Source organism: Novosphingobium sp. (genome assembly GCF_019748365.1).
GTDB lineage: Bacteria > Pseudomonadota > Alphaproteobacteria > Sphingomonadales > Sphingomonadaceae > Novosphingobium.
This window is the reverse complement of the sequence record NZ_JAIEPN010000043.1, coordinates 57,672-115,342: the sequence shown is the minus strand read 5'-3', so window position 1 is coordinate 115,342 and position 57,671 is coordinate 57,672. Positions and strand designations below refer to the sequence as shown.

General features: G+C 64.5%; 35 protein-coding genes and 1 riboswitch (1 of these 36 only partly in view). Of the genes, 8 read left to right on the top strand and 27 right to left on the bottom strand.

Annotation, left to right across the window (positions count from 1 at the left end; genetic code table 11):
• From K5Q19_RS06665 to K5Q19_RS06655, 3 genes are all read left to right on the top strand, one after another.
• Window positions 1-5,236 carry the 3' portion of a hypothetical protein gene (locus K5Q19_RS06665; RefSeq protein WP_292942487.1) on the top strand. 650 nt of this gene lie to the left of the window's left edge, so the window shows 5,236 of its 5,886 coding nt (coding positions 651-5,886); its start codon lies off the left edge, out of view; the stop codon is at window positions 5,234-5,236.
• A gap of 104 nt (window positions 5,237-5,340) precedes the next feature.
• Window positions 5,341-8,412 (top strand): CHAT domain-containing protein, encoded by a 3,072-nt coding sequence (locus K5Q19_RS06660; RefSeq protein ID WP_292942484.1) that lies wholly within the window; start codon window positions 5,341-5,343, stop codon window positions 8,410-8,412.
• 82 nt (window positions 8,413-8,494) lie between these two features.
• Complete coding sequence (locus K5Q19_RS06655; RefSeq protein ID WP_292942481.1) at window positions 8,495-9,148, top strand: hypothetical protein; 654 nt, start codon at window positions 8,495-8,497, stop codon at window positions 9,146-9,148.
• A gap of 3 nt (window positions 9,149-9,151) precedes the next feature.
• Here K5Q19_RS06655 and K5Q19_RS06650 read toward each other — a convergent pair whose 3' ends face one another.
• The 16 genes from K5Q19_RS06650 to K5Q19_RS06575 form a co-directional block, all read right to left on the bottom strand.
• Complete coding sequence (locus K5Q19_RS06650) at window positions 9,152-9,748, bottom strand: hypothetical protein (protein WP_292942478.1); 597 nt, start codon at window positions 9,746-9,748, stop codon at window positions 9,152-9,154.
• Window positions 9,749-9,809: 61 nt separating this feature from the next.
• On the bottom strand, window positions 9,810-13,256 hold the full coding sequence (tssM, locus tag K5Q19_RS06645) for a type VI secretion system membrane subunit TssM (RefSeq protein ID WP_292942475.1): 3,447 nt from the start codon (window positions 13,254-13,256) through the stop codon (window positions 9,810-9,812).
• Between the two features lie 13 nt (window positions 13,257-13,269).
• Window positions 13,270-14,679 carry a type IVB secretion system protein IcmH/DotU gene (icmH, locus tag K5Q19_RS06640; RefSeq protein ID WP_292942473.1) on the bottom strand — a complete coding sequence of 470 codons (1,410 nt, stop codon included), beginning with the start codon at window positions 14,677-14,679 and terminating at the stop codon, window positions 13,270-13,272.
• Window positions 14,676-16,019 carry a type VI secretion system baseplate subunit TssK gene (gene tssK / locus K5Q19_RS06635; RefSeq protein ID WP_292942471.1) on the bottom strand — a complete coding sequence of 448 codons (1,344 nt, stop codon included), beginning with the start codon at window positions 16,017-16,019 and terminating at the stop codon, window positions 14,676-14,678. The genes icmH and tssK overlap by 4 nt, the downstream gene beginning before the upstream one ends.
• 25 nt (window positions 16,020-16,044) lie before the next feature.
• Entirely contained in the window at window positions 16,045-17,547 is a 1,503-nt protein-coding gene (gene tagH / locus K5Q19_RS06630) for a type VI secretion system-associated FHA domain protein TagH (RefSeq protein ID WP_292942468.1), read from the bottom strand.
• A 3-nt stretch (window positions 17,548-17,550) separates the two neighbouring features.
• Window positions 17,551-18,177, bottom strand: coding sequence for a hypothetical protein (locus K5Q19_RS06625; RefSeq protein WP_292942465.1), 627 nt, complete (start codon window positions 18,175-18,177; stop codon window positions 17,551-17,553).
• A complete protein-coding gene (tssI, locus tag K5Q19_RS06620) occupies window positions 18,177-20,045 on the bottom strand; it encodes a type VI secretion system tip protein TssI/VgrG (RefSeq protein ID WP_292942462.1) in 1,869 nt (622 codons plus the stop codon). Before tssI ends, K5Q19_RS06625 begins: the two co-directional genes overlap by 1 nt.
• Before the next feature lie 76 nt (window positions 20,046-20,121).
• A complete protein-coding gene (locus K5Q19_RS06615; protein ID WP_292942459.1) occupies window positions 20,122-20,592 on the bottom strand; it encodes a type VI secretion system tube protein Hcp in 471 nt (156 codons plus the stop codon).
• Window positions 20,593-20,652: 60 nt separating this feature from the next.
• Entirely contained in the window at window positions 20,653-23,298 is a 2,646-nt protein-coding gene (gene tssH, locus K5Q19_RS06610; protein WP_292942456.1) for a type VI secretion system ATPase TssH, read from the bottom strand.
• Window positions 23,299-23,600: 302 nt separating this feature from the next.
• The gene (tssG, locus tag K5Q19_RS06605; protein ID WP_292942454.1) at window positions 23,601-24,728 is read right to left on the bottom strand and encodes a type VI secretion system baseplate subunit TssG; all 1,128 of its coding nucleotides are present in this window, start codon (window positions 24,726-24,728) and stop codon (window positions 23,601-23,603) included.
• Between the two features lie 37 nt (window positions 24,729-24,765).
• A complete protein-coding gene (gene tssF / locus K5Q19_RS06600; protein ID WP_292942451.1) occupies window positions 24,766-26,577 on the bottom strand; it encodes a type VI secretion system baseplate subunit TssF in 1,812 nt (603 codons plus the stop codon).
• Window positions 26,574-27,044, bottom strand: coding sequence for a type VI secretion system baseplate subunit TssE (gene tssE / locus K5Q19_RS06595; protein ID WP_292942448.1), 471 nt, complete (start codon window positions 27,042-27,044; stop codon window positions 26,574-26,576). The genes tssF and tssE overlap by 4 nt, the downstream gene beginning before the upstream one ends.
• Window positions 27,044-28,456 (bottom strand): type VI secretion system contractile sheath large subunit, encoded by a 1,413-nt coding sequence (gene tssC / locus K5Q19_RS06590; RefSeq protein WP_292942445.1) that lies wholly within the window; start codon window positions 28,454-28,456, stop codon window positions 27,044-27,046. The genes tssE and tssC (K5Q19_RS06590) overlap by 1 nt, the downstream gene beginning before the upstream one ends.
• 15 nt (window positions 28,457-28,471) lie before the next feature.
• Window positions 28,472-29,959 carry a type VI secretion system contractile sheath large subunit gene (gene tssC / locus K5Q19_RS06585; protein WP_292942443.1) on the bottom strand — a complete coding sequence of 496 codons (1,488 nt, stop codon included), beginning with the start codon at window positions 29,957-29,959 and terminating at the stop codon, window positions 28,472-28,474.
• Between the two features lie 13 nt (window positions 29,960-29,972).
• The gene (gene tssB, locus K5Q19_RS06580; RefSeq protein WP_292942441.1) at window positions 29,973-30,485 is read right to left on the bottom strand and encodes a type VI secretion system contractile sheath small subunit; all 513 of its coding nucleotides are present in this window, start codon (window positions 30,483-30,485) and stop codon (window positions 29,973-29,975) included.
• 77 nt (window positions 30,486-30,562) lie between these two features.
• Window positions 30,563-31,708 carry a type VI secretion system ImpA family N-terminal domain-containing protein gene (locus K5Q19_RS06575; RefSeq protein ID WP_292942438.1) on the bottom strand — a complete coding sequence of 382 codons (1,146 nt, stop codon included), beginning with the start codon at window positions 31,706-31,708 and terminating at the stop codon, window positions 30,563-30,565.
• 170 nt (window positions 31,709-31,878) lie between these two features.
• Between K5Q19_RS06575 and K5Q19_RS06570 the strand changes: the two genes are divergently transcribed.
• Window positions 31,879-32,127, top strand: coding sequence for a PAAR domain-containing protein (locus tag K5Q19_RS06570; protein ID WP_292942435.1), 249 nt, complete (start codon window positions 31,879-31,881; stop codon window positions 32,125-32,127).
• 28 nt (window positions 32,128-32,155) lie between these two features.
• Here the strand turns inward: K5Q19_RS06570 and K5Q19_RS06565 are convergent, their stop codons facing one another.
• Window positions 32,156-32,746, bottom strand: coding sequence for a hypothetical protein (locus K5Q19_RS06565; RefSeq protein WP_292942433.1), 591 nt, complete (start codon window positions 32,744-32,746; stop codon window positions 32,156-32,158).
• Between the two features lie 46 nt (window positions 32,747-32,792).
• A complete protein-coding gene (locus K5Q19_RS06560; RefSeq protein ID WP_292942431.1) occupies window positions 32,793-33,500 on the bottom strand; it encodes an OmpA family protein in 708 nt (235 codons plus the stop codon).
• A 246-nt stretch (window positions 33,501-33,746) separates the two neighbouring features.
• Here K5Q19_RS06560 and K5Q19_RS06555 point away from each other — a divergent pair, with 246 nt between their 5' ends.
• Complete coding sequence (locus K5Q19_RS06555; RefSeq protein ID WP_292942429.1) at window positions 33,747-34,631, top strand: type II CAAX endopeptidase family protein; 885 nt, start codon at window positions 33,747-33,749, stop codon at window positions 34,629-34,631.
• Between the two features lie 20 nt (window positions 34,632-34,651).
• Here K5Q19_RS06555 and K5Q19_RS06550 read toward each other — a convergent pair whose 3' ends face one another.
• Window positions 34,652-35,992: a M23 family metallopeptidase gene (locus tag K5Q19_RS06550; RefSeq protein ID WP_292942426.1), complete on the bottom strand. Its 1,341-nt coding sequence runs from the start codon at window positions 35,990-35,992 to the stop codon at window positions 34,652-34,654.
• 104 nt (window positions 35,993-36,096) lie between these two features.
• On the opposite strand from K5Q19_RS06550, the gene K5Q19_RS06545 reads away from it, so the two are divergent.
• Window positions 36,097-36,885 carry a protein phosphatase 2C domain-containing protein gene (locus tag K5Q19_RS06545; RefSeq protein ID WP_292942424.1) on the top strand — a complete coding sequence of 263 codons (789 nt, stop codon included), beginning with the start codon at window positions 36,097-36,099 and terminating at the stop codon, window positions 36,883-36,885.
• A 1-nt stretch (window position 36,886) separates the two neighbouring features.
• On the top strand, window positions 36,887-38,968 hold the full coding sequence (locus tag K5Q19_RS06540) for a protein kinase (protein WP_292942421.1): 2,082 nt from the start codon (window positions 36,887-36,889) through the stop codon (window positions 38,966-38,968).
• A 25-nt stretch (window positions 38,969-38,993) separates the two neighbouring features.
• Here the strand turns inward: K5Q19_RS06540 and K5Q19_RS06535 are convergent, their stop codons facing one another.
• Entirely contained in the window at window positions 38,994-39,935 is a 942-nt protein-coding gene (locus tag K5Q19_RS06535; RefSeq protein WP_292942418.1) for an FHA domain-containing protein, read from the bottom strand.
• A 70-nt stretch (window positions 39,936-40,005) separates the two neighbouring features.
• Between K5Q19_RS06535 and K5Q19_RS06530 the strand changes: the two genes are divergently transcribed.
• On the top strand, window positions 40,006-41,436 hold the full coding sequence (locus tag K5Q19_RS06530; RefSeq protein ID WP_292942415.1) for a class I SAM-dependent methyltransferase: 1,431 nt from the start codon (window positions 40,006-40,008) through the stop codon (window positions 41,434-41,436).
• 10 nt (window positions 41,437-41,446) lie between these two features.
• Here the strand turns inward: K5Q19_RS06530 and K5Q19_RS06525 are convergent, their stop codons facing one another.
• The 7 genes from K5Q19_RS06525 to K5Q19_RS06495 all read right to left on the bottom strand — a co-directional run bounded on the left by K5Q19_RS06525 (window position 41,447) and on the right by K5Q19_RS06495 (window position 57,599).
• Window positions 41,447-41,770 (bottom strand): PilZ domain-containing protein, encoded by a 324-nt coding sequence (locus K5Q19_RS06525; RefSeq protein WP_292942412.1) that lies wholly within the window; start codon window positions 41,768-41,770, stop codon window positions 41,447-41,449.
• Between the two features lie 127 nt (window positions 41,771-41,897).
• Window positions 41,898-43,217, bottom strand: a complete 1,320-nt coding sequence (locus K5Q19_RS06520; RefSeq protein WP_292942410.1) for a D-amino acid dehydrogenase — start codon at window positions 43,215-43,217, stop codon at window positions 41,898-41,900.
• Between the two features lie 134 nt (window positions 43,218-43,351).
• Window positions 43,352-43,453, bottom strand: a riboswitch (glycine riboswitch).
• A 168-nt stretch (window positions 43,454-43,621) separates the two neighbouring features.
• Entirely contained in the window at window positions 43,622-46,696 is a 3,075-nt protein-coding gene (locus tag K5Q19_RS06515) for a CHAT domain-containing protein (protein ID WP_292942408.1), read from the bottom strand.
• The gene (locus K5Q19_RS06510) at window positions 46,693-52,380 is read right to left on the bottom strand and encodes a hypothetical protein (protein WP_292942405.1); all 5,688 of its coding nucleotides are present in this window, start codon (window positions 52,378-52,380) and stop codon (window positions 46,693-46,695) included. Before K5Q19_RS06510 ends, K5Q19_RS06515 begins: the two co-directional genes overlap by 4 nt.
• The gene (locus K5Q19_RS06505; protein WP_292942402.1) at window positions 52,380-54,101 is read right to left on the bottom strand and encodes a ShlB/FhaC/HecB family hemolysin secretion/activation protein; all 1,722 of its coding nucleotides are present in this window, start codon (window positions 54,099-54,101) and stop codon (window positions 52,380-52,382) included. Before K5Q19_RS06505 ends, K5Q19_RS06510 begins: the two co-directional genes overlap by 1 nt.
• A 407-nt stretch (window positions 54,102-54,508) precedes the next feature.
• Complete coding sequence (gene secA, locus K5Q19_RS06500; protein ID WP_292942400.1) at window positions 54,509-57,241, bottom strand: preprotein translocase subunit SecA; 2,733 nt, start codon at window positions 57,239-57,241, stop codon at window positions 54,509-54,511.
• Window positions 57,242-57,338: 97 nt separating this feature from the next.
• Window positions 57,339-57,599, bottom strand: coding sequence for a hypothetical protein (locus K5Q19_RS06495; RefSeq protein WP_292942397.1), 261 nt, complete (start codon window positions 57,597-57,599; stop codon window positions 57,339-57,341).
• Between the last annotated feature and the right edge of the window lie 72 nt (window positions 57,600-57,671).

Sequence of the window (57,671 nt, the reverse complement as noted above, 5' to 3'; positions counted from 1 at the left end):
GATCTCGGGCAGCGCCGGGGCCGTGGGCGGGGTGACGTTCAACCCCGTCGATGATCTTGCGCTCGCCGGCGCCAATGTTGTGCGCGTGAAGGCCGGTTCGGTCGGCACGCCGGGGGCAGAAGCCAATGCGCTTATTGCGGGTGACGTCACCTCCGGCACCTTCACCGCCGATGCAAGCAGCGGCGACATTCGCCTCCGCAACGTCACGGCTGCCGGCAATCTCGGTGCCACAGCCACTCTCGGCTCGGTTACCGGGGTCGCCGATGGGTATGCCGCAACCACGGAAACCAATATCGTCGATGCCGTCGGCCACACGGTTCTGATCGATGTTGGCAGCGGTGCATTCGGAACAATCAACGCCGGTTCGGTAAAGACCGTGACCAGCGGCGCGAACGTGCTGCGGATCAACAACATCGATGCAGGGACAGTCAGCCTTGCGGCCAGCAACACACTGGACGTGGGAACGATCGTTGCTACCGGCCTGGTTGATCTCAAGACCACAGGCGGCACCGCGGCGAGCGGCACTGCGCTGGAGATCATCAATCCGGCAACCAAGCTGGCTCCCGGCTTCGGCGCGGCGACGCTGACGGCGACGCCTGCCAATGCAACGATCACGGTGAGTGCTGTCGGCGGCGTTGCGCAGCTGGGCACTCTCACAGCCGGCACCGGCGCCGATCCCGATCCCAGCACGGGTGCGGCAGGTCAGATCACAGTCGATGCCAGGGCGCTGACCATCACCACCGCGCTGGCCAGGGATGGCGGCATCGCCGCGACGGCAAGCGCGGGTCTGCTGCAAGTCGGCACCGGCACCGCGAAGCAGGCCATCACGCTGACCAAGCGGAACCTTGATGGCATCAGCGCCGGATCGGACACGACCACCGACGTGCTGCGCGCGGCCAACCTCACCAGCAATGCCAACGCGGTCGTGCTGCTGAGCGACACGTCGATCGACGTGACCACCAAGGCCAAGGCCGCCACCGATCTCAAGCTCAGCGCAGCCAAGACCATCGGGATCGTAACGGGCGAAGCCACCACTGGCTCCATCGGGCTTCTGGCTGGCGACGCTATCACCGCGACCACGCTGACCGCCGGGGTCGATATCTCCGCCCTGGGCGGTACGACAGGCGCGCTGACCAAGACCGACGTGGCGATCACCTCGGCAACGGCTGGCGACGACATCGATCTTGTTGCCCTGAACGGCAACGTGAGCCTGACATCCGGTTTCTCGAAGAGCACAACCGGCACACGCGGAACGTCGGTGACCTTCGGCTCGCCGGGTGCGGCAGGATCCGTAGCCGTGACGGTTGGCGAAGACGCGGCGCTCGCCTTGTCCACAATACAGCTGCGGTCGACAGCAGGCGACGCGATTTCATCGACAAGCCTCTCAACGACCGAAGGCGATGTCATCGCCACCGCCTTCCGCGATGTGTCAATCACCAAGGCGACGGCCAATGGCGGCAATATTCTGGGCAGCGCCGGTCGCGATGCCAGCCTCACAACGGGTTTTGCAAGCGGCTCGATTGGCCTGCTGGCGGGCAGAACCATAACGGGCGGCACGCTCAACGCGGGCGTCGATATCGCGGCTCGCGGCGGTACGACTGGCGCTCCGCTCGCAAGCGATGTGACGATCACGTCGGCAACGGCTGGCGATGATATCGATCTTGTTGCCCTGAACGGCAACGTGAGCCTGACGTCCGGTTCTTCGAAGAACTCGGCAGGGACGCGCGGAACGTCGGTGACCTTCAGCTCGCCCGGCGCGGTTGGATCGGTCGCGGTGGCTAGCGGCGAGGACGCGGCACTGGCGCTGTCCACAATCCGGCTGCGTTCGGCCACGGCTGACGTAATCTCGACGACCAACCTCTCGACGACCGAAGGCGATGTCGTCGCCACCGCCTTCCGCGATGTGTCGATCACCAAGGCGACGGCCAATGGCGGGAATCTTTTGGGCAGCGCTGGCCGCAACGTCGGCGTCACAACCGGCTCGGCAAGCGGCTCGATTGGCCTGTTGGCGGGTGGAACCATCACGGGCGGCACGCTCAATGCGGGCGTCGATATCGCGGCTCGCAGCGGTACGACTGGCGCTCCGCTCGCAAGCGATGTGACGATCACGTCGGCAACGGCTGGCGATGATATCGATCTTGCTGCTTTGAACGGCAACGTGAGCCTGACGTCCGGTTCTTCGAAGAACTCGGCAGGGACGCGCGGAACGTCGGTGACCTTCGGCTCGCCCGGCACGGTTGGATCGGTCGCGGTGGCTAGCGGCGAGGATGCGGCGTTGGCGCTGTCCACAATCCGGCTGCGTTCGGCCACGGCTGACGTGATCTCGGCGACCAACCTCTCGACAACCGAGGGCGATGTTGTCGCCACCGCCTTCCGCGATGTGTCGATCACCAAGGCGACGGCCAATGGCGGCAATATTCTGGGCAGCGCCGGTCGCGATGCCAGCCTCACAACGGGTTTTGCAAGCGGCTCGATTGGCCTGCTGGCGGGCAGAACCATAACGGGCGGCACGCTCAACGCGGGCGTCGATATCGCGGCTCGCGGCGGTACGACTGGCGCTCCGCTCGCAAGCGATGTGACGATCACGTCGGCAACGGCTGGCGATGATATCGATCTTGTTGCCCTGAACGGCAACGTGAGCCTGACGTCCGGTTCTTCGAAGAACTCGGCAGGGACGCGCGGAACGTCGGTGACCTTCAGCTCGCCCGGCGCGGTTGGATCGGTCGCGGTGGCTAGCGGCGAGGACGCGGCACTGGCGCTGTCCACAATCCGGCTGCGTTCGGCCACGGCTGACGTAATCTCGACGACCAACCTCTCGACGACCGAAGGCGATGTCGTCGCCACCGCCTTCCGCGATGTGTCGATCACCAAGGCGACGGCCAATGGCGGGAATCTTTTGGGCAGCGCTGGCCGCAACGTCGGCGTCACAACCGGCTCGGCAAGCGGCTCTATCGGTCTTCTGGCCGGCAACACGATCACCGGAGGCAACCTGAACGCAGGTGTCGATGTTACCGCAAAGGCCGGGAACGGCGCTACGATCACCTCGGCAACCGCTGGTGACGATATCGACCTGCTGACCGATGCCGGGAACATCAACCTCGCGACGGGCCAATCGAATGGCGTGATCAGCTCGCGTGGCACGTCGGTCTCGTTCGGAACACCGGGTGCTGCGGGTTCGGTCACGGTGGGAAGCGGCGAAACGGCTGACCTTGCCCTGTCCACGATCCGGCTGCGGGCTGAAACCGGCAGCGTGACGTCATCGAACAGTCTCACGACCTTGAAGGGCGATGTCGTCGCCACCGCCTTGCGCGACGTGACACTTGCCAAGGCAAGCGCAACGGGCGGCAACCTTTTCGCCAGCGCCGGCGGCAACCTTGGCGTCACCACCGGCGATGCCACCGGTTCGATCGGCCTTCTCGCAGCCGGCACGGTAACGGCTGGCACACTTGGCGCCGGTGTCGACGTCGCAGCAAAGGGCGGAGCGGGCGTTGCCATCACCTCGGCCACCGCCGGTGACGACATCGATCTTCTGGCGGATACGGGCGCCGTCAGCCTGGCGACCGGACTTTCGAATGGCGCGTCAGCTGCACGCGGAACATCGGTGACATTCGCCACGCCCGGAGCCAAGGGATCGGTTGCGGTCGCCAGCAGCGAGGAGAGCCAGCTCGGCAGGTCCACGATCCGACTGCGTGCCGCAACAGGCAACGTGACCTCTGCCACGAGCCTGACGACGAAACAGGGCGATGTGATCGCCAATGCCGCACTCAAGGTGACGCTGGGCGACGTGAATGCCGCTGGCGGATCGGTCGCAGCACTGACCGGAAGCGAGTTCAAGGCCGACACGATCACCGCGAGCGAAGACATTGCGGTTGCCACGAAGGGCAATCTCACCGTCACCAAGTCGCTGACGGCAGGCGATGATATCGCGCTCTCTGCGGTCGATACTGTCACCATCGGCAGCGACGGTGCGTCGATCAAGGAACCGGCAACCGGAAGGGATACGCGTAGCGCCAAACTGACACTCGCTGATGCCGGAAAGCTTTCCGGCGTGCAGTTCGAAACGGAAAGCGCGGCCGCCACGAAAGGCAGCTCCATCACCCTCGAGGGATCGGATGTTGCGATTGGCGGGAAGATCGACGCCCTTACCGGCACGATCCGGCTGCGCAACACTGGCACAGGCACTGTAAGCATCGGCGATCCAGGCACTGGCTCGACCGCCGCGTTCAAGGTCGACAACACCGAGTTCGGCCGACTTGCTGCTGACACTGTGCTTGTCGATAGCGGCAACAAGGCGGTCACGATCGGCACGCTCGACGTCGCCGAGACGACCGGCAAGGTAGCCACCCGCCTGCTTGGCACCGGGAACGTCTTCGAAGTCACGGGTGTTGTTACTGTCAAGGGTACGGCTTCCCGCACGCTCCAGATTGGTGGTCAGGATGGCGATCCGGGCAAGATCGATACCCTCGCCAGCCAGATCCTGATGGTGATCGATGGCGACAAGAGGCCCAAGATCCTTGGGCCCTCGGCAACGATTGATCTGCGCGGCGACAAGATCCTGTTCGGGACCGCGGCAATGCGAGCAGACACGCTCGACAAGAGCGACGCTGAGGTCGCGCAGCAAGTCGCGTCGGTGGACTCGAAGCTCTATACCGATCCCACTGCCCAGACGGTCGGCGTCTTCATGACCGCCAAGGCCATGAAGCTCAGCTACAAGAGTTTCGCCCTGTTCCAGAACACGCGGATTTCCTCGTCCGTTGGCGTGGAGATCAACAGCATTGAAAACGGCCTGCCAAACCAGTCCGATCTTGCGCTGCAATTGTTCAGTGCCGGGGACAGCCCGACGTCGAACAGCTTCGCGATGTTCGGCGTGGTCAACAACTTCAGGCTGAACACCGCCGCGATCCTGTCCAACAAGGTCATCCAGCTTTCCGACCCGGCGGACACGAACAACATCTCCCGCGTCAACCGCAGCAACTCGCGCATCAATGGCTGCGTGATCGGCGCTCCCGACAAGGGCTGCCTCACCACCGACGTGGCCCAGCCCAAGTTCAACTTCTACGACGAGCGCAAGGTTGCGCTGTTCGATGCGGGCGATTCCGCGACCATTGCGGTCAGTCCGCTGATCGGCCGCGGCAATGATGGTCTCATTGTCGATGTGGCCAACGCGCCGGTTGACATCGACTCCATCGAATGCCGCCCCGACGACAGCTCCTGCACTGCAAACAAAGGCAACTGAGCACCATGCCGATCCGCACCATGCCCAAGTCCCGCGCGCCGAGTGCTAAGGCTGCGCTTTTCGCCGCGAGTGCACTTGCTTCGCTCCTATTGGCCCCCAGTCCAGTGCTTGCAGCCCCCGCGCCGGAGCGCTTCGCCGTCGGCACCAATGCCAATGGCGACAGCTGTTCGGCCGCCCGGAAGTGGTCATCAGACACCAAGGGCGTTCAGTACAGCGCGGAGCAGCCCTACCTGATCACTTGCCGCGATATCGCGGCGGCCGATGTTCAGGGGTACATCAGCCCGCTCGGAAAGCCTGCAGACACGGCCCTGTGCGGCGCCGCGCTCTCGGTCCCGCTCGCAGGCATCGGACCGGCCGAGATCCGTCGCTGCTTCGACACTACGCTCGGCCGCAGCGCGATCGACATCCGCTTCACCACAAAGTCCGGGCGCATCTGGCAAGGCGCTTCGCTGGAATCCGCCACCGGAACCATGGAAGCCGTGCTGCGCGTCGTCGCGCTCGGTGCGGCCCCGCCACCCCCCAACCAGTCGCAGAAACCCACTTTCGATCTTGCATCCGTTCCGGCAGGCGGCACGGCCACCGGCGCTGGCGGCACACAGGCGCTGACCGCCGACGCTGCTCTGGCCGATGGCGTGGTCGCGCTGCAAACGGGTCGTCTGCTCGACGCCTCCCGCACGCTGACCGATGCGCTGCGTGCCTTTGCATCGGCGGACATCTCGACCCGGATCGACTTGCGCCTCGCATCCGGACTTGCCAACTCCAACCTCAGCCAGTTCGAGCTCGCTCAAAGCGACTTCGCCATGGCGGCTGCCCTGCTGGACCAGGCGCCGCCTTCCCCCCGGCGTGACCAGCAGATGCTGCAGGTGAGCATCTACCAGGGGCTCGACCTCATCAACCAGCATGCCTGGTCTGATGCCATCGCAGCGCTAACGCAAAACAAGAAGACCGATGGCACGCTGGATGATCCGGTCACGCTCAGCCGCCTGAATGACGAATCTGCGCGCTCTGGCGACAACCTGCAAGCCGCACTCAGCGATCAGAACCAGCTGACCCGGTCTCTCCTCGAGGCACAGCGCTTCAACGCGCTCAGCACCGCCTATCTCGGTTCGAACCGGATCGACGAAGCAAGCCAGGCGCTTCGGGTTGCGGTCAAGGCCGCCCAGGTGGTCGTGGCGCGCTATGCGCCCGACAACATCGTGTGGCTGCGCACCATGATCGAGCGGCAGCAGGCCCGTATCCTGATGCGCCGCGGCGGGCCGGGTGCGGCCAGCCAGGCGCTCGTCCACCTCAACTGCGCGGTGAATGCCCTCAGCGGCAGTGGGACAGGTGGCGGGTGCTTGTTCCCGGATGCCAAGCCCGTCAGCGATACGTTCCAGAATGCGCCGCTGCTTGCCGACACGCGGCTGGAACGCGCGAGCATTGCCTCCCGCGATCCGTCCATCAGCGCGCAACAGGTGCTGGCGAATTACCGTGCGGCGGTGGAATCGCTGCCGCAGCTCACCGGCACCGGCTATGTCTCGCTCGCGGCGCTGGAGCGGTACTTCGTGCTGCTGACCAAGGCTGACGCATCGCCATCGCGGGATGAGGAATTCTTCCGCGCCATGCAGATGGTCGGCGAACCTGCCATCGCGCGGGAATACACGCAGCTGCAGAAGGTCATCTCCGCCGATGGCAAGATTGCCGAGCTCCTGCGCAAGAGTGCCTTGCTGAACCGCCAGCTGGTGCGGCTCCGGACCGAGATCGCGAATGTCGGTGCCACGTCCGGCCCCGCGTTCGATGCGCTGGAGAAGGAGCGGCAGGAGGCGGAAAACGAGCGCGAGAGAATCAACAGCCAGTTGCTTGCGGACAATCGTATCGGTGCTCTGCAGGATGAGCCTGCGACCATTGCCGAAATCCGCGAGGCCCTCGCCCCCGGTGAAGTCTATCTGAAGTTGGCCCTACTCAAGAACGAGATGGCCGGCATCGTTATCAGCCGGGACAAGACCTGGATCTATATGGTCGATGGCGGCGCTTCAAAGACCGAGAAGCTTGCCGATGCGGTGCTCACCAGCGCCCGTGTCGATGAAGCCACTCGCACAATCCGGCCCTTCCAGGTCAGCAAGGCGTCGAAACTCTTTCAGGCCATCACCGGTCCCGCCGCCAGTGCGGTCGCCACGGCGCAGCGCATCAATTACAACCCCGCAGGCAAACTGCGCCAGCTTCCGCTCGCCGTGCTGGTAAGCGATCCGGCCTCGGCCGCAGCGTATGAAGGCCAGCGCGCGAAGGGCGATTACTCGAAGGTGACCTTCCTTTCGCGTACCACGGAATCCGACATTGCACTTTCACCGCGCGCGTTCCTGCGCACGCGCAAGGAAGTGACCCCGTCGAACGCGCCGGGCAAGTTCCTCGGTATCGGCGAGAACGCCATGCCAGAAGTCGCAAGCGGCACGACGGCAGACAGCAAGATGCCGTTCGATTGCGCGATCACCTACGGCACCTGGGCGAATTATCTCGGCCGGATCAACCCGATCAGCTCGCGCGAGATCGGTCTTGCGGCCGCCGCACTTGGGGCCGACAACCCGCCCGAGATCGTGCGCGGTGCGTTCACCGATACGAACCTGCTCAATGGCTCGGCAGGTGCCCAGCTCGACCAGTATCAGGTGCTTCATTTTGCGACCCACGGCTTGCCTGAAACCCAGGTGGACCTGCCGCAATGCCGGCTGCACCTGCCCCCTGCCCTGCTGACGACGCTGGCCGCCCCATCGTCCAACGGACAGGTTCTCTCGGATGGCCTGCTCTCGTTCGATGAAGTCGCCAAACTCAACCTCAACGCCAACCTCGTCGTGCTCTCGGCGTGCGACACGGGCGCGGGCGCCAGCACGCAGGCCGCGCTCAAGGCGGGGGTCGAAAGCTCGTCGCCGGCGCTCGATGGTCTCGTCCGCTCCTTCATCACCGCCCGCGCCCGCGCCGTGCTCGCAACGTTCTGGGCCGTGCCGGTGCTGAAGGAAACCGATGAGCTGATGGCACGGTTCTACAGCGAGGGCCGCACCGCCGGCATGGCGAAGTCGCTTCGCGTGGCGCAGAACCAGATGATCGATACCCGGCGCTATTCGCACCCCTATTACTGGGGCGCCTACTTCCTGGTGGGTGATGGCGGCAAGACGATGCTGACGCCCGTGGCAGTGGCGCAGAAGTAACCGCGCGGCGAAGGACGCTGCACAGCCGCGCGGCAGGGGGGACTTGAGAATGGCGGAATCGCTTAACCTGACGCTCGCCCGGATGGCGCAGGATATCTATGAATCATCGTCCGGCATGACGGACGGCTGGACGCTGCAGCGCCGGATGGAGGACGACAACTTCCTCGCCGGGCTTTACGTATCCGCCCAGCGGGGGCGTCCCGCAGTCATCTCTTTCCGCGGTTCGGCGAACTGGCAGGATTGGGTGATCGCTGATGCCGGCGGCATCGGGCTCAGCCTCAATGCCTTTGCGATGAAGCTCAACACGGCTGTCGATTTCACCTCACGCATGAAGGTATCGTTCCCGAACCTGTGGCTTACCGGCCATTCGTTGGGGGGTGCGTTCGTCCAGCTCGTGGCAGCCATCTGCGAGGTGCCGGGGATGACATTCAACGCACCCGGCGTCTTGAATCTGCTCAATCAGATGTCATCGAATCCCCTGATCAGCGCAATTGGCGGCATTGGTGGCGGCGTGCTGAGCGTCGGCACGCTGGGCTTCACCAACATTCTCAACATGGCGGCGGCGGCCGGGAATGATGCGGCTTTCTCACCCATCCAGAACTTTCGCGGGGAATGGGACCCGGTCAGCCAGGTCGGCCGCCATGTCGGCGCCGAGGTGCAGACAATCAGGGTGGCATCCGTAGCACCGCATCCGCACTCGATGGTGCCGATCATTCGCGCTCTGGAATTGCGCTGACGATCAGATCTTCACCGCTGTCAGATACTTCGCAAGACGGGCGCGTCCATCATAGGACGCGTTCTCCGCCACCGAGACGCTCCAGCCTGCAGCCGTTGCGGCAATGCAATCGCCCGAGACCACGGCAGCGATCAGGAAATCGTGTCGCTCGGTCAGGATGAATTGTGGCCCGCCTCCGCCCATCGGGTATTCGCCCTGCGGATTCTCGCCCTTGTGTCCGATTACCGGATAGACTTTGACGATCCGCTCGTCGCCGATGAGATTGCGCGGATCCTTGGCCAGATTTTCCAGCATCTTGGCCACGCTGTGCTCACCATATTCCACGATCATGCGGTCATGCACCCGCGTCCGTTGCTCGTCGAGCTTGGGATCCTTGAGCGGTGCGCCGTCCCGGCCGCCCGAGCGCAGGGTCAAGCCGCCGAACTCGACATGGTTCGCCCGGAGCGGCTCGATCAGCAGCCCGATGGCATAGCCAAGCGAAAGCCGCCCCTGCTGATAGCCCAGCGCTTTCTCGATCAGCGCAGGGGCGCGCGCGCCGACCCAATTGAGGCGGGTGACGCATCCGCCGCTCGAAATCCGCTGTCCGGGAATCAATGCCACGGCCGCCTCTCCCTCCGATCAGCCCACGGGAAGCTTCAAAAAGAACCCTCGTCAGCCGCTCCTAAAGCGCCGGCTTGGCCCCGGAAGGCGCGCTGATCGAAGGACAGCCGACCTTCACAAACGGATCGACAACAAAAGGATTGGCGCCGGCCAGGGTGCGGATGCGGAAATCGAAGCGGGCACCGCCCTGGGTCAGGCTGCCTTCCCCGATGACCGGTGAGGCACCCGCCTTGATGGCGGCCACTTTGGCCATACGAAAAACGGCCCAAGGGCCGTTCCAGGTCCGCTGCGCGGGCGCTCCGCCCGTTATGGCAAAGATGACGGAGGCCCCCCCGGCGCCGGGCCAGTCGAACGACATCGGCACAGCCATCTTGCCATCATAGCGCAGGGTCTGACCATCGATCTGCAAGGTCACGTTATCCGCACCCGACAAGGCCACCGGCTCGATCTGATAGGACAAGTGCGGATTGGTCGGGTCCGCCCCGAAGAACATGTGCGTGACGGTGTCCGCCGCCTGCATCGCACTCACCGTCGAGGCGGTCAGGCCGATCTCAGCGGCATTGGCCTTGGGGCTCCAGTTGGGCGGCGTTCGATCGAGATAGCCGCTGAGCTCGGTGTTGACGAAATTGGCGAACAGGCCCTGCGGCGCGAAGAACCGCGCGAAGTCCGGCACGGCCAGATCCGTCGCTGAACCGGGCATCACCGGATAGGACCGCGCCAGCCCATTGGCGCACGCCTCGCCAAAGCTGCCGCTCATCGCCGCGCCCATCTGCGCCAGGCGGGCGCCGCCAAGCGCCACATTGGCATCGCTCGCGACGGCCTTGGCCCAGATCGAGGCCGGGGCAGGCATCGAATTCCCGGTCTGGTCAAGCTGGAGGATCGCCGCTTTGGCGTCCATGCTCTGCTGCGAACCTGTCTCTCCGCCACCGCCGGGCAGCACGGCAATGACGTTCAGCTTGTCGGCAAGCTGGTTCATCGATTGCAGCCAGGCATCGAGCGGCGCGCCATCGCCCTTGCCCACAAACAGGCGCAATTGCAGGAAGGCATCCACTACTGGCTGCCGTCCGCCGGCCGAACCTGCCGGCATCGCCCCGCTGGCACCGCTGATACCAACCGACTGGCCAATCGCATTTGCCAGTTTGCCGGTTGCCTGCGTGACCGTCGCGCTCGGGGTCATGTCGGTTACCTTGGCGATGGCAACGAGCAGCGGCTTGATCGGCGAGAGCGGCCCGCCGCCATCGCGAAGGCGCTGCACGTTTTCGCCCAGCGAATTGACCGGCTTGACCTTGATCGACGACAGGAACGACTGCCAGCGATCCAGAAATTCGGCAAAGTAGAGCCGTTCGAGGTCGGACTTCAGCCCGACGAGATCAGCAGCAGAAAGCTTGGCGGTGCCGGTATCACCGACAACCCACTTCTCTTCCTCGAGCAGCGATGCGCCCTTGGCGACGATCGGCACAAAGATCTTGTCGTAGCCACTGCGCGTGAAGAGCGCAGGCACGCCTGCGCCGGTCGCGAAGCCGCCGCTCATCTCGAAGAACACCTCGGGCCGCGGTCCGGCATTTTCACGCGCGGTCCACATCCCGGCGCCCTCTTCCATGGCCTTGCTCTTGAGCCGGCCATAGACGCGCACCGCCGCCGGCTGCGCGCGCAGCACCGTCCGCGCGGCTTCGACGCGGCCGCCATCGATGGTCTGCGGCGCAAAATTGCCGTCGAACAGCGCCTTGGTGTGGCGAGCAAGTTCGCCTGCCTGGCTATCGGCATTTCCGCCCCCGCGGGCGAGCCATGCAGGCTGGACCCAGGCGACGACATGCTCGCCCATGGCCGGGCCCTGGCCGCCGAGGATCAGATAGGACTTGAGGTCGTCGTAGAGCGCGCTCGGGTTGGTCGTGTCTGCGCCAAGGCGCTGCTCCGCCAGTCCGACGAGGATGGGAGTCAGCCGCCGTTTCAGATCCCGGCCATAGATGCCGCCGAGTTCAGCCGAAAGCCGCCCGCCCTGCCCCAGCCCGAGCCCGAAGTCGCTTGCCTCGGCCATCTCGCTTGTCGCGGTTCCGAGTATCCCGAGAGCTGCGACGTCCTCGTCCACACCGCCGCCGCCATTGGCGCGCACATTGCCATAGGCTTCGGCGGTCGCGAAAACACGGTCGATCAGGGCGAGGTTGCGGAAGTAGCCCCAGGTCCAGATCCCGCAGCACACCACGAGAAGTGCGACCGATGCCGCGACAGCGATGGTATAGTTGCGGGCGGCGCGCTTCTCCGCCAGCGGATTCCGTCCGGCGAGGCCCTGTTCGGGGATCAGCAGGTCCGAGAAGAAGCGCTTGAGGAAGTAGCTGCGCCCCGTCCCGACCGCATAAGCCGAATGGGTAGCCGGCGCACCGACGCTCATCAGGATCCGGTCCACCGGATTGCCGGTCTGCACCGAGGACGCAAAATACACCCCGCGCACGCGGGCCGGGTCGTCGAAGCGGCTCTTCTGGCCCAGAGCATCCAGCAGGCGCGCGATGGGCTCCTGCAGCGAGGCGAGCTGCGAGGGGAAGCTGGCGATCTGCGCCCGCAAATGCATCTGCGTTTCGCTCTGCATCCGCTCGACCACCTTGGAGGCGACCGAATTGACGAGGCCCTCGAAGCCCAGCATCACCGAAGCGTTATCGAGCGTGTCACCGATGGCGGTCGCACCGAACACCTGCTCGGCCTCGCTGTCGGTGCTCGAGCGGAAATACTCGCGGAAGCCGGCGAGGAGATCGGCCTTGGTCACCAGCAGATAGACCGGAAGGTTCAGCCCCAGCTCCTTGCCGATTTCCGCAAGGCGCGCGCGGATATGGCGGGCGTGCTCTGCCATTTTCGCCGGATCAACGAAATCGGGTGCCGGCACCGCGACGATGACCCCGTTGAGCGGCTGCAGCGGGCGGTGCTTCTGCAGAAGTTCGAGAAACGACTTCCACCCGGCTGCATCGGCGCTCGCGTCATCGTCCTGCGTGACATACCGTCCCGCGGTGTCGATCAGCACTGCCTCGTCGGTAAACCACCAGTCGCAGTTCGGCGTCTTCGGCTGCCCCCGCAGGGCGCGGTATTCGCCTGCTACCGCGGTCGGAAACTCGAGCCCGCAATTGAGCAGCGCCGTGGTTTTGCCCGCTCCCGACGGGCCGATGATCGCGTACCAGGGCAGCTGATAGGCATAGGCGCCGCGTGAGCCGACTTTCGTCGACTTGAGCATGTCGAGCGCTTCGGTCAGCTTGGCCGCGATCTCGTCGCGGTCACTGGCACCGGGATCGGGCTTGAGCGCCTCCATCATCTGGGCGTTCTTCGCCTTCTCGGCGCGCCGGCCCAGCAGCCAGAGTACGCCCACCACGATCAGTGGCAGCAGAGCGAAGAACAGCGCCACGGGCCACCAACCGAATGGCCGGAAGCCGGCAATGGCCACCAGCGGGCCGACAAAGAAGATCAGCAGGCCGATCGCCAGCGCGCCAACCACGCGCCAGAACCAGCGATTGCGAAACAGCGCTTTCATGACCGCAGTCTCCTCACCGCCAGTTGATATCGTTCGCGACGCGCAGTTCGACGCGGCGATTGCGCGTGCGGCCTTCGTCGGTGGCATTGTCGCCGATCGGCTGGGTCGATCCGAAGCCCGCTATGGACATGCGCGTGGCGTCGGCCAGTCCTGCCCCCTCGATGGCCTGCGCGACGGACTGCGCGCGTGCTTCCGAAAGTTCCTGATTGGACGGGAACTGCAGCGAATGGATCGCCTGATCGTCGGTGTGGCCTTCGACCTTGATCGGGCCCTTGGTCAGGTTGGCGGCCTGCGCGAGGTGATCGAAGGTATCGCTCCACGAACTCGACGCATCGGCCTGCGCCGAAGCGAACAGACCCTGGTTGTGGAGCCGGATCACGATCTCGTTACCCTCACGCGTCAGTTCCAGACGACCGGCCGCCACATCGGGGCGCAGGATGTCCTGAAATTTCTCATACAGCGGTGTCTCGGCCTGTGCCGGAGGTGGTGGCGGCGGCGCGACAGTCGCCTTGCCAACGGCACGGTCGACGGCCTCGATTGCCGAAGTGGCCCGGCTCGACAGATGGAGCAGCAGGGCGGCAAAGATCATCAGCCCGAGCACGCCAAGCCCGGCGAGCACGGCCCACAGCGGAATGACTGCGCTGAACCGCCCGGACGCGACGGTCGCACCGCGCCATTGCGGCGAAATCTCGCCGGTCGGGGCAGCGCGCTGGCGTTGCACCAGCGCGGCAAGCCCTGCGCGGCGCTGGGTCAGCAGGTTCTGCCCACGCGGATCGAGCGCGGCGCGACCTTCAAACCCCAAGGCGAGGCACTGATAAAGCAATTCGACAAGGCGAGGTTCGCTGCTGGGATCGCGCTCCATCTGCTCGGCAAACTGGAACATGCGATCCCCGCCGCGCGCGTCCTTGTGATAGACGACAAGCAGGCTCTGGGTGGACCACTGGCTTGCCCCGCCCCACGGCGTCGACATCACCGCGTCATCGATGAACGCGCACAGGATATAATGCGCCAGCTGCACAGACTTTGGCTCAAGCCCCAGGGCACGTGCGCGCTTGATGAAGGCATCGAGCTCGGCAACGGTCGTCCGCCGCAGCGATTCAAGGTCCGGACCTACAGCGAGGCCCTTGATGTGATTGGCCAGCAGGATCAGCCGGCCAGCAGCTGCCACGACAGGTTCGGGCCCATGCAGAACCGGCTCACCCGGCGCAAACTCGATCCGCCCCCCGCCCTGCTGCGGTGCACCGCTCGGCGCGGAAGCGGCCGCGGGAGGAGCCCCCCAGCCTTGCGGCGCGGGTGCGGGTGCAGGTGCCGGGGTGACCGGTCGGCCCGGCGGAGCCTGCGGCACACCTTGCATCGGCGGCGTGGCAGAAGGTTGTCCGCCTGGCCGGAAGACGGTTGCGTCGTCGCCGTCGTCACCGCTCATTGCTGTTGTCCTCGGATAGCCCACATTTCGAGCTCAAGCCCCGGTATCTCGCCCGCCACATGCAGCGCGACCGCCCCGGATGTTCGCACAGCCTGCCATTGTTCGTGGCGGGTGTTGATGGTGAAATAGACCGTATTGGCCCGGAACGGGATCTGGCGCGGCTCGGCGGCCATCGGGAACAGGTCTGCCCCCGGAAGGTGGCGGTTCACCAGATCGCGGATATGCTCGACCGAGCCGATCTTCGTCAGCCGCGGCATGCCCGCGCGCAATTGCTCGGTATCCACCCCGGCGCGAACCGCCAGGAGGAATGTGGCGCTGGTGAAGAGCGAACGATCCTCGATCTGCCCCACCTGAATGCCGAAGCCGCGCGGGACGAGCGGGATCGCCCGAGCGATGGGATCGATCACCATGCTGAGCGACCGGCGCAAATCGGCAATCACCACATCAAAGCAGATCCGCTGCTGGCGGTGCGCATAGAGCGGCATGAACTGCGGCCGGTTGGAACTCTGCGTGAAGGTCGAAAGCTCGCCGGCCAGGGCGCACAGCATGCCATAGAAATCGGCTGGATGGACGACGGGCATCGCGGATAGATGCTTGATTATCGCCTCGCTGCGATTGGCCACCATCAGCCAGAGGAAATCGGTGATATCGGCCACGGCCTTGGCACCGGGCGTGCCCAGACGGCCCGCAATCGCCTCGGCACGCTGGTGCAACATGCCTTCCAGCTCGCTCATGAACCCGCTGAGGACCGGGCTGGCCGAAACCGCCGCACAGCAGGGGATGAAGCCCGGATCGAGCATGATGCTGTCATCGGCGCGGCGTTCGATCACCCGCGCGATCGGCAGCGTCGTATAGCCGTCGAGCCCTTCCGACTCTGTCCGGAGCGACAGCTGCAGACGCCCCACGTTGATGGGCACGCGCGAACTGCCGCCATAGATCGTGTCAACCGCTTCGAATTCTTCTGCCACAAAACGGGTTTCGGTCTGCGCGCTCCGGTCCAGCGCCACATCGGCAACGCCGGCGCGGCTTTCCGGGATGCACAAGTGCACGATCTCATCCCGCACATCGCGCATGATTTCGAGCGGCATCGGCGCCGCCGCCTGCTCGGGAATGCGAAACGGTGTGCCGTCTTCGAACACGCCGGAACAGCGATTGATCACGAGCTTGCCGGTCTTGAGCGCGCCTTCGCCAAGTTCGATCTGCAGCACCCCGTAGCCATGCGCGACCAGCGGCGCGATCCGCGCCTCGAGCTGTGCGCCCGCGAAGCGTTCGTACTGCTGGAAGTGCTGCGGCCGGAGAAACATGCCCTCCGACCACACCGGCTTGTTTTCCCACGTCACGCGATCCTACCCCCTTCGCGGCGTCTCACCGAACAGACTTCATGAACTTCTCATAGCCTTCGCGAAAGGCCGATCCCATGACTCCATTCGCGTTGGACGTCGCGTCCTTGCGCAGGTTCTCATAGATCGTGACATAGATCGACCATCGATCTGTGCGCCGCGAAAAAAGACCCTTCTTCTCACCCTCGGCCGCAGCCAGCAGTTTCTCCATCTCGGCCGGAGAAAGCCGGGAGAACACCGTGGTCAGCGCGTTCTGCACGCCCGCGAGCATGGCCATCTGATGCCGCTTGATATCCTCGAAGGCGGTGCGCAGCGCCTCCTCTCCGTCCATGAAGCCCGGCAGTGGATTGCCCAGCACCACCTTGGCCGCTTCGAACGCGGGCAAATGCTTGAGCGGATTGTTGCGGCCCCCGCTCATCTGGGTGCGCTCCACCCGGAACTCGTCCTTGAACGTCGCACGATCCTGCAGAATGTCACACAGCGCGAGCATGACCTGCCGGTAGAACACACCGAGGCGGTACATCGCATCCGGCGGCAGCTTGAGCTCCTCTGGCGTAAACCCGGCGCCTTCGTAGAACGCAGCCCAGCTTGCAGCATCGCCCGGACCGGCAATTGCTGAAGGCGCACTCGGTGGCACCGGGGATGGGGCTGCCTCGGGAATAGGGCGAAGAGCGGGGCTGGGCGGCGTATCCTCACCCAGCGGCGGGAGCACGCCAAACGGGGCATCAAGTCCCGCAAACGGGTTCGCGGCATCCGGCTCGACCGTAGACGGCGTCAGCGGCGGTAGCGGGCCGGCGCCTTGCGGAGAAAACGCGAAGTCCGGAATCGGCAATCCATCGCCCACACCGTTGCCCGGATTGGCCCAGTCGTCGGGTATCGTCAGGTTGCTGGCGAAAGGGTCCACCTCCGCCATGATGGGCCTTGCTTCATAGGCCTGGCCGAACGGCTCACCGAAGCCGAAGTTGCCGATCGGCGGAAGCGGCGGCGGCGGGGGCGGTGCAGTCGGGATGGCGTTCAATCCCCCCGGCCCAGCCAGAAAGTCATGGACTTCGCTGCCGAAGTTCAGACCGCCATCACCGAAATGGCTTCCACCCATGTCGCCAAGAAACGGGCTGACCTCGCCCGCGCTCCATATGTCATTACCTGCGGTGCTGGCCTGCGGCAGCGGTGCCACCGGCGGAGGGGCCATCGACATTGTCCTCGCCGCATCGGGCGTGCTGACGGCGATGACGAAATCATTGATCAGCAGACGGTCTCCCGGGCGGATTGCCACAGGCTGCCCCGGCAGGATCCGCTGGCCGGGGGCATTCAGTGCCACCCCGTTCTTGCTGGTATCGGTGACGAACAGATCGATCCCGAGCGCCGCTATGACGCAGTGTTCGCGCGAGACGAAGCCCTGATCATCCGGCAGAACGAGATCGGCGGACTTCTTGCTCCGCCCCACGATGAGCTGACCGGCGTCAAGCTGGCGTATGTCGAAATAGCTGCCTGGCGGATCATTCAGGCGCGATACGATCAGGGTCCACATGGCTTATTGCGCCGGAGGCGGCAATTGCGCCACGCGGTCGCGCAATGCAGCCTGTGCTTCGGCCCCATTGCCGCCGACCAGCAAGGCCATGCCCAGCGGCAGAAAATCGGCAAACGCGATGCGTCCCTGAAGCGCAGGGTCCGTCGCCAGCAATTTCAGCGCGATGCGCGTCGCCACGCCGGCGAGATGAGGTGCAGGCGGCACCGGCTGCAATCCGCGCGGAGCGATCGACCGGCCCGACCAGAACGCCGCGGTCGCCACCCAGGACGGCGCAAGATCGCGGTTGGCGGCTTCCGCGGCTTCACCGGCAGCTTCGGCATCGGCCGCACTGCCCGTCTGCACCCAGCGCTCGGCCGCGACCAGCGCGGCGAGATCAGTCCGGCGCGCATCAATGTTGGGTAGAATCCGTGCCGCCATGCACCCCCACCACACCGCATGACGATGGGGCAGGATCAACGCGAGTGAATGGATGGCATCTCGCGCATTTCCGCCATCGATCATGGCTTGCACCAGCTGCTCGGGATGCCCGATTTCGGCGAGCAGGGCGCGCCCTTCCGGCTCGAGGTCTGCCTTGGCCTCAAGTTCGGCTCGCTGGAAGCGCAGCGGAATTGAGATGGGTGAATTCGACATCAGTTGATCATCACAATGCCGCCCTTGACGGTCAGCATGCCATCGGCCTTGACCTCACCAATCGGTCCGGAAATCGAGAACTGGGCCCCGCCTTGCATTTCCACCTTGGTCTCCGCCTTGATGGTGATCTTCAGGGCCTTGATTTCGATCCCGTCCGGCTTCAGCGTTATGGTCGAGCTTCCAACCTTCAACTGGATTTCAGCCTTTGATTCCAGAAGGTTCTTCTGCTGCACGGTAATGGTTCGGGTCTTCTCTACGTCGACCTTCTCTTCGCCCGTTACCTTGCGGGTCCGATTGCGCTGCACCTCGAGCGTTTGGTCGCGCTTGACCGTGCCCCAATCGTCCTGATCGATCACCCGTCGATAATCGCGCCCGGTATAGAGCTTGATTTCCTCCGAGCCGCTCTTGTCCTCGAAATAGAACTCCTGCGTGATCGAGCCGTTCTTCTCCGTGACAGACCGCCAGCCCGACTGGGTGACCTTGCTGGCCGGATCGAACGGGTAGGCCTGCGAAGGGGTGTACATGCAGCCGGTAATGATCGGAAGGTCGGGATTGCCATAGAGAAAATCGACAATCACGCGTGTGCCGATGCGCGGGAAGAACTGCGCGCCATGCGTGGAATGCGACCACTGCTGCTGCACCGGCAGCCACACCGATGGCTTGAACTTGGGATCATTCCTGGCATTCGAAATCAACACCGGAACGCGCCACTCCGTATCAACCTTGATTTCACCTGTGGAGGTACCCTCAAGCCCGATGACCCCCAGCAGCGGCCCCGGCGCCACACGCTGCGGCACATTCACGGGTGGGCGATAGCTCTGCGAGGCATCGATCGCGGAAAACTGGTTGCTGTAAGTGGCGTGCTGGCCACCGCCCAACATCCACGGATCGCGCGCCGAATGGACCACCCTGGTGAACACCACCCGGCGCGGCACGAGATCGTCCGCTCCCTTGAGTTCCGCCCGCCCGCCAGCCATCACGCTGTGTTCGGTCGAATTGCCTTCGACGAACTTTGCCGCCTGCTCGCTATGCCCGTCGGTTGCCTTTTGCCTGCTGGCAACGTCCGCCGCTGCGAGCGCTTCAAACCCGATCGTTTCGTATTCGTGGGTATAGACCGCACCCCATTGAAGGCTTGAGGTACTTGCTTCAAGGAACGGCGTATCGAGCTTGTTCACATTGAAGGAAACATGCTTCGATTTTCCAGGCAGAGCCGCAAAGCTGCTTTCCAGCACATCGACATGACCGATGGGAATATCGCTCTCGCATTCGAGCGGACTGCCTTCGATATCAATGTAATCGGCCGGCTTGTTCGTCACAATCATCTTGTGGCGGTATGGCCCCGAGTTGCGGTCATACGTGAAGAAATACATGATGCCGTCTTGCGCAAGCAGCCGCGCCAGAAAATCTATCTCACTTTCATCGTACCGCACCGCATAACCACGCTTGGGCGGATTGGGCGACAGCGACACTGTCTTCACCAGACCGGTGACATCGGCGCACATCGCCTCGAAGATTTCTTTGCTGCTCTTGTCCTGAATGAACTGTGTCGCCTTGGTATAGGACAAGGCGTGATACGCAGGCCTGATCGACACAAAGATACGCCCCAGATCGCCATCTGCGACGCGGCGGGCGGCATAGATACGGCCGGCAAACACCCGCACGTGGCCCATGTCCGGGCTGACATCAAACTCCGCGAGTTGGCCGATCCACTCCGAAAGCTTCGGTGGCTCGCTACTGGCCAGATGGATCAGCTCAAGCCGGTATTCGAACGGCTGCGAGATTTCCTCACGCCCCTCGAAACCCAGAAGCGCGTAATCGCTTATCGTCGCACTGGCGAGAGTGCGAAGATTGAGAAGGTGTTCGCCCATCGCTGGCCTGTGGCAAAATGCCGGTTCCGTTCAAGGGGCAGCCCCGACAAGGGCCGCCCGCTCGAACGAAGCCAGATCAGCCGACCTTGTTGGTTTCGAGGCTGTACACCAGATGAGTCGGGCTGCCGGTCTGCTTGCCGTCGCGGTCGGTGTAGCACCAATCGAACTTGGTAAAGTTGAGCGAGAGGCTTTCCGACGGAATGTCGCCGCCCGACGAGATCGAATAGCCCGAAATGATCACATCCTCGAGCTCCAGCACCAGATAGGCGACCGACTCGCCCTTGGTCGCCGCAGTGAACGAAATCGTCCCCTTGCCAACCGGATCGCCCTTGAGAAGGGCCTTGAAGAGACCTTCCGAGGACTTGTCGATGATCTTGGTTGCCGTGATTTCCGAAACGCTCGGCTCGCTCGAGGTGCGGTTGCCACCGCGCGCGCTCGAAACACCGAGGCCGGCACCCCACTGGCAGCTCATCAGTTCGATCTGCTCCTTGAACGAATCGTCGGTGGAACCACCCTTGATGCTGTCAAACTTGAGATAAATAGCCATGATTAGCCTCCTTACGACTGACTCAATATTCGGGTTTTACGCCCGCTTATACTAAAAGTATCATGTGATCTTGAATGCGTAATCCAAAGCTTCACCTTCAGTAACTTCAACCTTGGTGACGTCTTTACCCTCTGCCCGAAGTTCAAGCAGCTGGCCGGCAAGGTCTGCGAGCAGTCCACGCTTCAGGATGTTCTCGATGTTACGCGCACCGCTTTCAACTTCGGTGCACCTTGCGACGAGCCGGTCGAGAAGTGCGTCGTCCCACGTGAACTCAGCACCATAGCTCGAAGTGACCCGGCGACGAATACGATTGAGATTGATGACCACGATCTCGCGCAGGATCTCAGGCTCGAGCGGGAAGAAGGGTACGGTCACCACACGGCCGAGGAAGGCCGGCTTGAAATACTCGAGCAGCGCCGGACGCAGTTCCTGTGCAAGTTCTTCGGGCTCGGGCATTTCGTCCTTGCCCTTTGCGCGGCACAGATCCTCGATCGTGTCGGTGCCGGCATTCGATGTCATGATGATCAGGGTGTTCTTGAAATCGATGTCGCGGCCCTGACCGTCCTTCATCATGCCCTTGTCGAACACCTGGTAGAACACATCCTGCACGCCCGGATGGGCCTTTTCCATCTCATCAAGCAGGATCACCGAATAGGGCTTGCGCCGCACCGCCTCGGTCAGAACCCCGCCTTCGCCATAGCCGACATAGCCGGGCGCTGCGCCGACGAGGGTGGATACTTTGTGTTCCTCTTTAAATTCACTCATGTTGATCACGGTAACGTTCTGTTCGCCGCCATAGAGCAGCTCGGCCAGCGCCAGCGCGGTCTCCGTCTTGCCGACACCGGACGTGCCGCAAAACAGGAATATTCCCAAAGGCTTGCGCGGATCAGCCAGCCCGGCGCGCGCCGTCTTCACGGTCTGCGCGATCATCTCCAGCGCATAAGGCTGCCCCTTGATGCGTTCGGCCAGCTTCTCCGAGACACTGAGCACCGAGCGGATCTCGTCGCTGACCATGCGGCCAACCGGAATCCCGGTCCAGCCTGCCAGCACTTCGGCCACCGCGTTGTAATCGACAACGTCGTGGATCATCGGGGTTTCGCCCTGAAGCTCCGCCAGCTTGGCCTGTTCCTCGCGCAAGGCAGCAATCGCTGCCTCCGCTTCGGGTGTGCCATCGACCGCGTCTGCCGCCGCCGCACGCGCTGCCGCCACGGCCTTGACCGCCGCGAGCTCGGCCTGCCAGGCCTCCGTCCGCTCGGCCTTCTCGGCCTCGATCCTTTCACGCTCCGCGGATTTCTCCGCCAGCTTGGCAGTCACGTCAGCGCCGGCCTTGCCTTCACGCTCAAGCATCCGCACTTCGGAATCGAGCAGCCCCAACTGCCGCTCAAGGTCCTCGACAGCCGCCGGTGTGGCAACCTGGCTGATACCCACGCGGGCGCAGGCCGTATCGAGCAGCGAGATCGCCTTGTCCGGCAATTGCCGCCCGCTGATATAGCGGTGCGAGAGCCCAGATGCGGCCTCCAGCGCTTCGCCCAGAATGGCGACGCCGTGGTGCTTCTCCAGCACGGGAACCAGCCCGCGCAGCATCGCGACTGCCAGTGCCTCGCTCGGCTCCTCGACCTTCACCACCTGGAAACGGCGGGTCAGCGCAGGGTCCTTTTCGAAGTACTTCTTGTATTCGGCCCAGGTCGTTGCCGCGATCGTGCGCATCTCGCCGCGCGCGAGCGCAGGCTTGAGCAGGTTGGCAGCGTCATTCTGCCCTTCCGCCCCGCCAGCGCCGATCAGCGTATGCGCCTCGTCGATGAACATGATGATCGGAATCGGACTTTTCTTGACCTCTTCGATCACCGATTTCAAACGGTTCTCGAACTCGCCCTTGATCCCCGCGCCCGCCTGCAACAGGCCGAGATCAAGCGAGAGGAGGCGGATGTTGCGCAAGTTCTCGGGCACGTCGCCCTGAATGATGCGCAGCGCAAAGCCTTCGACCACTGCGGTCTTGCCGACACCGGCCTCGCCCGTGAGGATCGGGTTGTTCTGCCGCCGGCGTGTCAGAATATCGATGATCTGGCGGATTTCCGGATCGCGGCCGAAGATGGGATCGATTTTTCCATCCGCAGCCTGCTGCGTCAGGTCGATGCAGAATTTCGAGAGCGCATCGCCGCCGGGCGCGCCCGCCTGCACAGGTGAAGCCGACTTGCCGCTGCCGGTGGCCGGCGCCGCAGTCGCCGCAACAGCTTCTTCCGAACTTGCGGTGATCGCCGCGAAAGCGCCGCGCAGGGTTTCGGCAGGGATCTTGGCGAAGTGCGAACTGGCATCGCGCGCAATGCTCGACAAGTCATTGGTCGTAAGCAGCGCAAGCAGCAGGTGGCCCGAACGGATCTGGCCGGCACCGTATTCAAGCGAACCGACCAGCCACGCTTCACGAATTAGCTTGACGAGGTTGGGCGCAATCGCGGGCGAGCGGCCATTGCCCGTCTTGAAACCATCGATCTGGCGATTGATGTCCTGTGCGAGCCGGCCAATATCGACATCGAAGTGACTGGCGATCATCGCCACATCCGAAGTCTGCCGCTCCAGCAACCGATTGAGCCAATGCTCGATTTCTATGTCATAATTCGTCCGCGACAGCGCGAGGCCTGCAGCAGCCTCGAGCGCCTGCCGGCACGTATCATCCAGCTTCGCGATCAGACTCTTGAGATTCAACTCCACGTTTCTGCCCCTCCCTCACCATTCCCGAATCGAGTCGCTCGATCGTTCCGTGGTGTCTTTCGGCCCGAACCGCTGGAGAGCCCGGATTTACCGGATTGGCTGTTCCTGTTCGTGTTCCTCTGAGCCCCAGCGAGCCCGAGTCCGACCATCACCATACTTCCAGACGCGCATACAATGCCCTTCAAATTGGCAGCGTCAACCGAATATGCATTGATTCACGAAGGATCGGACCATTTAGGAACAAGGACAATAACGACGACGTGTGACAACAATTGTAATGGTAAGCACAGTCTTGACTACGCTCACCCTCTAGAAAGCGCGGCTGAGTCGATCGGAATCAGGCAGTCATCGGCAATTCCGTTCGGTCGCACCGGTGATCCCAGCCAAGTCGTCCAACCGAGCATGGCAGGTTCATCGCTCGCGCCAAGGCGCAATTGCGGGATCACATCTGTCGCAACCAGCAGCCGCAACGATGGGCGCTGCTCGATTCCGGCCGCCAAAGCGCAGATCTGGGCAATCTTGCGCCGGTTCCCGGGCTGACAGCAAAACTCCTGCACCCGGCTCCACGATAGCGGCCCGACTTCGACAACGAAGTGGTGCTGCGCATCGAGCACGCTGGAGCCGATCATGGCCGCTGCGCTCGCGCCAGCCCCTTCCGCGCCGGGACCTTCACCAAGCCGGGCAAAGCCCGCCAGAGGGCCGCCGATCCGGGTCTGCTCAGACAAGGGCACGGCCATCCAGGTGGGCGTCCCTTCGATCAGACGAAGCGGAAGCCCGGTCAGGACCTGCAGCACCGTCTGCACGCTGGCAGCACTGCGCCGGGCATCGGCAAGATGCCCGACGAGGGTGACCAGCGCAGCATCGGGCACATCAAGCCGATTGCGCGCACCATCGCTGGCCACACCGGCGAGTGTGACGAGCGCCCGCTGAATATCGTCCTGCGCGCCTGTGCTTGCCGCCTTCTGCCGGGCTCCACGCTCCGCCATCAGAGGCCAAGAGTATTTCTCCGCGATGCGCCAGAAAAACGACAGGGTCCGGTGATCGAACAGCGCAAGGAAATGGGAGAACGCAAAATCGCGCGCGCGCCGCCGCTGCAACTGCAATTCGCTATAAGCCTGCGGCAGCGCCGGTGTCGCCCCGGCAAAGCCCATCACGTTGGCCACGATGCTCAGGCGCTTGTCCGCGGCGCCGGCCGGATTGGCACGTGCCGTTTCCGGGCCTTCGGACCAATGATCGCTCCGCGCGATATCGGTCACGGGCATGTGCATGCGATCGGATGCGGAAAGCCGCGAAGGTTCCGCCACCGGCGGCGCATCGCGCCCGAGTTCGGCGTCGTTGCCATTGAGCCATGCCCAGACATGCGCCTGCCGCACCGCCTGCACGAAGGTCGAGCGGCGCAGACGGTCAAGCAAAGTGCCAACCGCGATCAACGACGCACTCCGCCCATCTCGGCCCGCCGCCTTGCCATCACACCAGCGGCCGATCGCCGACGCGCGGCGGCCAGGTTTTCCAGGCCCCGGTTTCGCGCTGGAGCCGCGCCGTCACGCGCACGAAGCTGTTGAGCGCACAGGCCCCTGCAAGAAACCGCTCGATCACTGCACAGAGCAGGAACGAACCCGATCCGGAAAGCCGCTCGTCATCGATCACCAGTGTCACATCGATACCGGAACACATCGCAGCATGCCCGCGAAAGCGCAGCCGCGCGACGCCGGGTTCCGAGGAGATGCCGATCAATCGTTCGCGCAGATACTCGCTGTCGGGCGTATTGCCGGTGTCGTAGATCGCCAGAACTTCGCGCAAGGCCTGCGCAGACCGCTCATTACCCACCAGCGAAAGATAGTTGAGCGACAGCTGACCGATCAGTTTCCAATGGGCTGCCGATCCGCGCGTGGGCCGCCGGGTCGGCGTCGGCTTGGTGAGCGCGCTGATACCGGCAAGGCCATTGATCGTGCCAGCAACCTCAAGCCAGGGCCGTCCGCCACCGAAGGGCAACCGCGCCGGCAATTCGCGATTGGTGGCAAGGATCGACGCGTTCACCACAGTGGTATCATCGACATGCAGTTTTGCCGCGAGGTCCGCAACGGTCAGGAAAACATCGTCACCCCCGCCCTTGCTGAAGCTGGAACGCCGCGAGACCGCATGAAACAGGGTGCTGGATGCATTCGTGCCGGGTTCGAAGGAATAGAGCGAAGGCGCCTCGATCCGTTCGCCGCTAGCCGTCTGCAGGATGACCTTGGTGACCGAATGGACTTCGAGCGCATCCTCGGCGCGGGCATCGGGTACGATGCGGTATTCGACCGAGGTGTGATCCAAGTGGATCGGCTCCGCTTCCACCGGGAACAGGTTGAGTGCAGGAACGGCATGCAGATCGAAATCGTCGGCGCGCACCACGCGCTCAAGCTCGCTCGCCACGCGGTCGAAGAACAGGTAGAGCTCGAAGCGGTTGCCGGTCGCGACAAGCAGCCGACGATCGAGGCCGGAAATCCGAAAGAACAAGTGCTTCTGCGGATAGGCGAAGTGTTCCTGCAGCAGCCCGTAGGACTTGCGGGCGGTCGTGGTCTGCGGCAGCAGCAGGCCCGCTTCATCGAGGCCCAGCAAGGTGACGCAGTCCTGACCCAGCAGCGCGGCACCGGCATCGCCTGGCCCGGTCGCCACAGCAGCGCCGAGAAAGTTGGCACCGAGCTGCTCCAGCAGGATCTGGGCGCGCCGGCCGTCACTCTTGATGAACAGGCGCAGGCTCTCGATGTCGAGCGCGGCGAGATCGACTTCCGGTTTGGTCGTTTCAAACACGAGCCGCAACATCCCGCGCGCGCCGGGAACCGAGACCGGGGCATCGAACGGTGGCCCCACCATCGCGGCTTCGGAGAGGCGCAGAGGCAGCAGCCTGGTATCGGCGCACAAGCGGAACTGGCAGGCCACGCCATCCAGCGCCTCGGTGGTGATCATCGTGCCTTCGGGCACCAGCGCGGGTTCCGCCAGCTCGGCCTCAGGCTCAAGGCGCACCACCATGAGCGAAGGAATCGGCTGGATCAGGTGCGGATAGAGCGTGAGCAGCAGGGCATCGGACAGCTCGGAGTAATCCTCGTCGAGCTTGTGCCGAAGCCGCGCATTCAGGAACGCCACCGACTCGATCAGGCGGTTGACGTGGGGGTCCTCGATCGCGTCCCGGCTGATGCGCAGACGTGCGGCATAGCGGGGATAGGCTTCGGCAAATGCCCCCGCATTGCGTTTGAGATAGTCGAGTTCGCGCTGATAATAGGCAATCAGGTCGTCGATCATGCGGTGAGCTTCACTTCAATCGCGCGGTCGCCCGGTCGCACGGCCGCTTCGTACATCACCGGCTCCTCGCCTTGCAGCACGGTCAGCACGGCCGTGATCCGCAGGCGCATCCCGCGTGAGGTCGGTCCGTGCTCCATCTCGATTTCGATCGATGACAAGCGCGGCTCGTGCTCGCGGATGGCCTGCGCGATCACGCGCCGGACGCGTTCGCGCACTGCCGGCACTGACATGTCCTCGGTGGAAAGATCGGGCATGCCGTAAGCGACAATCGTGCGCTCCAACCCCGGATAGCGCTCCAGCACGGGCAGCCAGGGGCGCGTGGTGTTGAGCAGGCTTTCCAGATCGCGGCGCAGCGCCACCTTGTACCGGGCAACGGCCTCTTCCTCGGTCTCGTAATGATCGGCCGATCCCGCCGGATCATCGTCCATCAGCCGATCGATCAGCGACTGGGTTATCGTGAGCGCCATCAGCCCGCCCCCTCCGTGCCGATCACGGTGGTGAGACGAAACTCGGACGTGATCTGATCGAGCTGATAGTGCGGACGAAGGTAGATGTCACAGCCATAGCTGCCGGGCTTGCCGGGCAGTTCGGCGACGCTCACGCGGCCCTCGCGGAGCGGGTAGCGGACGCGCATTTCCGGGCTCGCGTCATCGTTGCCGGTGACATAAGTCTGCAACCAGCGCTGCAGCAGGCGCTCGCACTCGGCCGCATCATTGTACTTCCCCACCCAATCGCGCGCGATCACCTTTACGTAGTGGGCAAATCTGGCCACGCACAGCACATAGTTGAGCATGCCGCCCATCTTGGCATTCATGCGCGCCGCCTCGCCATCGTAATCGGGCGGACGGTGCAGGCTGGGAAGGTTCATGAACGCGACATTGCCAGTGAGGTGCATCTGGCGCAGCGCCAGAAGGCCATTGTCGTTGAGCACGACTTCCTGACCTTCGGAAACAGCAGCCTCCACCGGATAGCGCACCACGAAGCCGGGCTCATCACTGGGGATGAAATGGCGCACAGGGCCATCGACAAGCCCCCCCTCGCCCGGTGGCACGGTGCCGCGGATCGCCGCCGGCCAACGGTGCCGGGCCATGGCGCGCAGGGCCACGTGCGCGAGGGCGAAGCCGCCATGGAGCCACAGCAGGTCCCGCGTGTCCGAGACTTTCTCGTCATAGACGAAGCCGAGCCGGGGATGATCGCGCCCCCGGTGCGGGTGGCGCACCAGCAGGCGTGTAACCACCCCGGCCAGAAAGCGGCTGTCAGGGCGCAGGCGCATCCGGTTCCAGCGGCCGAACTGCGGATCGGCAAATGTCGCGCCAAGTTCCTGCCGCAGGTCGATCTCGTCGAGCTGGTCGAGCGCGAGCATCGCAGGGTCGACACCGAATACGAAGGGCGTGAACGCTGCGGCTGCAACGCCCATCAAGCCTTCGAGTACTTCGACATCATCAACCCTGCTGCCGCGGCCGAGCCGGTGCGACACGGCATGATCTACGACGACCATGCCATAGGGCCGCCCGCCCGGCATGCCGAATTCCTGACTGTAGACCAGATCGAAAACGGTGCTTTGGTCAAAATCGAGCGCGCGTTCGAGGTCGCGCGCTATCTCCGTCCAGCGAACATCAAGAATGCGGACACAGACCGACGGATCATCGAGATCATCGATCAGCCACCTCACCCCGCGCCACAGGGCTTCGAGCTTTTTGAAGGCCGGATGATGCAGGATAGCATCCAGTTGCCGGCCCAGATCGCGATCGATCCGGGCGATGAGCGCATTGACGCGCGCACGCACGGCAGCCGAATCAGACCGTTCCCTTGCAGACGAAAGCGCCGCTGGCGTCGTCTCCGCGTCAGGCACTGCGGCCTTGGCTGGCGACGACGCCATTGGCTATGCCGCGTATCAGGCCGCGGTCGGGATGCGGGCAACCAGGCGCATCGAGGTCGTCAGTTCCTCAAACTGCAGCCAGGGCCGCAGGTGCGCCACCGCGCTGTAGGAGCCGGGCGAGCCCGGCACTTCCTTGACCTCGACCCGCGCCTCGCGAAGCGGGTACTTGGCACGCGATTCCTGCCCGGCACCTTCCGTCGCGTTGACGTAGTTCTTGATCCAGCGGTTCAGCCAGGTCTCGCAATCGCTGGCTTCCATGAACGAGCCGATCTTGTCGCGCGCCATCACCTTGAGATAATGGGCGAAACGGCTCGTCGCCATGATGTAGGGCAGACGCGCCGAGATCGCGGCATTCGCCGTTGCCTCGGGCCGGTCGTAGACCTTGGGCTTCTGCGTGGTCTGCGCACCGAAGAACACCGAGTAATCGGTATTCTTGTAATGACACAGCGGCAGGAACCCGAGGTCTGACAGTTCCTTCTCGCGGCGGTCGGTAATGCCGATCTCGGTCGGGCACTGCGTATCGAGATCACCGTCATCCGACTGGAACACGTGGGTCGGCAGATTGGCAACCTTGCCGCCGCCCTCGGCCCCGCGGATGGCAGTGCACCAGCCATACTGCGAGAAGGCATCGGTCATCCGCGCCGCGAGCGCATAGGCCGCATTCATCCAGCAATAGTCATCGTGATCCATCGCCTTGGGCGCACCATTGGCATCGCGCGGTGCTTCCTCGTACTCGAACGCCTCGACCTTTTTGGTATCGCGGCCATAGGGCAGGCGGGCAAGCACGCGGGGCATCGTCAGAGTGACAAAGCGGGCGTCCTCGGTCTGCCGGAAGCCGTTCCACTTCTGGTAGTCGGCCGTCTCGAACATCTGCTTCATGTCCATCGGCTTGGAGAGCTCCTTGAAGCTGTCCATGCTGAACAGATTTGCATCCGCCGCCGAAACGAAGGGCGTGAAGCCGGCTGCCGCGACGCTCGAGATGTTGGTGAGCAGCTCGATATCGTCGGGGTGCTTGCCGAAATAGAAGTCACCGACCAGCGCACCGAACGGCTCGCCGCCCGCCATGCCGAACTGCTCTTCGTAGACCTTCTTGAACAGGGTCGACTGGTCGAAGTCCGTCGCCTTGGCGAGATCGTTGGCGATCTCCTTCTTGGTGACGTTCAGCATCTGCACCCGCAGCGTGGTGCTGATTTCCGTGTTCTTCACAAGATAGTGCAGACCGCGCCAGCTGCCTTCGAGCTTCTTGAACTTCTCTGCATGCATGATCGCTGCGAGCTGTTCGGAAATTTGCGCATCGATCTTGGCAATCGCATCACGCAGCGTGACGGTGAGGTTCTTGTTGAACTGCACCGTTCCGCTCATCGCCTCTTCGGCGAGCGTGCGCATGAGTTCCTCGACCCGTGTCGGTTCGGTCTGCTTGGTGACGGCAATCGCTTCGTCCAGCAGGCTGACCGGAGCGTTCACAGTCTCGGTGCTGACGGCCGCGCCGCCTTGGGTTTCCATTTCTGCCATTGCCTTACTCCGAGGGCTTTTCGCTGTTGCCAAGCTGGGCGGAGAGCTGGCTCAGCTTGTCCTGATCGCCAAGAATCTGTTCGAGAAGGCTTTCGAGCTCTTCGGAACTGTCGGCCTTGGCCATGAGATCGCGCAGCCGGTTGCGGGTTTCCATCAGCTTGCGCAGCGGCTCGACCTGTTCGACGATCTTCTCGGGCTCAAAGTCGTCCATCGAGCTGAACTTGAGGTTGACCTCGAATTCCTTGCCATTCTTCTCGAGCGTGTTCTCGACCTTCATCTTCACGCCCGGCTCGATCTTGGCCATGACCTGATCGAACTTGTCCTTCTTGAGGTCAACGAACTTGCGTTCCTTGAGGCTCTTCTTGGCGACCGCGGAGTCGCCCGAAAAGTCACCCATCACGCCGACGACGAAGGGCAATTCCTTGACCTCCTGAGCGCCTTCGGTCTCAACATCATAAGTGATGTGGACTCGCGGCTTGCGCACGCGCTTGAGCTTGTCATGTACCGAGTCAGCCATGTCGATCTCCCTAGATTCCGCACGCGCCGTCAATTCAGCCCGTTGCCCCAAACCGGAGCCATCTCTCAGTTCTCGTCTTACGACTCTTTGTCACCCGACGGTGGCTTGATACCAGAGCGCCAGTAGAAATCCTTACGCGCCGAATCGTCTGGAATAAGTTCCGTCAGGAAGTCATGAAGACTCATGCGCGCCCTTCGGTCAACCTCGCGCAGCGTTTCAGCAAGCGGCGAAAGTGGTTCATGTTGCTGAAAGTAATCCGCTGCGGCGGCAATCGCCTTGAGCGCATCCTCGCGGCGCGTAATCTTGCCGGCAACAAAGCCGCCAGGCTGCGCAGCAGCAGCGCCGCCAGCGGGCGCTTCGCCTCCCCCGACAGGCTCGGCCTGCTCTGCCGGCGCTTCCTCGGCGGCCTGCGTGGGCGCCATCGTCAGGAGCCACTGGCGCATTGCGCGAAGCTCGTCGCCAAGCTTTGACGCAGCCGGCATCTGCGGCTTGGTACGTTCGATGATGAACCCGATGGCCCGCCGCCAGGCATCCTCAGCCTCTCCCGCCAGCTTCGCCTGACGCGACAGCACATCCCCCGAAAGACGCCGGGCATGCCCTTCAATCGTGCGGGTGAGCGTGCTCGCTTCATCGAGCCGCGCAGTCTTCGCCTCGCCGGAAAGGCCCTGCGAGGCGGCCATCGCAAGATCAGCCCGCACCTTGTCGAGATAGCGCAGATCGCCCTCGCCCGTGCGCGCGATCACCAGATTGCGCAGCGGCTGGATCATCGAGCCATCGCGATCGTTGCTGCCACCCGAAAGGCCGGACAAGGGCTGGAAGCGGGTTTCCAGCCCATCCTCGTCTTCGGCCGGGTACAGGCCCTGTTCCCAGAAGGCTTCGACAAGGTCCGCCAGCAGCGTCATCGCAGCGGCAAGATCGCCCAGCCCCTCGCTGCGGGCGGCGGCCTCGATCACCACGCTCATCGGCTCAAGGTCCTTGCCGTGCTCGGCAAGATAATCCAGCGCGTTCTCGGCCAGCGTTTCCCAATCCCAGGCGCCGGGAGGAAGCACGACATCATCGTCGGTCATTGCCGCAGTCTGCTCGATCCGGACTATGGCTTTGCGCTGCGAGCGAATCTCGCGCAGCAAATCTGCGGCATCACCTTCGTCGCCGCGACCATCTGATCCGACCGAATCGTTGATAGGAGCCAGCACCGCAGCCCGCCGTTCATCGTCAATGAGCACGCGCCACCCTCAAATAACCTCAAGCCCCAAGCAAACTGACAGCTTTCGCGTGCGCACTCCACTTTTTTTTGAACCGATCACGTACTACTGCTACTATCCCCGCACCACTGATCGGATCGGGAAAACTTATGCCGCCCGCCGCGCGACTTACAGATATGCATGTCTGCCCTATGGTTACAGGCGTTGTGCCCCACGTAGGCGGTCCGATCTCGGCGCCGGGGCAGCCTAACGTCCTGATCGGCTCCCTTCCCGCCGCCCGGGTTTCCGACATGGCGGTGTGCGTTGGCCCGCCTGATACGATCGTAAAGGGGAGCGCCACGGTGATCACCGGCAGCATGCCGCAAGCGCGCATCGGTGATCTGACCGCGCACGGCGGAAACATCGTGCTGGGGTGCTTCACGGTGATCGTGGGGGGATAACAACCCGTCAAGCAGGCTGTCAGGCTGTCTAGGAACTGAAATCCATCGTTCCGAATGACAGCACGGACGTGTTTTCCGCTTTCATCTTGACCGAAAGGCGCAGGCCGCCTCCTGCACCCGGGATCGGGAACGAAAGCATGGTGACCTCACCTTTCAGGGTATCAAAGACACTTGACTGGTTCTTGGCCAGATTTTCAATTGCTGCTTTCAGAACGCGACTGTTCTCGTACTTCTTCATCGTATTTGCGACAGCAATCAGGTTTGGATCAAATTTGCGCCCTATCGCCGCAAGTTCGATCAGTTCTGGCAGATTCCTGAAATACTTGTCCAATTTACCCAAGGCCAGATCGATGGAAAAATCGAACTCGGCCCCGCTCGCCCGGTCGAAATCTTCGGGCACTGCGGCATTGTACCCGACAATGAAGTTTATGCCGCCGGATCCGCCCAAGCCCAGGCCTATGCTCGCGGATTCCTGCTGAAAGGTGCACCATCTGGTGCGCCGAGGATCGGTGAAGGCATCATGGACAGACCAGAGAATGCCCTTCTGCTGACCTAACCCGAAGATGATCTCGCCGCCGCTCTCAAAGCCGAACCCGGCCCACATCCCATCGAACGCCACCGGGCTGCTCCTTTCAATCGGATGTGAGAACGGCAGTCAGCGCGGCTCAATACCGCACGATCTCCACGCGGCGATTGCTGGGATCGGTCGCGGACATGCCCTCGCGCGGATGGTCTGAGCCATAGCCCACCGCACGGAGCTTGGTCTGCGGAACGCCCTTGCTCACCAGATACTGCACAACGGCCTGCGCACGGGCGCGGGAAAGCGACCGGTTGAACGCGGCGGGCCCCTTGCTGTCGGTGTGTCCTTCGATGACGAACTGACGGTTGCCCGAGGCGCTGGCGAGCTCGCGCGCGAACACGTCTGCCTGCTGGCGCGCATCCGGCGTCAGCTCGGCCGAGCTCTTTTCAAACGAAAGGCGCATATCGAGCGCACGGCGCGTGGCCGGAAGCGCCTGCGGCGTGCGGCGACCGGCACCGCCCATTCTCGCAGCCGAACCGGTGTTCACAAGGCCGGAACGGCCCGAAGCCGGTGCGTTGGGCCGGGTAGCAACCGGACGCGGGGCGGCACCGGAGAGGTGGAACCCCTTGGTTTCGCCGGCCGGGCAGACGCCGGTCGTCATGCACGGATCATCACCGGCATTCGCATCCGCGCTGCCACTGGCCTGCGGTGCCGGTGCCGCGCTCGGCTCATCACATCCCGAGACGAAGCAATGGATTTCGGACTCGCTTACCGGTGCACTCTGGCCAAGAGCGGGTTGGACGCCAGCCAGCGCCATGGCTGTCGCCAGAGTGGCAATGGAAACGCGGACCATCGCAATCATCCCCTAATTTGAAGCGAACTCGAATCAACTAAACATTGATAAACCTTAACCCGCATGCAGACAACCTTGTCGCGGTCCCTGATCGGCACGCGAACCCCGCGAAGACGGGCCAAGGATGTGCCGAGCATTCGCATCTGGATTGAATTGTTCTTGTTCGCCGCGTGATTTGTGCGATCACCTTCTGCCAAGGACCCGTGACATATCCAGTTGAGAACAGCATTGCGGGCGGAGAGGGCCATGGCGAAAGCGGAACCTTTTCAACAACGTTCGGGCCCTGCCCCTGCCCCTGCCAGTCATCCGGCGGCGGGGCTGGCATCGCTCGCGGCCGTCATCGCTTCAACCGCGGTGCTCCTTTGGGGCGTACCGGCGCTGTTCGGCATTCTGCTCTCCAACCCGGCGATAGCCGAAATGCCCGGAGCCTTGCTGGAGACCGCATTCACGTTGGCCACCTTCGCGCCGATGGGCCTGCTGGCACTGGCGGCGATCCGCCTATGGCGTTTGCCCGTGCCGATCGGTCGCGCGCCCGCGTTGTTCGCGGGAACGGGCCTCGCCATGGGCGTGGTCGGATTTGCCCTGTCACTTGCGCTTTGCGCGATTGCCGGAACGGCCAACGAAGGCCCGGCAGCTCCGCAGGGCATGGGCCTGCTCCTGCTGGAAGCGGCGCTTGTGCTGCTGCAGAGCGGTGCCGAGGAGCTGACTTTCCGGGGCTTTCTGCAGGCCGATCTGGCCCGGCGCTGGGGCCACACCCCCGCGGTGATCATTGCCGCAGTCACGTTCGCCATGCTGCACTTCGTGGTTGCAGCAAGTGAGCCCATGTCGTTCGTGACGATGCTGATGGGCGGATTGCTGTTCGGCTTCGCCTATGCGCGGTCCGGCTCCTTCCTCATGGCATGGATGATCCATTTCGGCTGGAACTCAGCGGAGGAACTGCTGTTCGGCCTCTATCCCAATCCGGGGTCCGGCACTTTCGGGGCGCTGATCAATATCGATCTGCGCGGCACGGGCTTGTGGGGCGGCGGGCCGGAGGGGCTCAATGCCAGCATCTCCTCGGTAGTAGTGCTGGCGGCTCTGCTGGTGGTAACCATCATCTGGCCCTCTGCCGAGCCTGCAAAGTCCCGCTAGGGAAGCTCGCGCGGCCTGGTTCAGACAGACCGCTGCGCGCGGCTCACGTCGATCGAGTCGCGCACCTGCTCGAAGGTTTCCAGCTGCGGGCCGGTCAGCGTCTTGTTCGTGCTGTTGTCGGGCTGCACGCCCAGCGGGTCGACCTTTTCGCCACCGATGTGCACTTCATAGTGAAGATGCGGCCCGGTCGAATGGCCCGTCGTGCCGACCTCGCCGATCTGCTGCCCCTGCGCGACGCGGACACCTTGCGCCATCCCGGCGGCAAAGCGGTTCATATGGAGGTAAAGCGTTTCCCAGCCATTATCGTGCAGGATCTTGATGAAGTTGCCGTTGCCCCCCTTCGGTCCGCAAAACTCCAGAACACCGGAACCTGAGGCGTAGATCGGCGTGCCGATCGGTGCGGCAAAGTCGATACCGCCGTGCATTTTCTGGTACCCCTCGATCGGGTGGATGCGCATGCCGAACTTCGAGGTCACGCGCGCGCCATCGACCGGCGTGCGCATCAGCGAACGGGCCACCGTCCGGCCGCTCGCATCGAACCATTGCACTTCGCCGCCCTTGTCGGGCTGGAAGCGGTAGACCGCCGCCGAGCGGGTCTGCGTGGTGAGCGAGGCATAGACCAGTTCCGGCGCGCCGATGGCCTGGCCCGAGGCGTTGGTCGGCTGCGAGAAGGCAAGCTCGAAGGCATCGCCCGCCGCCACTTCGCGCTGGAAGTCGAAATCGAAGGCCAGCGCCTTGGCAAACGGCGAGATCAGCGAATTGGGCACACCGATCCCGACCGCCGAGCTGTAGAAACTGTCACCGTCCATGATCCCGTGCATCACGACGATCTGGTCGCTGATTTGCGCCGCGATGCGTGTCGTCTCCAGCTTGCCATCGACCCCCAGCCTGACGATCGCGCCGGAGCTGTCGGGGTTCGACGCCTGCAACCGCACGAAGGTCAACGCATCGCCCGAGCGGGCCATTTCCAGCATCGCACGTATCTCGCCTTGCGCGGCGAGCGCGGGGCTGGCCTCGCGCGCGACATCCCCCGCCATCTGGGCAGAGAGGCCAAAGCGCTGCAGCGCTGTCTGCAATTCGCCGGATCCGGTCAGCAGCATGGCGCGCCGGACCGTGCCGGGGGCCGCAGACGACTCGGCGGCGAGGTTGCCAGCGGCACCCGGCACCGGGCTCGCCAGCTTTGGCCGCGTCAGGAATGCAGCAATGGCGCCTGCGGAGACTATCCCGGCGCCGAGGCCAAGCGCGAGAACGCGCCGCCGCGCCAGACCTTGCCGCGCTGCACTGAGCCCCTCGGCCGCAGCAGGTGACCACGCAGCAGCCCATTGGCGGGGATCGTAGGAATTCACCAGGGCCTGTTGCATTGCTTTGTCCCGCGCTGCGTTCGGACAAGGCGCCTTATCCCGCGCAATAAAGCCGCAGGTCCTTGTCAGGCAGTTATTGTTGCCGAGAATGGAGCCACCAGTCTATGACATTCGTCGAGACAGTCGTGGAGCGCGAACCGGTGATACCATTTCGCACGGAATCATGGGCGGTTACCGATACCGGTGCAGTGCGGCGGCACAACGAGGACAGCTACCTCGCATCAGATGGATCGCGGGTCTGGCTGGTGGCAGATGGCATGGGCGGCCTCGAGCGGGGCGATTGGGCCTCAAGCCAGGTCGTGGAGGCGATTGCCGCCGTCCCTCCCGTTGAAGGTCTTGAGGATCTGCTGGAAGCGATCCGAGGCGCGTTGACCGAAGCGAACGAGCGCATTCTCGGCGAGTCCGAGCGGGTCGGCAAGCAGATGGGCTCAACCGCCGTGGCCCTCGCGGTGCGCGACAAGCGCTTCGGCGTGGCATGGGTGGGCGACAGCCGCGCCTATCTGCTGCGCGATCGCCGTCTTTACCGGCTGACCCGCGATCACAGCCAGGTGCAGGAACTGGTCGACCACGGCGTGATCGACGAGGTTGCAGCCGCCACGCACCCCTTGCGCAACGTGCTCACCCGCGCGGTCGGCGTCGCCCGGCCGCTGGCGGTTGATACGATGATCGAAACCTTGTGCGACGAGGATCTGTTGGTTCTTTGCAGCGACGGCCTCTATGGCGTGATGGGGGAAGCGGCCATGCAGGATGCCCTTGCCAGTCAACCCTTTGAAGATGCGGCAAAGCAGATGATCGTGCGCTGCCATGAGCTCGGTGCGCCTGACAACATCACGATAGTGGGCGTGGCCACCGCGGAAGTGACCTTGGTCCAGTTCGGCGGAGCGGAGAACTGACGTGAGCGACGAAAAGGACGAAACGGTCTTTCAGCCTTCCGCATCGCCCGCGGCACCGGGCGATGCGGGTGTGCCGCAGGGTGGTACGCCGGGCCCCGATCCCTTCGCCGCGCCCGACGATCAGGAAGAAGGAACGGTTTTCGCAGCATCTTCCGAGCCGCCTGCCAGCGCAGCTCCGCTGGCCGGTGTCCCGCCCATGTCGCCGATCCCGGTTTCCGCGCCCCCGCTCGCCGCACCGGCCCCCGCCCCGGCACCCGCACGTCCATCTGGCGGCAAACACGCCTCGCTCGAAATCGGCACGGTTCTCAACCACATGTTCGAGATCAAGCGCTTCATCGCGCGCGGCGGCATGGGTGAAGTGTTTGAAGGCGTGAACATCGCCAGCGGCGAGCGTGTCGCCATCAAGACCATCCTGCCCGAACTGTCCGCCGATCCCAAAGTGATGGCGATGTTTCGCAAGGAAGCGCAGGCCCTCACCGAACTCTCGCACCCTGCGGTCGTGCGCTATCGCGGCTATGCGATGGAGCCGGAACTCGGTTTCTACTACATCGCGACCGGCTATATCAGCGGCCAGAATCTTTCGGATATCGTCGGCAAATCGACCCTCACGGAAGATGAACTGGCAGGGCTGCTGCGCAAGCTTGCCGAAGGTCTGCGCGAAGCCCACGAACTCGGCGTCGTTCACCGCGATATCTCGCCCGACAACGTGATCCTCGACAGCGACCGGCTGGACCGGCCCAAGATCATCGATTTCGGCATCGTCAAGGAAACCGATCCCGGCTCGAAGACGATCATCGGCGATGGCTTCGCCGGCAAGCCCAGCTATGTCGCCCCCGAACAGCTGGGCGATTTCGACAAGCAGATCGGTGCCTGGTCGGACGTCTACTCGCTCGGGCTCGTGATCCTTGCTCTCGCGCAGGGACGCAAGCCCGATCTGGGCGGCCTGCCCGCCGAAGCGATCATGAAGCGCCGCAACGGTGTCGATACCAGCGCGATCCCGCCGCGGGTGCGCAAGGTGGTCGACCAGATGCTGGTGGCCGATCCGCTCAAGCGGCTGCGCTCGATGGATGCGGTGATTGCCGCGCTCGATCAGGCCATGTCCGGCAAGGCACCGAAGCGCTCCGGCGCGCTGGGCGGAGCGAAGAACACTGGCGCGGCTGGCGCGGCCAAGGGTGCGGGGTCCGGGTCCAGCCTGCCCCCCAAACCGGTGCTGATCGGGGGCGGCGCGCTTCTGGCAGTCGCTCTGCTGGGCGGGATCGGCTACATGGCCTCGGGCGGCGGCTCGAAGACTGCCGCGCCTGACGCCACCAGCTCGGCGCCTGCCACATCGAACGTTCCTCTCGAGAAGATCGACGCAGCGGTGCAGAGCGCGCTGCCAGCGATTCCCTGCTCGTGGATGACCGTGGACGTCAATCGTGATGGCGCCGGCATTGCGTTGACGGGGTCCGGTGTCGCAGGTGCGCCGCTCGATGCCGAAAACGGCATCATTCAGGCGGCAAAGAGTCTGGGCGTCGAGGCAGGCAGCGACTTTACCGGCATCGCGCGGATCGATGACAGCTTCTGTCCGGTCCTCGATGAGCTGAACAAGTTTCGCGCCGGCCCGCCCATTCACATGACCCGCAAGCAGCCCGAGTATGAACTCGATACGATGCCGCCAGAGAGCTATTACAACGGACAGATTGGCACGAAAGTGATCACCGACTTGTCACTCGCGGGCGTGCAGGACGAGTTCGCGCTGTTCTCGATCGAAAAATCGAACGTAATCACCGACATCACGCTCAATCGCGCGGCTTTTCAAGCCGTTGTCGGCTCGCCCAACGTCGAGCGTTTGCCGGGCGAAGACGCTTATCGCATCAATCTTGAGACCAACGCGCAGCCCGGCTGGGCAGGTCTCGTGCTGATTACCGGAAAGGGCGGCTTCACCAAGGACTCGCTGAGTGATCTCGTCAGCGCCGGCGGGAAAGCGGCCTTCGAAGCCAAGGCGAAGGCCAACGGCTGGAAGGTCCAGATCGTCTGGTACAAGTTCGTCGATACGCAGCCCAATGCAGCGGCTGGCGGCAGCCCGGCGACAACCGTCCAGTAGCCGCAACGGGCGCCGGACGGAACGCTCAGCCTTTGGTCGAAGCCGCGTAGTGCTGCGCGAAGGCTTTGGCGAACACTTCGACGAAGCCGTCCTTCGTGCCGAACGCCTGCTCATAGGCGCGCCATGCTTCGGCCTCGCTGCGCGCGCTGGTCTTGATCGAGGCCGGGGCAAACTGGTCGAGCGCATGGTGCAGGCTTGCCTGCAAAGCCGCCTGCAGCGCGCGCTGATGCGCATCTATCGCGCCGCACATCGCCGCAATCCGCGCCTGCGCCTCTGCCGGAGGGAGCGCCAGCAGGCGCTGCAGCAGCGCCTCTGGCGGCAAGGGCGGATCGGTTTCTGCCGCGATGCCGAGATCGGCCCGCGCCTTTGCCCGGTCCGCCGCCTGCGCCGCAAAACTGGCCATCACAGCACGCAGCAACGCGCCGCATGCCGCCAGAACTTGCGCATCGGGCCCGGTAACATGGGCGCGCGACAGACCCGCCGCCTGAAGCAGGACACCCACCGCATCGGCGGCTTGGGGCGGAATGGTCGTGACAGGTGCTGGCTGGGGCGCAGCGCTCCATCCATTCGGGATCGCAGTGGCCGAACCGGGAGGCGCAGAAACCGGCGCCGCGCCGACTGGCCTACCCCAGCTGTCGTGCCCGGCAGGCACCGCCGCCGACTTTTCGGCGTCCTGCAGCATCGCGACGATCTCGCATCCGCCCACGCCGATCACATCGCCGTGGCGCAGCATATGCGGCGCGGTCAATCGGTGGCCGTTGATCATCGTCCCGCCGGTGCTGGTGTCGGTGATCCGCCAGGCCATGCCTTCACCGGCGATCGTGCAATGGCGCCGCGAGACCGAGAGATCGTCGAGCAGGAGGTCCGCTCCGGCACCGCGCCCCACGCTCGCCTCTCCGCGCTCCAGCTGCAGCGGGGCTGGCGGCTGTGCCCCCGGATACTTGCGCAGGGCGAGAATAAGCGGCATTTTGCCTCCGGTGTTTCCGGCTGCATTATTAGTTGGACGCAGACTTTGCGCAATAGCGGGAGACCGGACCTTGGATACAAGTCCGACGAGTTACGATCAGGTTCATTATCCATCCGCCGTCTACCGCACGACCACGCCCGAACATCTCGCCGCAATTGCCCGGCTGCATGGCCTTGATGCTGCCGATCCGCGCAGCGCGCGGGTTCTCGAGATCGCCGGTGGTGATGGACTCAACGTGCTGGCCATGGCGGCCGCCTATCCCGGCGCGCAGTTCGTCTCGTTCGATCTTGCCGCAAGCGCCGTCGCCCATGGCCAGTCGCTGATGGCTGCGGCCGGGCTTGCGAACGTCCGCATCGAAACCGCCGATATCCTCGACGCGGCCGGTTCGATGGAAGGGCCGTTCGATTACGTGATCGCCCATGGCCTCTATGCCTGGGTGCCGCCACATGTGCAGCGCGCGACGCTTCAGCTGATCGACCGCGTGCTCGCGCCGAACGGCATCGTCTTCATTAGCTACAATGCGCTGCCCGGCGGGCACATCCGCCTTGCCTTGCGCGATATGCTGCTGTTCGAGCTGGACGGCGTCGATGATCCCGAGGCGCGGATGGACCGCGCGACTGCGGTGCTGACCGAGTTCGGCCGTCCGCGCGATGATGATTCCGCATCGCAGGCGGCTTTGCGCCGTGCCGCGCGGCTGACCCTGAACAAGAATCGCCACACCCTGTTCCACGATGAACTTGGCCCGGTCTACGATCCCAAGTCGCTGCAGACGATCGTGGCGGAGGCTGCCGCGCATCATCTGGCCTATCTGACGGAGGCGCAAGCGGGCGGCTTGTTCCACGGCTTCCCGGGCGAAGCGGTGGACGATCGCGAGACCGTGCGGCGCGCGCAGCGCCGCGACAATGACGAGGTGAGCTTCTTTCACCAGTCGCTCTTCGTGCGCCCGGGCCGGCATCCGCTTCGTGTTCCCGATCCTGCCTGGCTGGGCACCCTGATGGCCGGAGTACCGGACAGCCTGCGCCGGACCGGTGAAAACACTTTCACCTCAAGCGCGGGCGATTTCGAGCTCGGTGATCAGATGCTGGCCGATTTTCTCGAGAAGCTGATCCGGATTGCCCCGGTGCGCGTGCCGCTGGCCGAACTTGCGGCCTCGCCGGACCATGCAACAGCGATCTTCCACCTCATCGACCGGGGGATCATCGAGCCGCATTCTCTCCCCTTCCCCGGGGCGCTGCAGCCGGGCGAGCGGCCAATTGTCAGCTCGCTCGTGCGCGCGCTGATCGCGCATGGGGTGCCTTATGTCGTGACGTTGGACCACCGCGTGGTTCAATTGAGCGAGGAAGCACCGCGCCGTCTGATGGCCTTGATGGATGGCACGCGCACGGCAGAGGAAATTGCCGCCGAAGCGGCGCGGATCGGGATTCCGCCCGAACTTGACGTCAACCTCGGCCTCAAACAGATCGCCCGTGCGGGAATGCTTGCCTTGTCAGCGGATATCTGAACGCGGCGGCTTAATGGACCGAGCCGATGCGGCCATCGAGGATCGCATCGAGCACAGCCGGGTGCAGCGGTGCCTCGAAGCGCAAGCCGGCGGTGAAGCCGCTGGTCCAGTCAACTGTTGCCGGGCGGGCTTCAAGCCCCGGCAGCGTGAGCCACACCAGCATGCCCGGCTTCACGGCATCCATTGAATCGATGCGCGCCGAACGGCAGGTAAGCTCGCTCACCGCCACTTTCGCGCGCAGCACCCCGCGGCGGTAGGTCGCGGTGATCACCGGGCCGTGCGGCGCTGAACTCCATGGATTGGCCTCGTTTCCGGCAGCGTGCTTGACCAGCATGGCGCGTATTCCCTGTGCGGGATCGGATGATCCTCGCTCACTAGGAAGAACGGCCCGGTAACCCTGCCTTTTAGGCAAGCAGGGCGCCCGGGCCGGTCATGCGGTGTTCTACGTAGATCTGGCCGCGTCAGGCTACGCGCAGCGTGGGTTTGGTCTCAAGCGACTGGTCGATCGTAGCGGCCACCATCTGCGCGGTGACAGCGCTGAGCGTCCAGCCCAGATGGCCGTGGCCGGTGTTGTAGAACACGCGCGGCCGATGCCCTGCGCCGACACGCGGCATCATGTCGGGCAGCATCGGCCTCAGGCCGGCCCAAGGCAGCACTTCACCGACGCTGACGCCGGGGAAGAGCTGGCGGACCCACTGGACCAAAGGAGCGATGCGGTCGGCACGGATGTCGCGGTTCTCGCCGTTGAACTCGGCCGTGCCGGCCACGCGGAAGCGGTCCTTGCCGAGCCGCGAGGTGACGATCTTGGCATCCTCGTCGAGTAGGCTGACCCATGGTGCCGCGCTCTGGCTCGCCTCGTCGCGCAGCATGACGGTGATGGAGTAGCCCTTGACCGGATAGACATTGACCCGGTCGCCGATCATCGCGGCAAGGCGGCGGCTGCCCACGCCGGCACAGATGACGAGGCCATCGAAGTGGCCGACATCCTCGATGCGGGCATCAAGCAGGCTCGCCGTGCGGATCGTAACCCCGCGGTCATGGACGGCAATCGCCTGCACCGCGCGATCAAGCTGCAGCACCGCACCCTTGCGCTCGCACGCGGCGGCGAGGCCGCGGGTGAACTTGCAGATATCGCCCGTCGCGTCAGAGGGCGTGTAGTAGCCGCCACAGTAGTCGCCGCTGACGGTCGGATCGATCCGGCGCATTTCCTCCGGGCTGACCTGGAAGCGATCAAGCCCGCCCGCGCGGACAAGCTCGTTGGTGCGCGCCGCATCGGCAAAGCTCTGCGGGTTCCGGTAGATATGGAGGATGCCGCGCTTCTCGCAGTCGAAATCGATGCCTTCGCGCTCGGCGATATCGAACAGGTATTTGCGCGCCTCGATCGCGAGCCGCACCGTTTCCATCGTGTTGACATCGTGCTTGGGGATTGCGCCGAGGAATTCGGCGATCCAGGAGAACTTGTGCCAGCCCGGGCGCGGGTTGAACAGCAAGGGCGCATCGCGCCGCGCCATCCAGCGCAGACCCTTGAAAACCGTCCCGACCGAGTTCCACACTTCGGCATTGCTGGCCGAGAGCTGCCCGCCATTGGCGAACGAGGTCTCCATGGCCGGCAGGGGCTGACGATCGATGACAGTGACGTGATGCCCGCGCTCGATCAGCGCGTAGGCCGTGGTAATGCCGGTGATGCCGGCGCCGATAACCGCAAAATGCGACATGAGCTCTTGCTCCATGATGAGTGAAATGAGTCTCAGCCGGCCCATGCGGGCCAGCGCGGCGTTCATTTCCCCATCTCTGTCGCTTGTGCCTGAGAGCTTGACCGTTTCGGTATCACGCACGGACTGCGCATGACCCTACACTTCGGCTTTCTCCGTCGGCGGATGGCCGCGAAATGCCGCGCCATCACTCTCCAGAGTGTCAAGACCGCACGGTTCCTGGTGCCTGAGAGTTTCCTGGGGGGTTGCTCCGTCGGCGCCGGATCGAAACAGAGGCTTCATCCGGGCTCTCCCATGCGGTCATCAAGACAATGGTTGCGGCGTTCTCCTTGTTGCGAAGGCCGTGGTGGCCAGAATGGCTTGCGAAGCAAGTAAGGTCATGACTCGAAGGCATGACCTTATCTCGCCAGTTGATTGTGCATCAGCGAAGAGATCAGGTCCAGCCCCTAATCCCGTTAGCCCACAGCGATCACTCAGCGCGCTGTCACCGCCGCCACAGCAGGCTTCGCCGCGTCACCCACCACGACAAAGGCGGCCCAGTAGAAGGGATGCGAGGTCTGCGGATCATCCATCAGGGCGGCCTCGGCCCCGGCGAGTGCATGACCGACCGACTCCGAGGGCTTGCCGGCAAGGAGGCCGCCGATCAGCCGGCGTGTCGCGTTGAAATCATCCGGGACCGGCCAGTGGCTGGCGATCACCGCGCGGGCGCCCGCACCGGTGAAGGCGCGCACCAGCCCGTCGAGCGCGTAGTTGCCGCCCGTCGTCACCCCGGCCTCGCGGCTCGCGGCGACAGTCGCCATGCCCGCCGTATCACACGCCGAGAGGATCACGAGATCGGCATCAAGCTTGAGATCGAAGATTTCGCGGAAGCTCAGCAGCCCATCCGATCCCTTGGCGGCAAAGCTCGTGACCAGTGCCGGGCGTGCCGGACAATCCTTGCGCGGGGCGGAAACCAGACCATGCGTCGCGAAGTGGAGGACGCGGTACTGATCGAGTGACGGATCGGCGAGGAGGCCGGCATCGGTAAAGCTCGTGCCGGTCTTCACCACGCTCATGCTGCCCAGCGTTTTGGCCGCAAACAGCAGTTCTTCAGGCTTCACCGGGCGCTGCCAGACCGCCAGCGGCCAATCGCAGCTATCCGCCACCGCCGTCACGGGCCGCTGTTGCGGAACCGAATTGTTGCCCAAACCGAGATAGGGGCGCCGCGCGGTCGAAGGTGCGAGAGCTCTCAGATCGAGGAAAGCGCGCGGACTGACCGCGATGGAGATCGCGCGCCCGCGCCCGAGCCAGGCGATGCCGGTAAAGTCGAATGCATCCGCATCGATATCGACCGTGCGCGCCTTGTAGGCCGCGATGCCGGCGTCGGCGGTGACCAGAACTGCAGGCGGCAGCTGGAGCATCGCCGCATCAGGCTCGAACACGAGGTGGCTCACGCCTGCGAGTTCGGCATCGACCGGGCCAAACAGCGCCTTGTAGAGGCTGCGCGACCGATCAAGATCAAAGGGCCGGTTGACCGCCCTCCCGTTCTCGATGGTAACGATGCTGTCGCGGATCTTCTGCACCTCGCGCGCCAGGGTGCTGCGCGAGAGCGGCACGGCATAGAGGCGGGCCGATCCGGCCGTCGCGTAGAGCCCATAAAGGTCCTGTCCGACCGCCACGAGCTTGTAGTAAGCCTCGCCGGACTTGAGCGCGGCCTGCATCTCGGCCAGCGCCGCCCGCTTGGGCGCGAGCGCGGTGTAACGCGGATAGGCCGCCAGCTTCGCCAGAAGCTGGGTCTGCTCGCGGCGCAAGGCCTCGAGCGTTTGCTGCTGCGTACCAAGCTCGGTCGTCTCGGCAGCGGTGGGATTGGCAAGCCCACCAAGCCGCGCAACTTCCCCCTCGGCGCGCGCGATATCCCGGCCGCGCGCGAGCGAGAGGCGGAACAGCGCCGCCGCCGCATCGTTGCCTTCGGCCAGTTGCCGCGCGAGAATGGCCTGCGTCTGCGCCACGCCCGGACGCTCGAGCACTTGCGCCGCGGCAAACGCGGCGGCAGCGTGTGCAGCGGGATCGCCGCCCTCACCCACCAGCAGGCCGAAATAGGGCGCGAGCAGGTCGCGCAAGGTGGTGCCGCTATCCGGGACCGACGCGCTTTCTTCAACCACGGCGCCGAAGAGCTTGGCGGCCTCGCTGCGATCACCGGCGGCCAGCAGGAAGGCAGCCTTGCGCGCTTTGGCGGACAGCACTGCCGGTGACGCCGGATAGGCCGCTTCCAGCGCGGCAATCGCGCGGTTGAAGCCTGCCTCGGCCTCGCCTTTGCGTCCGGCCGCTCCGGCAATCTGAGCCATCTCGATATCGATTTCGGCCGTGAGCCAGACGATCGAGCCGACTTGCCCGCCGCGAACTGCACCGAGCCGCTCGCGCGCCCTGGCGAAACCATTAGCAGCCTCATCGATGCGGCCTGCCATGCGCGCGGCGGTGGCGCCGATTGCGAGAGCCTGTCCGTCAAGGATTTCGGCCTTTTCCGCGCGGCTCAGCGCAGGATCAGGCGTGCCCATGCGGCGAGCGGCACTGTTCTCGCGATTGATCGCCTCGGACAGAGGCAGATTGATCTCGCCCTCCGCCAGCATTGCGCCGTTGAATATCGCATTTACCGGGTCAACCGGCCTTGCCAGTTCCGCCGCTGCTGCATCGGGACGGCGCTGGTTGAGCTGATCAAGCGCGCGGTAATTACGCAGCAGGCGCTGGCTGAGGCCGTCGCCGGTAAGCTGCGCCCGTTCACTTTCGCCAAAGAGCCGCGCGGCGACATCGAAGTTGCCGAGGTTGGACTGCTGGAGCCCCTCGTTGGCGAGCGCTTCCGCCATCTCGGCCCGCTCGCCCTGCAGGCCCCGCGCCTTTTCCGCCAGAACTTCGAAGAAGGCGGCGGATTCGGCAAAGCTGCTGCCGTTGTTGCGCAGGTACCCTTCCCCCCGCACCCCCAGCGGATCGAGCAGACCCGCCTGCAGACGCGCGAAGGCTGCCGCATCGGTCACTTCGGTGGTGGCGACCTTGATCTCGCCCGGCACCGCCTTGTTCAACACGACGCTGGCCAGCGCCAGACGCAGCGCGGAATCATAGGCAGCGAGGCCTTCGACGAAGTAGCTGGTATCGCCGCGCACGAGGGCATAGCGGCGGTAATCAAGCCCGCTGGCCGGATCGCGGCAGATCATCGCCTCGGCATTGCCAAGCGCCGCAATCTCCACGCGTCCGGCAGCACCGCAGGCGCGCTGGGGCCCGGCGGTGGCGGGAACACCGGCCACGGGCGCGGCGTCGATGGGGACCGCATGCCGCAGCGCGACCAGTGTTCCCACCGGGCCAGCAGCGTCGCGGCAGGAAATCGTGTAGCCGCGATCGAACATGCCGCTCAGGCGGGGATCGCGCGGCGCGACTTGCGCGGAACAGACCACGCCCGCCGAGCCGAGGCGGAACGTGCTGCGGACCGAAATCGGCACTGTGCGCGCGGAAAGCTCTGCGGGAACGAAACCACCACCGATCATGCCAAGAACGGCGAGCAGGCCGAGTGCGCGCTTCATGGCCGCACTCCTTCGGGCGCACTGCCGCCGGCCAGCGCCGGATTGCCGCTGCCTGCGATCGGTTCGTCAACCTCGCCGGGCAATGCATCCGGCTGGACGGGAAGCAACAAGGGCTTCGGGAGGATCGCGTTGCCGCTTGGAGTCTTGCGCTCGTCGGGATCGCGTGGTGTGTCGCCGATCCGGGGTTTGCCCACACCCTCGATCACAGTACGGATGCCGGGATCGGGCAGCTGCCGGGCATCGAGCCCACAGGAAACCGCGGTGAGCAAGCAGCCGTTGAGGCGGCTGTCCGCCGTGAAGCCGGAGAAATCGAAGCCGCTGTTCTTGAACTGCCGCCACGCCTGGGCCCCGCTGACGAGCCCGGTCGCCGTGCGGAAGGTGCCGTTGATGATCACCGCGATCGGGTCCGGTCCAGCCTGCGCAACCTTGAAGCCATCGAGCGGCTCCTCGAAACCCAGCGGATCGAAGCCATTGCCTGTGCGCTGGATATAGAAGCTGCGGCCCACGGTGAAATCGAGCGCGCCAGCCCGCAAGACCGGCCCGGTGCCCCCGGCACTCACGCGGTCCAGCGCCGGTTCGACTCCGGCGAAGAAGGGATCCGCAGCAAGCTGAGCCAGGAGCGGCGTTGCCGCCACGTGGATGTCTCGCGCATTGATCCGCAGCGTGCCGGCGGCCACATCGCCCGTGCCCAGCATCGTGAGGCTGCCGGTATCGGCCGCGATCTGGAACTGGCCGGTGCGGAAGACGAGCGCGTTGGTTGAACGGAAGCCGATAGCCCGGAGCGCGCCTGCGACGCGGATGGTCCCGCTCGGCGCACCGGCCACCGCTCCTCCGGTTGTGAACTGCACGGTGCCGAGCGGATCATCGATGGTGCTGCCCGCATCGGGACCGGTCATGTCCAGTTTGCCGATCAGAAGATCGATAGGCCCCGCCACATCCCGCGCGAAAACGCTGACCGACCCGCTGTTGATGCGGCTCCATTCGGCATTGTCGATCGTGAAACTGCCGGCGGGAACGACGCTGCCATCGAGCCCATCGCCGATGCGCATGCCCGCCGCATTGCGCGAAACCAGCGCGATCGTGCCCGCAACGCCTGCGTTGAGGCCGGAGCCTGCCGGCATGTCGAGATCGTTCGCGCGCACTTCGATCGAGGGGGATTGCCACACCCCGCCAAGCCGCACCGTGCCGACGGCATCGACGAGGATGCTGCCCGTGGCGATGATGCCCTGCGTGCTGGCGTCACCAGCCACCGTTGCCGTGAATGTCGCAGCACTAGCTGGCCCCGTCAGCGTGAGCCCGCCGCCAGTAGTCAGGCCCACGGCGCCATTGGATGCCACGGCTCCCGCAGTCACAGCCGCCCCGCCCGTTACGGTAACGCTCGTGCCGCCGGTGAGGTTGCCGCCCGTCAGCGCACCCGTCGCATTGAGCGCAAGGGCATCACCTGTCGCTGCCGAGGTGACATCCATGGTCGTGCCGGAGGTCAGGTCGATCCGGTTGTCGGCAACAAGTGCCCCGGCGGCCAGAGCGCCTCCCGCCTGCAGCGTGATCGCGCCGCTTGCCGGGAGCGCCCGCCTCGTGGTCACGTTACGGACCGAAACAGCGCCGAGTGACACTGCCCTCAGCGCGCCGGCATTGATCGCACCCGTCACGGTGATCGAGCCGCGTGCCGGCACTGGAGCTGCGGTCAGGACTGCCTCAAGGTCGTAATCGCTCAGCGGATTGCCGCCGAGCGCGAACATCTCGTAATCCGCCAGCAGCACGCGGCCCGGCGCGGTGATCGCCCCGAGCGACTGCGCGCCGCCGGCGAGGACTGCGACATCCCGCCCGGTGATCGAACCGGTGGTGATCGTCCTGGGCGAAAGCACGATGACATCGCGCGCCGCGGCCAGATTGCCGAGCGTGACCCCGGTAAGGCCGCGCACAGTAATCCCGTAAGTCGCGCCCAGCAGCGCAGACGGGCTGACAAGCCCCGCCGAAACGGCGCCGGCATTGACCGTCCCGTCCGAGAAGAGTTGCACGCTGTCGCCCGACTGGATGGCACCGCTCACGGCGACCGAGCTCGTGCCGGTGAGGTCTACGCGCTGCCCTGCCGTGACCGCACCGGTGGCCAGTGCTGCGCCCGATGTCAGCGATGCCGCACCTGTGGCCGTGATGGTGCCCACACCAACAACGCCAGGTGCACTGACTGTCACGTCGCCACCCGCACGGATCGCGCCGAGCGAAGCGGTCGTGCCCGCCGTCACACCGACTGCGCCAAGCGATGTCAGATCATCGAGGCGAACACGGCCCGGCGCGGTGAGCGTAAGCGCACCGCCGCTGCTTGCCGAAAGATGGGCAAAGAGATCTGCGCCCGTCGTCAGGCTGACCGATGTCCTGCCTGAAAGCGTGCCAGCTGCACCGGCGGGGACCACGCCCGGCAGCCAGTTCCCGGCAGAGATCGTCACGGTGTCGGCCGAAACATCCGCCCCGTCGAGCGTTGCCGTGAGATCGGCAGGCGTAGTGAAGCTGAGGGTGTCCGTCAGCACGGAATTGCCGCCCTTGAGCGCGATGGTCGAGGCCGGCGCCCCGGCCGCCGCCGTCCCCGCAGTGCTGAAAGCAAGGCTATCTGCACCGAGTGATCCGCCATTGATTTGCCAGATCAGCGGGTGGCCGAGAATGGACGCCGTTCCGTTGGTTACGCCCGTGCCGCCGGAAGCATTCGCGCTCAGCGTTATCGCCTGGCCGTTGATCCGGCCGGTTCCGATCAGCAGGCGAGCGCCGCGCAAGTCGCCGGGATCGGCGCTGCCACCAACTTGCGCATTGCCGCCAGCGCCAGTCCCGCTGCTGCCGCCCGTCGCATCGGCCTGGACGACGATTGTGCTATCGAGGTTGAGGACCCCCGCTTCGGCAGTGATAGTCGCCGTGCCGCCCACAGCATTGCCGCCGTTGCCATCGGTTGCCGTGACGAAGCCCTGCCCGCCCGCACCGCCTGTTCCGCCGAGGCCGTTCGCGAATACGCCCGCTTCTCCGATCGTGGCAGACCCAGCGGGCAAACCCGAAGCAGGCGCCGCGATCACACCCAGCGTGGCCGCACCGCCGCGGCCAATGCCGCCCGCCCCGCCGACGCCGGAGGGACCACCGCTCACAATACTTCCGCCCGTGCCGCCGATGCCTCCCTCGCCATTGGCGGACACCGTACCGCCTGCCAGCACAAGATTGGCGTTGCCGGCCTGTGCCAATACGCGCGCGCGTCCGCCCGTGCCATCGCCGCCAGCACCGCCCGCGTCCGGGAGCAGGAACGGCGTGCCGCCCACGCCGCCGCTTCCACGTGCATCAACCTGCGTTCCGCCAAAACCCACGGTCGCACCGCCTTCAACCGCCGCGAAACTGATGACATCCGCGTTGCCGCCGGTGCCCGCGCCGCCAATGCCGCCATTAGCGCCCGCGCCGCCAACGCCAGTGGCCTGCACGGTCAACTCGGCGCCATTCACCGAACCATTGCGTGCGGTGAGCGCCGCAGTGCCGCCCGTGCCGGTGCCGCCGTTTCCGCCATCCCCCCCGCTACCGGCTGCCGATACGGTCGTCAGCCCGGTGACAGTCATACTACCGCCGCCACCAAGGGTTGTTGCATCGCCCGCGGCAAGGCTTGCCGTGCCACCGGTGCCGGCACCGCCCGTTCCGCCCGAGCCGGTCGCGCCCGACACGGCGAAATTGACCGTTGCCCCCGCACCGCCCCGGCCGTCTGCCAGCACATCAAGGGTCTGCGCAAAGGTAACCGCGCCGCCGGTCGAGCGGACCGCCGCGCTGCCGCCCACGCCGGCGCCCCCGTCCTTGCCAGCGTCGATTGCCGCTGCCCCGCCCTGTCCGGTCGCATCAACCGTGACCGCATTGCCGAAGTCGAAATTCGTGGCAGCACCGGCAATCACGCTGGCATTGCCGCCCGTACCCGTGCCGCCTTCCACCGTGCAGGAAATGCAGCGCTGACCGGCGCCGCCGATCCCGCGCGCATCGAGCGTGGTGACGCCGGTAACGGCAAGGCCGCCGCCATTCGCCCTGCCCTCGATGATGGCCTGCCCACCGGCCCCGTCCGCGCCCGCAAAGCCGTCGTCAAGCGCGCTGCCGCCGGTTCCCGAGGCATCGAGCACCAGATTGCGGCCAACCGTGACGTCGGCTTCCCCTTCGAGCGAAAGCTGCGCGATGCCACCATTCGCCTTGTTGGGGCCGGTGGGAGAGTTGAAACTGAAGCTCTTGCCGGTTCCGCTCGCATTGAGCGTCAGATCGCTGCCGATATCAACCACCGCGCCGCCCCGTGCGGTTAGCGTTGCGTTACCGGCTTGCGCATCAACGCTGACGAAAGGTGCGCGGGCGCTGCTGATCGTCGCAGCGCCGCCGACCCTGAGGCTGCCCTCATCAACGGTGATCACGGCATTGCCACTGTCCGTCGTGGGGCTTCCGGAAATCTGCCCCGTATCAAGAGCCGTCAGCTGCAGGTCGCCGGTCACATCAAGCGTGGAGCCGATACCGCCAACCGAAATGAATGCGCCGTCATCGGTTGCTGCAGCAGGGTCCGCAGCACCGGACAGCGAGAGATTGGACGCAAACGTCCCGGCATTGCCGCTATCGACGGTGAGCGAGGCCTGGCCGGTGGCCTTCCCGGTAAGCTGCGAGGTCGCATTGATCGCCCCGATCGCCAGCGTCGCCGGCGCAGCGCTGCTCGCGGCGCGCACTGCATCGATCAGGCCATTGGTGATGTTGTACCCGGCCGAGAGCACGATGGCGTTGCCATCCACATTGGCGGCCCCGGCCACATCGAAACCGAGCGTGCTGCCGCCCTTGATCGCCATGGTAATGGCATCGTTTCTGGGCACGGCGACCATGTAGACCCGGTGCACCGCATTGGCATTGCCCACCGGCCCGGTGATCGCGCCGTCGTTGGTCACCACTTCCCCGGCCGCGCTCGTCCCCTGATCGATCTGGATGTCGAACAGGCCGTTGGGCCTGAAGGTGATGGTCGACGCGTCCGCCGCCACGATCACCGCCGAGCCATCGACGTTGATCGTGCCCGAATTGGTGACCTTCGGCGCGATCAGCGCGACATAGGCGTTGTTCGACGCGGCCGAGATCCGGGCCCCATTCTGCACTTCCACGAAGCTGCCAGCATTCGCTGGCAAGAACCTGTAAGTGCCTGCAGTTCCGAACGCGCCGGTAGCGGCATCAAAGTTCAGATCCGAGGTCGTCAGAACGAGATTGCCGACGTCGAAGAAGCCCGTCGCGGATACGAGAATGCCGCCCGGACTATAGAAGAATACCGTCCCGCCCCGGCTCGCGGCGCCCGTGGCGAGGTCGACGATCTGCGACGTGACGGTTCCATTGAACGTGATCGGCCGGGTCACGTCTGCGGGCAGGATCCGGTTGAGCACGGTGAGCGAAGTCGCGTCACGGTTGGTGAACAGCGCGCTAGTGCCGGCGGACTGGAAATTGATCGGCCCGCCGCCCGAGGCGATGTCGTTCGGTGACCAGTTGATCACCACATTTGGCGAATCCGTCGCAACGAGAGTCGATCCCGCGCCCTCGATGATCGCGCCCGAACCGGCCACGATCGTGCCGGACGCGTTGAACGATTGCGCGGATGCGACCGTTGGCGCGGCGGCCAAGATCGCCGCCAAGGCAAGCAGAGACCCAGCGCTGGCAAGTCTCGGGCGCATCAGCGGCCTCCCCATGGTGCGAGGCGGGTGGTCAGCGAGACCAGCAGCCTCGGCGCGGGCTTGTGGTCGAGGAGCCCGACCCGGTCGAGCGGAACCGCAAGGCTGGCATCAAGCCGGAAACGGCTGCCGAGCTCAGCCCGCAAGCCGCCGCCGACGGAACTCAGGCGCTGGGGCTTTCCGGCCCCGCGATCCCAGGTCCAGGCAGCATCGAAAAAGGCAAACGGCTGCACGACCGGTCCGTTGCCGCGGCCAATAGGCAGATGCGGTCCGCGCAGTTCGGCAGACACGCCAACCCCGCTGTCACCAAGGATCGCACCGGGATCATACCCACGCCCGACGGTGTAATTGCCGGGTGCAAAGGCTTCGAAACCCAGCACTTTTCGAAAAGCATACTGTCCACGCGGATGAACGGCGAGCGCAAACCGGCCGAGCGCGCGTTCGTACTCGACTTCAGCCCGCACCACAGTGGCCGCCGGCGATGCATCATACCGGCTCGTCGGCACGCGGGTGCCGCAGGCAGCGCCAACGCATGAAGGCGAAGCGCCCAGACCGGCGAGTCCCTGCCTGATCTCCAGCGAGCCATCAATCCGCCAGGCCGGTTCGGCGCGGGTCAGGTCCATCCGGTCAAAGTCTAGCCGGGCCCAGAGCACCCGCAACCGGTCGCGGCTCAGCGGAAGAATGAGCGTCGTATCCTGATTGAGCAGATCGAAGCCGCCGCCCAGCCAGAGATCGCCCGCTTGCGAACGAACGAGCGGATAGCGGGCATAGAGACTGGCGAGCAAGGTCGTTGCCTCGAGCGGGGCCCCACCGGTTGTCTGGCCCAGATCCGGCTTGGTCCAGGCATACGTCAACGACGCACCGACGAGAAGGCCGTCGCTTCCCGGGCGAAACTCATGGCTGGCCTGCAGGATGCGCTGCTCGCGGAAATCCGAAGTGGTGTAGTAGGACAGCGTGGTCGCATCGCCTGCGCCGGTGATGCCGAAGACTTGCGCGCGCAGTTGCCCGCCCCACCGGCCAGTGGCTGCAGCAGCGAGGTTCTGGACCGAGAAATCGGCAGCAAATGCCTGACGCAGAACGGTTACTTCACCAATCAGATCGCCCGGTGCGGTGCCTGCCGGACGCAGGGTGAGCTGCACATTATAGCCCGGCAGATCGCGCGCCAGAAGCAGGTAGCGCTCGGCCTTGTTGCGATCGAAGATGTCGTCCCGGGTCAACCGACCAAGATAGGCCGTGAGCTTGCGTTCGGCCCCGCGGGTTTCGCCGCGTGCGCGGATCGCGGTGATCCGCGCGTAGAGGACTTCGAGGCGCACCTCGCCGTTCTCGATCCGCTGGACTGGCACCTGCACCGCCGCAAGATACCCCTTGCCGCGCAGGATGGTCGCCGCCGCGTCCCGGATCTCGCACAGCACCGAAATGGGCTGCGGGGTTCCGGCCAACGGCTTCCATGCGGCCTCCATCTCGGCCGCGGTTGCACCCTTGAGCCCGTTGAAAGTGACGGATCGGATCGTCGTGGTGATCTTGGCGAATTGCGGATCGGCGAGCGGGCAGCCCGAACGCTCGATCCCGCCCGAGACGGTCAGGCGCGGCGCCTGCACCGCGGGTGCGCGGGTTATACCGCCCAGCTCATCGCGGCTGGGCCCGGCAATCGAGGGCGTGCTGACCTGGGCCGATGCGCCTGAAGGCAGGCAGGCGACCAAGCTTGCGACGGCGGCGATGAACACAAGCGGTAGCCAGCGACCGCGGAGCAATCCTGCCCATCGTCTGCCGGTGCTCGCACCCTCCTCCATAATCGAGGCCCTTACCTGCCCTGTTGCGGTCGTTGCGGCCCCGCCATTCTGGTTACGTTTCGCGTAGCAAGCGGCGAGTGAGCGAGTCAAACGCTTTAGGGCATTGCCAATTTATTGTTTAAGAACGATATTTAGGAGCATTGATCCAAAGCGGAACGATGTACAAATCGACTCGCACCGTTGTCGGATCATGCCCGATCTCGCTCCCGCAAGCGGACCTCAGCACCGGAACCGAACCGGTCGGCCTTGCACCATGCGAGTGATCTTGAGGCTATTACAATTCTTTAACTTGGCCTTCTCACCAATCACACGAAGTCAATCGTGCGATCGGTGAGCGTCTGTCAGGCAAGAGTGCCATGGCAGTGTTTGTACTTCTGGCCCGATCCGCACGGACAAGGCGCATTGCGGCTGATGCCCATCCCGGCATAGGGATCGGTCCCGCCCTGCGCCGGTGCGCCCGAACCTGCCATCGGCGGGGTAAAGGTGCCGAACAGCTGGCCAGCCGGCACCGGCCGCGCGTTGTCGTCGCCAGTCAGCGGGTCGATGTGGCTGGTCAGGAAATCGGGCAGCTCGGGCAGCTGGAAGTCTTCAGGCGGACCCATGCGGATCTCGCTCGTCATCAGGATGCGCGTCACGTCCTCGCGGATCACTTCTAGCATCTTCTCGAACAAGCCGAAGGCTTCCTGCTTGTATTCGTTGATCGGCGTCTTCTGCGCATAGGCGCGCAGGAACACCACCTGCCGCAGCGCATCGAGCGTCGCGAGATGCTCCTTCCAGTGGTGATCGAGCCGCTCGAGCAGCACCGACTTCTCGAGATTGCGCCATGACGCCGGATCGACGGTCTCGAGCTTCGCGGCCATCTTTTCCTCTGCCATCGCCGCAATGCGTTCCTCGATGACGTCAGGCTCGAGCCCATCCTCCGAGAGCCAGGCATCGAACGGCGGCTCAAGGCCCAGGATGCCGCTCACGCGCTCAGCCAGCAGCGGCACATTCCACTGTTCGGGGTAGGAGCCAGGCGGGCAGGCATCGGCAACGATCGCGTTGATCGTGTCCTGCCGCATGTCGAGCACGACATCCTCGACCGCCTCGGCATCCATGATGTCGGCGCGCTGTTCGTAGATCACCTTGCGCTGGTCGTTCATCACGTTGTCGTATTCGACGACCTGCTTGCGTACGTCGTAGTTGCGCGCCTCGACCTTCTTCTGCGCGGTCTCGATCGCCTTCGAAAGCCAGCGCGAACCGATCGCCTCACCGTCCGCAAGGTTCGAATTCATCATGCGGGCAAACAGCGTGTCCGGCCCGAAGATGCGCAGGAGATCGTCCTCAAGGCAAAGGTAGAACTTGGAGAGGCCAGGATCGCCCTGACGGCCCGAACGGCCGCGCAGCTGGTTGTCGATGCGGCGGCTTTCGTGCCGCTCGGTGCCGATCACGCAGAGCCCGCCCGCGGCAAGCACCTTGGCCTTTTCTTCGGCGACTTCGGCCTTGATCCGGGCGATCCCCGCCTCGCGCTCCGGCCCTTCGGGCACCTCGCGCAGTTCGTCCTCGATGCGGAACTCGGCATTGCCGCCGAGCTGAATGTCGGTGCCGCGCCCGGCCATGTTGGTCGCGATGGTCACTGCGCCAAGCCGGCCAGCCTGCGCCACGATATGAGCTTCCATCTCGTGGAAACGGGCGTTCAGAACGTTGTGCTTCACGCCTTCCTGGTTGAGGAACTCGGACAGCATTTCCGACTTCTCGATGGAGACGGTGCCGACGAGCACCGGCTGACCGCTGTCGTACCGCTCGCGGATCAGCTTCGCGATCGCCTGGAACTTGTCAGTCGTGTTCTTGTAGAACTCGTCTTCCTCGTCGCGGCGCTGCACCGGCACGTTGGTCGGGATCGTGACGACGTTCATCTTGTAGATGTCGAAGAACTCCGGCGCCTCGGTCGCGGCGGTGCCGGTCATGCCCGAAAGCTTGGGATACATGCGGAAGTAGTTCTGGAAGGTGATCGAGGCCATCGTCTGGTTCTCGGGCTCGATCTGCACGCCTTCCTTGGCTTCCACTGCCTGGTGCAGCCCGTTCGACCAGCGCCGCCCGTCCATCATGCGGCCGGTGAACTCGTCGATGATGACGACCTTGTCGTCCTTCACGATGTAGTCGATGTCCCGCTTGAACATGACATTGGCCTTGAGCGCCTGATCGAGGTGGTGGACCACCATCGTGTTCTCGACGTCATAGAGGTTCGAGCCGACCAGCAGCCCGGCGTCCTCAAGCTTGCGCTCGACCCATTCGACCCCGTCTTCGGTCAGCGAGATGTTCTTGGTCTTCTCGTCCGCCTCGTAGAGCGAGGGATCGATCTGCTTAACCACCGCGTCGACCGAGACGTAGAGCTCGCTCTTGTCGTCCGTCGGGCCCGAAATGATCAGCGGCGTGCGCGCCTCGTCGATCAGGATCGAGTCCACTTCGTCGACGATCGCGAAGTTGAACGGGCGGTGCACCATCTGGGACCGTTCGTGCTTCATGTTGTCACGCAGGTAATCGAAGCCGAGCTCGTTGTTGGTGGCATAGGTAATGTCGGCCTCGTAGGCCTGCCGCCGCTCGTACTCGTTCATGTTGGGCACGATCACGCCGACAGTGAGGCCAAGGAACTTGTGGATCTGGCCCATCCATTCCGCGTCACGCTTGGCAAGGTAATCGTTGACGGTGACGACGTGGACGCCCTTGCCCTCGATCGCATTGAGGTAGGAGGCGAGCGTTGCCACCAGCGTCTTGCCCTCGCCGGTGCGCATTTCGGCGATTTCGCCGCGGTGGAGCACGATGCCGCCGATCATCTGAACATCGAAATGGCGCATGCCGAGCACACGGCGCGAGGCCTCGCGGCAGGTGGCGAAGGCTTCGGGCAGAATGTCATCAAGCGTCTTGCCCGCTTCGAGCTGCCCGCGCAGCTTAGCCGTCTGGCCCTGCAGTTCCTCGTCGCTAAGCGCCTGCATTTCCGGTTCGTAAGCGGCGATGGCGCGCACGATCTTGTCGAGCGACTTGACGTAACGATCGTTGGACGAGCCGAAAATGGCCTTGGCGATGCTGCCGAGCATGGCTGTATTCCTTTTCTGAATTGGGGTGCGCGGACTGAACCGCGCCGGTCAGGCGTCCGCGCGTTGGCGGAGCGGGGTAGCTATCGGATGCGGGGCCCTATTCGAGCGGCCGGTCCCAGATGCTGATGGTGATCGCGCGGATGAACGCGAGAACCGGGAGGACGATCGTGCGGACCGGACGCTGTTCGCACGCCGGACGCTGTGCCTTGGCCAGGCCAACCTCGGCCTTGCGCTCCTGGCTTGCCACCAGCAGCGTGCCTGCCGCCGCACCGATCATTTCCGAGCGCGCAGAGGTTGCCGCCACTTCGGAAAGCGAGAGGCCCGAAAGCAAGGCAAGAAGGACGAGCAGCAGCCGCATTACTGGCGCAGATAAGGGGAATTGCCCCGCAGGTCTACCACCACAGCGAAGATTTATTGCACGCACGGCCGC

Coding starts and splice junctions, on each gene's coding strand:
- K5Q19_RS06555 (WP_292942429.1), top strand. CDS start 33,747: ATGGCGAAAGCGGAACCTTTTCAACAACGTTCGGGCCCTGCCCCTGCC.
- tssC (WP_292942443.1), bottom strand. CDS start 29,959: ATGGAAACCCAAGGCGGCGCGGCCGTCAGCACCGAGACTGTGAACGCT.
- K5Q19_RS06615 (WP_292942459.1), bottom strand. CDS start 20,592: ATGGCTATTTATCTCAAGTTTGACAGCATCAAGGGTGGTTCCACCGAC.
- K5Q19_RS06525 (WP_292942412.1), bottom strand. CDS start 41,770: ATGCTGGTCAAGCACGCTGCCGGAAACGAGGCCAATCCATGGAGTTCA.
- icmH (WP_292942473.1), bottom strand. CDS start 14,679: ATGAGCGGTGACGACGGCGACGACGCAACCGTCTTCCGGCCAGGCGGA.
- tssE (WP_292942448.1), bottom strand. CDS start 27,044: ATGGCGCTCACGATAACCCAGTCGCTGATCGATCGGCTGATGGACGAT.
- tssI (WP_292942462.1), bottom strand. CDS start 20,045: ATGGGCGAACACCTTCTCAATCTTCGCACTCTCGCCAGTGCGACGATA.
- K5Q19_RS06495 (WP_292942397.1), bottom strand. CDS start 57,599: ATGCGGCTGCTGCTCGTCCTTCTTGCCTTGCTTTCGGGCCTCTCGCTT.
- tagH (WP_292942468.1), bottom strand. CDS start 17,547: ATGTGGACCCTGATCGTATCGCGCCTGAATGATCCGCCAGGCAGCTAT.
- secA (WP_292942400.1), bottom strand. CDS start 57,241: ATGCTCGGCAGCATCGCCAAGGCCATTTTCGGCTCGTCCAACGATCGT.
- tssB (WP_292942441.1), bottom strand. CDS start 30,485: ATGGCTGACTCGGTACATGACAAGCTCAAGCGCGTGCGCAAGCCGCGA.
- K5Q19_RS06625 (WP_292942465.1), bottom strand. CDS start 18,177: ATGTCGAATTCACCCATCTCAATTCCGCTGCGCTTCCAGCGAGCCGAA.
- K5Q19_RS06550 (WP_292942426.1), bottom strand. CDS start 35,992: ATGCAACAGGCCCTGGTGAATTCCTACGATCCCCGCCAATGGGCTGCT.
- K5Q19_RS06560 (WP_292942431.1), bottom strand. CDS start 33,500: ATGGTCCGCGTTTCCATTGCCACTCTGGCGACAGCCATGGCGCTGGCT.
- tssC (WP_292942445.1), bottom strand. CDS start 28,456: ATGGCGTCGTCGCCAGCCAAGGCCGCAGTGCCTGACGCGGAGACGACG.
- K5Q19_RS06655 (WP_292942481.1), top strand. CDS start 8,495: ATGGCGCAGGATATCTATGAATCATCGTCCGGCATGACGGACGGCTGG.
- K5Q19_RS06570 (WP_292942435.1), top strand. CDS start 31,879: ATGGTTACAGGCGTTGTGCCCCACGTAGGCGGTCCGATCTCGGCGCCG.
- K5Q19_RS06535 (WP_292942418.1), bottom strand. CDS start 39,935: ATGCCGCTTATTCTCGCCCTGCGCAAGTATCCGGGGGCACAGCCGCCA.
- K5Q19_RS06510 (WP_292942405.1), bottom strand. CDS start 52,380: ATGCGCCCGAGACTTGCCAGCGCTGGGTCTCTGCTTGCCTTGGCGGCG.
- K5Q19_RS06520 (WP_292942410.1), bottom strand. CDS start 43,217: ATGAACGCCGCGCTGGCCCGCATGGGCCGGCTGAGACTCATTTCACTC.
- tssM (WP_292942475.1), bottom strand. CDS start 13,256: ATGAAAGCGCTGTTTCGCAATCGCTGGTTCTGGCGCGTGGTTGGCGCG.
- tssF (WP_292942451.1), bottom strand. CDS start 26,577: ATGATCGACGACCTGATTGCCTATTATCAGCGCGAACTCGACTATCTC.
- K5Q19_RS06515 (WP_292942408.1), bottom strand. CDS start 46,696: ATGAAGCGCGCACTCGGCCTGCTCGCCGTTCTTGGCATGATCGGTGGT.
- K5Q19_RS06545 (WP_292942424.1), top strand. CDS start 36,097: ATGACATTCGTCGAGACAGTCGTGGAGCGCGAACCGGTGATACCATTT.